The sequence below is a fragment of the Streptomyces sp. NPDC002004 genome (assembly GCF_053593975.1).
Genome location: NZ_JBSFDP010000019.1, coordinates 1 through 41,220 on the forward strand (window position 1 = coordinate 1; position 41,220 = coordinate 41,220).

Annotated in this window: 32 protein-coding genes and 1 pseudogene; 18 read left to right on the forward strand and 15 right to left on the reverse strand. The window is 71.9% G+C overall.

The window, feature by feature from the left end; genetic code table 11:
- The first annotated feature begins 169 nt into the window (after positions 1 to 169).
- Complete coding sequence (locus ACWCP6_RS24470; protein ID WP_450934667.1) at positions 170 to 1,318, forward strand: winged helix DNA-binding domain-containing protein; 1,149 nt, start codon at positions 170 to 172, stop codon at positions 1,316 to 1,318.
- A 210-nt stretch (positions 1,319 to 1,528) separates the two neighbouring features.
- Here ACWCP6_RS24470 and ACWCP6_RS24475 read toward each other — a convergent pair whose 3' ends face one another.
- The gene (locus ACWCP6_RS24475) at positions 1,529 to 2,470 is read right to left on the reverse strand and encodes a TIGR01777 family oxidoreductase (protein ID WP_450934668.1); all 942 of its coding nucleotides are present in this window, start codon (positions 2,468 to 2,470) and stop codon (positions 1,529 to 1,531) included.
- A 178-nt stretch (positions 2,471 to 2,648) separates the two neighbouring features.
- Between ACWCP6_RS24475 and ACWCP6_RS24480 the strand changes: the two genes are divergently transcribed.
- A complete protein-coding gene (locus ACWCP6_RS24480; RefSeq protein ID WP_450934669.1) occupies positions 2,649 to 3,149 on the forward strand; it encodes a hypothetical protein in 501 nt (166 codons plus the stop codon).
- A gap of 268 nt (positions 3,150 to 3,417) precedes the next feature.
- Here ACWCP6_RS24480 and ACWCP6_RS24485 read toward each other — a convergent pair whose 3' ends face one another.
- Positions 3,418 to 4,992 carry a hypothetical protein gene (locus ACWCP6_RS24485; RefSeq protein ID WP_450934670.1) on the reverse strand — a complete coding sequence of 525 codons (1,575 nt, stop codon included), beginning with the start codon at positions 4,990 to 4,992 and terminating at the stop codon, positions 3,418 to 3,420.
- A 223-nt stretch (positions 4,993 to 5,215) separates the two neighbouring features.
- Here ACWCP6_RS24485 and ACWCP6_RS24490 point away from each other — a divergent pair, with 223 nt between their 5' ends.
- From ACWCP6_RS24490 to ACWCP6_RS24510, 5 genes are all read left to right on the forward strand, one after another.
- Entirely contained in the window at positions 5,216 to 8,641 is a 3,426-nt protein-coding gene (locus ACWCP6_RS24490) for a hypothetical protein (RefSeq protein WP_450934671.1), read from the forward strand.
- Positions 8,638 to 10,266, forward strand: coding sequence for a hypothetical protein (locus tag ACWCP6_RS24495; RefSeq protein WP_450934672.1), 1,629 nt, complete (start codon positions 8,638 to 8,640; stop codon positions 10,264 to 10,266). Before ACWCP6_RS24490 ends, ACWCP6_RS24495 begins: the two co-directional genes overlap by 4 nt.
- Before the next feature lie 131 nt (positions 10,267 to 10,397).
- On the forward strand, positions 10,398 to 11,444 hold the full coding sequence (locus tag ACWCP6_RS24500) for a hypothetical protein (protein ID WP_450934673.1): 1,047 nt from the start codon (positions 10,398 to 10,400) through the stop codon (positions 11,442 to 11,444).
- Positions 11,441 to 12,805 carry a hypothetical protein gene (locus tag ACWCP6_RS24505; RefSeq protein WP_450934674.1) on the forward strand — a complete coding sequence of 455 codons (1,365 nt, stop codon included), beginning with the start codon at positions 11,441 to 11,443 and terminating at the stop codon, positions 12,803 to 12,805. Before ACWCP6_RS24500 ends, ACWCP6_RS24505 begins: the two co-directional genes overlap by 4 nt.
- 9 nt (positions 12,806 to 12,814) lie before the next feature.
- A complete protein-coding gene (locus tag ACWCP6_RS24510; protein ID WP_450934675.1) occupies positions 12,815 to 13,408 on the forward strand; it encodes an SLATT domain-containing protein in 594 nt (197 codons plus the stop codon).
- Between the two features lie 178 nt (positions 13,409 to 13,586).
- Here ACWCP6_RS24510 and ACWCP6_RS24515 read toward each other — a convergent pair whose 3' ends face one another.
- The 10 genes from ACWCP6_RS24515 to ACWCP6_RS24560 form a co-directional block, all read right to left on the reverse strand.
- A complete protein-coding gene (locus ACWCP6_RS24515; RefSeq protein WP_450934676.1) occupies positions 13,587 to 14,225 on the reverse strand; it encodes an HAD family hydrolase in 639 nt (212 codons plus the stop codon).
- 257 nt (positions 14,226 to 14,482) lie between these two features.
- The gene (locus tag ACWCP6_RS24520) at positions 14,483 to 15,169 is read right to left on the reverse strand and encodes a trimeric intracellular cation channel family protein (protein ID WP_450934677.1); all 687 of its coding nucleotides are present in this window, start codon (positions 15,167 to 15,169) and stop codon (positions 14,483 to 14,485) included.
- Between the two features lie 324 nt (positions 15,170 to 15,493).
- Entirely contained in the window at positions 15,494 to 16,147 is a 654-nt protein-coding gene (locus ACWCP6_RS24525) for a TetR/AcrR family transcriptional regulator (RefSeq protein WP_450934678.1), read from the reverse strand.
- A gap of 6 nt (positions 16,148 to 16,153) precedes the next feature.
- Positions 16,154 to 17,056 carry a 3-hydroxybutyryl-CoA dehydrogenase gene (locus tag ACWCP6_RS24530; RefSeq protein WP_450934679.1) on the reverse strand — a complete coding sequence of 301 codons (903 nt, stop codon included), beginning with the start codon at positions 17,054 to 17,056 and terminating at the stop codon, positions 16,154 to 16,156.
- 146 nt (positions 17,057 to 17,202) lie between these two features.
- Positions 17,203 to 18,378, reverse strand: a complete 1,176-nt coding sequence (locus ACWCP6_RS24535; protein WP_450934680.1) for an acyl-CoA dehydrogenase family protein — start codon at positions 18,376 to 18,378, stop codon at positions 17,203 to 17,205.
- Positions 18,379 to 18,457: 79 nt separating this feature from the next.
- The gene (locus ACWCP6_RS24540; RefSeq protein WP_450934681.1) at positions 18,458 to 19,630 is read right to left on the reverse strand and encodes an acyl-CoA dehydrogenase family protein; all 1,173 of its coding nucleotides are present in this window, start codon (positions 19,628 to 19,630) and stop codon (positions 18,458 to 18,460) included.
- A gap of 41 nt (positions 19,631 to 19,671) precedes the next feature.
- Positions 19,672 to 21,735 carry an acetate--CoA ligase family protein gene (locus ACWCP6_RS24545; RefSeq protein WP_450934682.1) on the reverse strand — a complete coding sequence of 688 codons (2,064 nt, stop codon included), beginning with the start codon at positions 21,733 to 21,735 and terminating at the stop codon, positions 19,672 to 19,674.
- Complete coding sequence (locus tag ACWCP6_RS24550; protein ID WP_450934683.1) at positions 21,735 to 21,926, reverse strand: ferredoxin; 192 nt, start codon at positions 21,924 to 21,926, stop codon at positions 21,735 to 21,737. Before ACWCP6_RS24550 ends, ACWCP6_RS24545 begins: the two co-directional genes overlap by 1 nt.
- A gap of 148 nt (positions 21,927 to 22,074) precedes the next feature.
- A complete protein-coding gene (locus ACWCP6_RS24555) occupies positions 22,075 to 23,307 on the reverse strand; it encodes an NADH-ubiquinone oxidoreductase-F iron-sulfur binding region domain-containing protein (protein ID WP_450934684.1) in 1,233 nt (410 codons plus the stop codon).
- Positions 23,304 to 23,708: a hypothetical protein gene (locus ACWCP6_RS24560; protein ID WP_450934685.1), complete on the reverse strand. Its 405-nt coding sequence runs from the start codon at positions 23,706 to 23,708 to the stop codon at positions 23,304 to 23,306. Before ACWCP6_RS24560 ends, ACWCP6_RS24555 begins: the two co-directional genes overlap by 4 nt.
- Before the next feature lie 442 nt (positions 23,709 to 24,150).
- On the opposite strand from ACWCP6_RS24560, the gene ACWCP6_RS24565 reads away from it, so the two are divergent.
- The 9 genes from ACWCP6_RS24565 to ACWCP6_RS24605 all read left to right on the forward strand — a co-directional run bounded on the left by ACWCP6_RS24565 (position 24,151) and on the right by ACWCP6_RS24605 (position 34,268).
- Complete coding sequence (locus tag ACWCP6_RS24565; RefSeq protein ID WP_450934686.1) at positions 24,151 to 25,326, forward strand: aromatic ring-hydroxylating oxygenase subunit alpha; 1,176 nt, start codon at positions 24,151 to 24,153, stop codon at positions 25,324 to 25,326.
- 185 nt (positions 25,327 to 25,511) lie between these two features.
- Entirely contained in the window at positions 25,512 to 26,645 is a 1,134-nt protein-coding gene (locus tag ACWCP6_RS24570; protein WP_450934687.1) for a polyamine ABC transporter substrate-binding protein, read from the forward strand.
- A gap of 1 nt (position 26,646) precedes the next feature.
- The gene (locus ACWCP6_RS24575; RefSeq protein WP_450934688.1) at positions 26,647 to 27,549 is read left to right on the forward strand and encodes an ABC transporter permease; all 903 of its coding nucleotides are present in this window, start codon (positions 26,647 to 26,649) and stop codon (positions 27,547 to 27,549) included.
- Complete coding sequence (locus ACWCP6_RS24580) at positions 27,546 to 28,430, forward strand: ABC transporter permease (protein WP_450934689.1); 885 nt, start codon at positions 27,546 to 27,548, stop codon at positions 28,428 to 28,430. The genes ACWCP6_RS24575 and ACWCP6_RS24580 overlap by 4 nt, the downstream gene beginning before the upstream one ends.
- Positions 28,431 to 28,434: 4 nt before the next feature.
- Positions 28,435 to 29,502, forward strand: coding sequence for an ABC transporter ATP-binding protein (locus ACWCP6_RS24585; RefSeq protein WP_450934690.1), 1,068 nt, complete (start codon positions 28,435 to 28,437; stop codon positions 29,500 to 29,502).
- A gap of 46 nt (positions 29,503 to 29,548) precedes the next feature.
- Positions 29,549 to 30,862, forward strand: coding sequence for a flavin monoamine oxidase family protein (locus ACWCP6_RS24590; RefSeq protein ID WP_450934691.1), 1,314 nt, complete (start codon positions 29,549 to 29,551; stop codon positions 30,860 to 30,862).
- Positions 30,855 to 32,288: an aminobutyraldehyde dehydrogenase gene (locus tag ACWCP6_RS24595; protein WP_450934692.1), complete on the forward strand. Its 1,434-nt coding sequence runs from the start codon at positions 30,855 to 30,857 to the stop codon at positions 32,286 to 32,288. The genes ACWCP6_RS24590 and ACWCP6_RS24595 overlap by 8 nt, the downstream gene beginning before the upstream one ends.
- A gap of 463 nt (positions 32,289 to 32,751) precedes the next feature.
- The gene (locus ACWCP6_RS24600; protein ID WP_450934693.1) at positions 32,752 to 33,192 is read left to right on the forward strand and encodes a hypothetical protein; all 441 of its coding nucleotides are present in this window, start codon (positions 32,752 to 32,754) and stop codon (positions 33,190 to 33,192) included.
- Positions 33,193 to 33,224: 32 nt separating this feature from the next.
- Positions 33,225 to 34,268 (forward strand): hypothetical protein, encoded by a 1,044-nt coding sequence (locus ACWCP6_RS24605; RefSeq protein ID WP_450934694.1) that lies wholly within the window; start codon positions 33,225 to 33,227, stop codon positions 34,266 to 34,268.
- Positions 34,269 to 34,378: 110 nt separating this feature from the next.
- Here the strand turns inward: ACWCP6_RS24605 and ACWCP6_RS24610 are convergent, their stop codons facing one another.
- Together ACWCP6_RS24610 and ACWCP6_RS24615 are read right to left on the reverse strand one after the other, a co-directional pair.
- Complete coding sequence (locus ACWCP6_RS24610) at positions 34,379 to 35,563, reverse strand: GDSL-type esterase/lipase family protein (RefSeq protein ID WP_450934695.1); 1,185 nt, start codon at positions 35,561 to 35,563, stop codon at positions 34,379 to 34,381.
- A gap of 180 nt (positions 35,564 to 35,743) precedes the next feature.
- Positions 35,744 to 36,304: a GNAT family N-acetyltransferase gene (locus ACWCP6_RS24615; RefSeq protein ID WP_450934781.1), complete on the reverse strand. Its 561-nt coding sequence runs from the start codon at positions 36,302 to 36,304 to the stop codon at positions 35,744 to 35,746.
- Between the two features lie 174 nt (positions 36,305 to 36,478).
- On the opposite strand from ACWCP6_RS24615, the gene ACWCP6_RS24620 reads away from it, so the two are divergent.
- Together ACWCP6_RS24620 and ACWCP6_RS24625 are read left to right on the forward strand one after the other, a co-directional pair.
- Positions 36,479 to 38,650 (forward strand): hypothetical protein, encoded by a 2,172-nt coding sequence (locus ACWCP6_RS24620; RefSeq protein WP_450934696.1) that lies wholly within the window; start codon positions 36,479 to 36,481, stop codon positions 38,648 to 38,650.
- 460 nt (positions 38,651 to 39,110) lie between these two features.
- Positions 39,111 to 39,652 (forward strand): annotated as a pseudogene (locus tag ACWCP6_RS24625) (site-specific integrase); the annotation flags it as partial.
- Positions 39,653 to 39,655: 3 nt separating this feature from the next.
- Here ACWCP6_RS24625 and ACWCP6_RS24630 read toward each other — a convergent pair.
- Positions 39,656 to 40,789, reverse strand: coding sequence for a methyltransferase (locus tag ACWCP6_RS24630; protein WP_450934697.1), 1,134 nt, complete (start codon positions 40,787 to 40,789; stop codon positions 39,656 to 39,658).
- Positions 40,790 to 41,220: the final 431 nt, after the last annotated feature.

Consider the following 41,220-nt stretch of genomic DNA (forward strand, 5'->3'; position numbering starts at 1 on the left):
CAACGTCAACTCCGCCTACTGACCCACGGGCACACCCACCGCACGCACAAGGACCGGTACCGACAGCAACAACGCTGCCGGCACCGGTCCTTCGGTTTCGCTCCAGGTGGCAGTGCGGTGGTCGCCCACGCTGGCGGTCCGCGGTCGGCGCGCGGCAGAATCCTCGGTCGTGGAGATCACTGCGCGGGAACTCAACCGGGCCACGCTCAGCCGGCAGATGCTGCTGCGGCGGGAGTCGCTGGGCGTCGCCGACGCGGTGCGCCGGGTGGTGGCACTCCAGGCGCAACAGGCGGCGTCGCCGTATCTCGCGCTGTGGAACCGGCTCACCGGCTTCGAACCGGCAGAACTGGACGCCGCCTTCACCGGCGGCGATGTCGTCAAGGCGACCCTGATGCGGATCACGCTGCACGCGGTGCACGCCGACGACCACCAGGTGTTCCGCGAGGCGATGCAGCCCACGCTGTACGCCTCCAGGCTCGGACACCGCTTCGCCGCGGCGGGGCTCACCCCTCAGGACGCCGGCGCGCTGGTTCCGCAGCTGCTGGAGTTCGCCGACCGGCCACGCACCGCTGCCGAGATGGAGGGATGGCTCGAGCAGCGGGTCGGCCCCGGGAAGAAGGCCGGGGCGTGGTGGGGCCTGCGGTCGTATGCGCCGCTGGTGCACGCGCCGGTCGGCGAACCGTGGTCCTTCGGCACCCGGCCGTCGTATGTCGCGGCGGGAACGGGACCCGTGCCCACGGGGAAGGAGGCGGAACCAGGGGCGCTGCAGGCTCTCGTGCTGCGTTATCTGCGAGGGTTCGGGCCCGCGTCGGTGGCGGACGTGGCGCAGTTCGCCATGGTGCAACGGGCCCCCGTCCGCGAGGCGTTGCGTGCGCTCGACGGTGCCGTCCAGCGACTCCGGGGGCCCGACGGCACGACACTCTTCGACGTCCCCGGCGCCGCGCGCCCTCCCGAGGACACTCCGGCTCCCCCGCGGCTGATGGCGATGTGGGACAGCGTCCTGCTTGCCCATGCGGACCGCGGCCGGCTGATCCCTGCGGCGTACCGTCCCCTGGTGACCCGCAACAACGGCGACGTGCTGCCGACCTTGCTGGTCGACGGCTACGTGGCCGGCGTGTGGCGCCCGGCGGTCGGCGGCATCGAGGCGACGGCCTTCCACGACCTGTCGCCCGAGGCGTGGGACGGCCTCGCCGCCGAGGCCCGCTCCCTGACCGCGCTGCTCGCGGACCGCGAACCGCAGGTCTACGGCCGGTACGGCCACTGGTGGGCCAAGCTCCCCGAAGCCCGGACAAGGATTCTCCCGGGCCCGGAGCTCTGAGGGCGTACCGTCACTCGCCTGTCGCCCACGCGGTGGGCGGAGGGGAGTTCGGCGGCAGGCCCCGGAGCCGTTCGCCGGTTCGCCCCCGTGGCCCGGACGACGGCCGCTGCGCGCCCCTCCGACGTCGCGCGGCGGATCCCGTCCGCCGAACCGCCGTCGAGACCGGCGGCGGCACGAGGTCCCCGGGTCGACGGGGCACTCGGTGAGCCCTCAGCGGTTGCGGACCCGCCGTACGAGGTCGTCGGCGGCCTCCGGCCAGTGGGGGTGGTCGAATACGAAGCCCGCTTCGAGCAGTCGGCCGGGCACGACACGACGGCTCTTCAGCAGGAGTTCGGTGTCCGAGCGCAGCGCGAAGGCGCCGAGCTCGGCCATCCACTTGGTTGCGGGCAGACCCACCGGGATCCCCCACGCGGCGCGCAGCGCGCGCATGAGCGAGCGCTGCGGGAGGGGAGCGGGGGCGGCGAGGTTCACCGGTCCGGTGAGGTCGCCGCGGTCGACCAGGAACTCGACCGCACGGACGAAGTCGCGGTCGTGGATCCAGGACACGTACTGTGCGCCGCCCGCGACCGGCCCGCCGAGGCCGAGGCGCGCGAGCCGCAGCAGGACGTCGAGGACACCGCCCCGGTCGGGGCTCATGACCATGGCGCTGCGCAGCGCCACCTTGCGGGTGTGCAGGGTGTCTGCGAGCTCCTGCTCCCGCTCCCAGGCCTTGGCGATCTCGACGCTGTAGGCCCAGTAGTCAGGGACGCCGGGTTCGGATCCGCCGATCCGGCCGGTCGACTCGTCATTGGGTGCGTCGAAGCGGTGAGCGTAGAGGGTGGCCGTGCTCATCTGCAACCAGACGCGGGGCGGTACGGCGGCAGCGGCGATCGCCTTGCCCACGACCCGGGCGGAGTTCACACGCGAGTCCATCATGGCCTGCAGATGGGCGGCCGTGTACCGGCAGCTGACGCTCCGACCGGCCAGGTTGACCACGACGTCGCTGCCCTCGATCGCCTCCGCCCAGGGCCCCAGGGTCTCCCCGTCCCAGAGCACTTCACCCCGGCGCGCCGGCCGTCTCGTCAGCACCACGACCTCATGCCCCGCGCCGCTCAGCGCACGGTTCAGGATCGTACCCACCTGCCCGGTACCCCCGGGTATCACGATTTTCATGGGGTTTCCCCTCTGTGTGGGGACGACCCTAGCCGATGAATTGAACGCGTTCAAAACTGCTCGGGCAGTCGCAGCACGGCCGGCGAAGCGGAGGCAGAAGCACTGGATTGCGCCACGGGTGGCGTGTTGGGCGGACCCACCGCCGGGGGCGTCAGGTGGTGCTGGCACACTGCCCGGTATGAGTCTGCTGACGCCCGCCCGCGCCCTCACTCTGGTCACCAGTGGTCTGACCTGTCTGACGACCGCGGCGGGCGGGCTGGCCGGGGCGCTCCTCGGAAGCTGGGACGGGGCCCTCGTCGGGGCCGCCTGCACCGGCATGGTGAGTGCGGCCGCTGCCGTCCTCGTACGCAGGCGCGCCCTGGTCAAGTTCGCCCTGGCGCAGGAGGCGGCGCGGAAGCGGGGCTACGCCGAAGCCATCGCGCAGGGTGTGCTCATCCAGGTGGTCACCTACCAGGCCGCGGTCTTCCCCCACTCCGGTCCCGGGGCGGTCACGGACGAGGAGCGGGCGGCGCGGCGCATGATCGCCTACCGTATGGCGGCGCTGGACGACGTACCGCGTGCCGTGCGGGAAGCGGCGGCCACCGCGCTGGCCATGATCGACGAGGTGGACCGCAGGCGCACCGAGGACGCCGTGACGGAGCTCGCCGTGGCCGTGCACGACCACACGCTGGAGCGCTGAGTCGCATCCCGACGCCTGCCCCGGCCAGGGCAGGCGCACAGCAGGAACAGCATGGTGCCGATGCCGCGCGGCCGAACTCCGCGGCGGCCGGCGAGCTTTCGGGGCTTGCACCCACGGGCCCGGATGGTGCGGGTGTCGGTCGGCGACGCCCGCGCCGGGACCCGGGGGTGGGCGGCCGCCCTCTGAGGAACGGCGGTTCACACCATCGGGCCGCCCGTACCACGGGCCTGACGGTCCGACAGGAACCGCCCGCACCGGTGGACCGGCGTCACTCGCCGGCGTCGACACACCGCACGTCACTGGACGGCGTCCGGCAGAGGATGCCCTGACTCGTACCGCCCAGGGTGAGGCTGATCGCGCTGTAGGGCTCCCTGGTCATCGTGACCCGGGCGCCGGCCCTGAGCTTCCGGTCGGGGGCGTTCGAGGTGACGATCTCACCGTGGAGTGCACCCTTGGACGCCTCCCGCACCTTTCCGGTGATGTGCCCGCCCCACGTGGTGCCGCTGTCGCACGGGGGAGCGCTGTCCGAGCAGTCCCGCATGAGCCGGTACTGGTAGGTGAAGCGGCCGTCGGAGGACACCTTCAACGTCGAGCGGGCCCAGCTCCAGGAGCCCTGGAAGGCGCGCAGGCCACCGGGCGGGACGGCCACCGGGTGCCCGTCGGGGTGCCCCACCCACAGGTGGGTGCGGGCACTTTGCGTGTCGCCCGCGGAGGGTTCGACCCCGACCACCACGAAGGTGCCCTCGTGCTCGGTGGCGGCGCTCAGACCGACGGCCGGGGTGAACCCGTGCGTGGCCCCCTTGAGCCGCGTCCACCGGACCCCGTCGGAGGAACTCCAGGCGGCGGCCTCGCTACGCACCGGGCTCTGCAGGGAACCGACCGCCAGGTAGCCGCCGTTCACGGTGTCCACCCGGGCGACGTCCGGGACGCCCTCCCGGCCTGCGGTCAGGGTGGGTCCCTGCTTCCAGCCCGTGGCGCCACGGTGCCAGATGCGCGGCGACCCGCCCTTCGCGCCCGTCGCGGAGCCCTGTCCGGTGGCGGAGGTGACCAGGACGGGCTGGGCGTCCGCCGATGCGGCGCCGGTGACGGGTTGTTCCCGACGGGGAGCCCCCTCACTGCGCCAGTGGGTGCCGTCGGTCGACGTGAGCAGCAGCGTGGGACCGGCGCCCAGGGCGTCGGCGCAGGTGGCCCAGACCGTGAATCCCCGGTCGTCGGCGAAGGCTCCGGCCACAGGCGGCCGGTCGGTCCACTGGGGGCATGCCACCCGTTGCGGGTTTCCGAAGGCCCCGTCGCGCGGCGACGTCCAGATGCGCAGACTGCGTCCCCGGTGTCTGTCGGCGGACCCGTCGAAGGGGCCACCGTCGTGACCGACCACGACCGAGCCCTTCGGTCCGTCGGCGGCCGCCAGCACCACGTCCGAGGCGACCCCGCCCTTCAGCGCCTCGAAACGGCTCCAGCTCCGCCCGCCCCGGTACCGCAGCACCACGGGTGAGGTCTCGCTGTAGTCCTGCCGCGTACCCGCCGCCAGCACGGAGCCGTCGTACGCGGACAGCGTCTGGACGGAGACCCGCCCGTCGTGCGGAGTGGCGGGCTTCCACACGGCCCCGTCGCCGGACCGGAGAACGTGGCCGTCCGCGCCCAGCAGGAGGAATCCGTCCGCGGCGGCGACCACGGTGCGCGGCTGGAATCGATAGAAGTCCGCCGCCAGGTCTGTGACGGGTATGTGCTGCCACTGCACGCGCGCCGGATCGGCTGCGGGCCGGTCGCCGCCGCCCTGACAGGCCGGCACCAGGGCCGCCAGGGCCAGGAGGACCAGAAATCGTGAAGCGAGGCGGGATGGCATGAGGTCGCGGTCCTTCCTTGCCGTCGTACCTGGCCGCCCGGCGGCCGCATCTCCGCCAGGGGCCACGCAAGGATGCCAGAGCCGCAGACCGAAGAGGGACGGAATGCGCTGTTCCGCACCTACTGGGATCCCGCAGGCGAATTCGGCCGTTCTTCCGCCTTCATCCGGCCGAACCTGTCACCATGGGCCACCCGTCCCGCACCGAGCGCTCTGGAACGCCGCCGTGGCCGAAGACCCCCTTGCGTCGATACGCACCTTGCTGACCGACTTACCGGATCAACTCGACGACGACCTGCTGGCCCGGCTCGACGGGCACGAGCAACCCGTGTGGGCCCTGCTCAAGGAACTGGTGGCAACCGATGACGAGTCGGCTCTGCGCCGCCTGCTGAACGACCGGACTCCGCTGCACGAACTCCTGGAGGAGCGGGCCCACTACACGCAGCTGACCGAACCCGCGGAACCGCCCTACCACCCGGACGAACCCTCGGTGGTCCACGCCCTGCGCTCCTGTGCCGCCCTGGGGCTGGCGCTGGTCGGCGACGCCGAATCGGCGGCCGAACGGCTGCGGGAGGGCATGTCCTGGCTGCCGCGCAGCCGTTCCGCCACATCCACGACGGCCGCCGACAGCTGGTCGCCGCCCGACACACGGCACGGGGAGCGCCTGCGGACCCTGCTGGCCCCGCATCTCACCGATCCCGTCGGGGGCTTCCTGGCCGCAGTGCTGCCGGCCCTCGACGGTGCCCCCGTGCCCACCGGCAGCAGCCCCCGGATGACCGTGCTCGTGGACACGGGGGCGTACGGCATGCGGCTGACCCTCGAGCTCACCCTGGTCTCCGACGGGCCCTCCTGCCTGGTGCCGAACCCCCATCTGATGATGGGGTTCCTGGGGGACGACCGTTTCCAGCGGGCACTCCAGGCGGCGTGGCAGGGGCGCCCTTCAGCCCTGAACGGCACGGTGATGTGGTCGCTCTGCAACGCCGACGGACCGGTGAGCCAGGTCTTCGACGGCTCGCTGAGCGCCGCGTTCGCCGTGCTGCTGACCGAGCTCGACCGGACACGAAGCGGACTGCGCAGGTTCGTTCGGGTACGCCGGATCAACCCCGACACCGCCGTCGTGGGCCGGGTGTCGGAGGAGAGTCCGGGATCGGTACTGTCCGTGGCCGGCTACGACAGCAAGTTGCCCGAGGCGCTTGCGGACAGCCGGGTCATCGTGCCGCGGGCCGACGAGGACGAGGCACGGAGGGTCTTCGGGGAGAACCCGGATGCGCCCGAGATCGTGGCGGTGGAAACCGTCCAGCAGGCGGCCCGCCAGGCACGACGCACCGACGGCAGGGTGGTCGTCCGTATGGTGGGGTCACTTCTCGTGCTCAGCCTGCTGGTGCTCGGCGGGCTGTGGGGAGCCGCCGTGTTCGACGGGGAGGCGCAGCAGCGCAAGGCGGTGGCCGCCGACCTGGCGGCGCAGGCCAACACCCTCAAGTCGACCGACCCCCGCGCGGCCGGGCTGATCGCCCTCGCGGGGTACGAGATCGACCCGGAGAACAAGCGTGCCGTCGAGGCGATGCGCGAGGTGCTGGAGACCAACCGCAACACGGTCCGCAGCTGGGTGGCGGGCCGGACGCTCGTGGACGCCCTGGCCGTCGACAAGAGCGGCCGACGCGCCTACACCTCGGGCGACGACGAGATGACGACCGTCTGGGACATCCGTACCGGGCGTCGGCTCGCCCGGATGAAGGGTCTGGCGGCACAGCTCGTGCGGGAGGACACCACCGGAATCCTGGCCGCTCACGACGGTCGTGACATCACGCTCTACGACGCGACCGGTGATGTTCCCGAACGACTGGCCCGCATGCCTGCTCCAGGGTGCGTGGGGCGGTACAGCGAGATCGTCTCCATGGGCTTCACCGACAAGGGGTCCACACTCACCGCCCTGTGGGACGACGGGGGCATCGAATCGGTGGACACGGTCAGCCACACGGTGACCGCCTGTCTTCAGGTGCGGAACCTCACCCGCTCCGACCAACTGCCCTCGGGCACCCGGGGGCGACTCGTGATCGGCGCGTCCGTCGTACCCGACGCCGTCGCCCCGACCGCGGACGGGAAGCCCGGCCACGACGAGGCGGTGCTGCTCCTCAGCAACAACGTGGTGCTCGCCGTGGACCTGCGCAAGGACGCGGCCCGGACGATCGTCAAGGACGGGGACGTCCCCGGCGACGTCTCGGCGGTGGCGGCCTCCGGGGACCACCTGCTCCTGGCGACCGGCAACGGGGTGGCCCTCTGGGACCGCAGCACCCGCGCGATCGTCGCCAATCCGCTCGGCGGGATCGCGATGAAGCCGACGTCGATGACCCTCTACAGCGGGCAGGCACTCCTCACGGGCACGGACGGCACCGCCCTGGTGCCGCTCTCCGGAGACAGCTCCGCCATCGGCGGCGGCACACCCCGGCCCCTCTCCCGCCCCGTCGGCGCCCCCGCGCTGGCGGCCGTGCGCGCCGGTGACGGCAACGTCGTCACGGTGGGCAACGACGCCCGGGTGACCGTACTGTCCGACACCCCCGTGCAGTTGGCCCTGCCTCCCGCCAAGCCCTCCACCGGCGCGTACTTCGGGCGTGGACACACCCTGCTGCTCAGCGACTTCTTCAACGACACCTCGTACGGCACCTACACCATCCGCGTGGACCGACCGCCGAGGACCGGCCGGGCATCGGGGTCGGACTACCCGGTCGTCCGCAACTTCGAGGCCTCCGCCGCGTACCTCGGCGACCTGTCGATGTCCGACGCATTCGTCGCGGCCGCCGGCCAGGTGGGCGGCCGCGGCACCGCACGGGTGTGGAAGCGGGACGGCACGTTCGTCGAGGACCTGCAACTGCCGGGCCAGGACGACCCCGCCCAGGAGGGGACCAAGCGCCTCATCACCCGGGTCGCCTTCACGGACAGCGGTCCCGGTCTCCTGGTGGCACGGCACATCTCGGGCCGGGTGGGGATCTGGTCCACCCGGGACTGGGATCTGCGGGGCACCGTGAAACTGCGCCCCGGAACCGCAGCCATGGCCCTGCACGGACGGCGCGGTGTCTTCGTCGAGGGCGACGGCAGAAGCGCCCGGCTCGTCCAGGTCGACCTCGACACCCGCAAGGTGCTGCGCCGCGTACCCGCACCGTCCGTCTACCGGTTGTCCTACTCGTCCGACGGCTCGAAGCTGGCCGCACTCGCCTGGGGCAACAAGGTGCAGCTGCTGAACGGGTCGGACCTGACTCCCGTGCGGCCGGCGCTCCAGCTGCCGAAGGGAGACATCGCGGGCGACATGGCCCTCTCCCCCGACGGCGGGCGGGTGGCGATGGCCCTGAAGGACCAGGTGCTCGTCTACACCCTCGACACCGGGCTGCCGGCCGCGCCCCCGCTGAACGACGTCGGCGGCAACCGGATCGCCGACCTGTCCTGGTCGCACGACGGCGCCTATCTCGCGGGCGCCACCCTGATGCCGGTGCGCGATCTGAAACGCCCCGGCCCCGTGGACATCTGGAAGATGAAGGACGCGCCATGGCAGCAGCAGATGTGCAAGTGGGCGGGCGGCGGCCTGACGCGCGCCGAGTGGAAGCAGTACGTGGACCCCTCCGAGAGTTACGTCGACATCTGCCGACAGGACGCACCGTGACCGGCCGCGCCGCTCGCGTCCGGGCTGCCCTCACCGTGCTGACGGCGCTCGCCCTGCTCCTCACCGCATGCAGCACGTCCCACGACGGCAAGGACGGCGCAGGTTCCGCGGGAGGGAAGGCGGACCGGCACGCCCCGGTGCTGGCGTTCGTCCGCCCGCGCCAAGGTGCGGTGATGCTCGCGGACGCACACGGCCGTACCTGGCAGGGAGCACGGCCGGGCGCTCCGGTCGGCGAGCTGCGCTGGTCCCCGGACGGATCCGTGCTCGCCTGGCTCGACGCGGACACCTCGTCGGCCGAGGGCCGGCGACTGCACCTCCTCGGTATCCGGTCCGGTCGTGAACGGAGGATGCCCTGCCCCTGCCAGGGGCTCGGATTCCTCGGCGACGACGTGGCGACCCTGTCGGCCGGCGGGGAAGCACTGCTGCTCTTCCCGCCCACGGGCGCCCCCAAGCGTGTCGCGCTGAGCAGGCATCTCGCGGACTACTCGAAGGTCGCCGCCGGCGGACCGGACCGCGTGGCCGTGATGGCACCCCTTCCGGAGACCGTGGCGGGCCGCGGCCAGAACGAGCTGCTCACCGTCGGGCGCGACGGAACCGTTCGCCACGCGCTGCCGGACCACCCGCCGGTCTCCTTCATCTCGGGCCTCGAAAGCCCCTCGCAGGACGGCCTGGTATGGACTTCGATCGACACGGGCGGGGCCTGCTGGAACCTCAGTGACGTGCACTTCTTCGGCTACCGCGACGCGGCGCATCGCGTCACGCGCCGTCCGCACGACGCCGTGTTCGCCCGGACCCTGCTCGCCCCCAGCTACTCGGTCTCCCAGCCCGCGTGGGCAGGGAAGGGGATCACCCTGACCTTCGGCCCTGCCATCGGCTGCCACGTCGCCTTCCCGGCCCGGTACGTCTCGTACTACCTGGAGAACGGCACATGGCGGTACCTGGGGTCCGGCATGCTCGCCGTCGGCTTCGGCGCCGACGGCAGGGCCGCCCGGCTGACGGTGGCGGGCCTGCCCAGGTCGTACAACGGGGACGGCCCCGCGCCGGACCTCGTGGGCGACCTCCGGTACACCGACGCCTCCGGTACCGAGAAGACCATCGCCCGTCAGGTGTCCGCCTTCGCCTTCACCCCGCGGGAGAGCGGCGCCGCGCCTCCTCCCAAGGCAGCTGCCCCGCCCCGGCCGCCCACGGTGGCGCAGGTGGACGACCGGGGTGGCTCCCTTCCCGAACCGGTGCGCGCGCTGGCCGAACGCATCCGGAAGGCCGCGGCGGCCGGCGACACGGCGACGCTGCGCTCGCTCTGCGCTCCCTGCGACGACGCGTGGCACTCCAGGATCACCACCGCCGACGGGCGCAGGGACCTCGCCCGGCTGATGCTCAGTCACCCGGCCCGTGCCGACGACGGCTTCGTCTTCCCGGGACTCGCCGTGCACCAGTGCAACGACGCACCGGCGCAGGACACCTCGTGCACCGCGGACCAGATCCAGGACGTCGCGCTGGCGCACATCCCCTCCGACGTCGACCTGGACCATCAGGGATCGCTGTACAAGACGGACCGGGGCAAGTCCGTCCAGCTGCGGGTACGCCCCGGCGGGACGGCCCGATGGGTCGGGGGGTACGACCAGTGACCGATGTCCTGCCGCACGGAAAGCCGGCGTCGTGCACCTGCGGGCACCCCTGTGAGGACCCGGCCGACGGACCCGCTGGGCCCGCTGCCGCACCGCCTGTCGAGGAGCGTCGCACCCCCGACGGACCGGTCATGGCCGGTGACCACGTGCAGGGAGAGCGTGTGCTGGGATTCGCCTTCGTCCCGCCGGAGCGGACCGCATCCGCCGCCGACGACCGACTGCTGGTCGAGGGCGACGACGACGCCCACCGTCCCCCGGACCGGACCGTGCCCACTGCACCCGACCGCGCCCCCCTGGACGAACGGCTGCCGCATCAGCGGCTCCCGGAGGGCACGGTGCTGCCGGCAGCCCGTGTCCGCCGCTGTCTGCCCACCGCCATGGCCGGGTTGCTGGCGGACCGTGACGCGCGGTGGTCCGGCGCCTTCGACCTGGTGCACGACAGTGTGCGCGGGGCGGGGCACGAACTGTGGATCAGCGGAGGAGCCACCCGCGAACTCGTCTCCGGCCGGGGACCCGAAGCCGTCCGCGACCTGGACCTGGCCGGTACGGCGCCTGCGGGCCGCTTCACCGAACTGGCCCGGCAGGGGCTGAGCAGGGACGGCCGCACCTACGAGTGCCCCGTCACGGTCAGTCCCGACAGCCTCGTCTGCACCGTGGAGGCCCCGGACAGGTCGTCTCCGGACCTGATGGAGTACCGCGGGCTCGGCGTCGGCGGCTTCGGTTTCCCGGCCACCGGCAGCGACATCGTCGCGGACGGCCTGCAACGGGACTTCACCGTCAACAGCCTCCTCTACGATCCCCGACGTCACCTGGTGATCGACTCCACCGGTCACGGGCTGGACCACGTGCGGCGGAAGAAGCTCAGGCTGATGGCGGTCGAGACGCCGCAGGCCCCCCTGGTGCACGCGGCGCTCGTGCTGCGCGCGCTCAAGTTCCTGCTGCGCTGGCTGCCCGAGGACCGTGTCGACCGCGCCGGGCTGGACGACTGGACGGACCGGCTTCCCGCGGACCTCGCGGACCGGGTCGGCGCGCAGGGTGATGAGGCCTGGACCGAGGTGAGCGGACTGCATGCCGAATGCGTGGCGGATGTGCCCGCCGACCGCCAGCTGGACGCCGTACGGCTTCTGGGTCCGGCGGCCGAGGGGTTGCTGCGGGCACTCCTGGAGGAGCGGGGATGACGGAACCGTATGTGTCCCCGCACCGGCCGATCGCCCGCTGGGTCGCCCGGGTCACCGACCCACCGGACGGTGCCGACGTGTCCGGCGGGCAGGTCGTCACGGGTCTCGTCAACGACGGCGCCGAGCGCTCCGACGCCCGTGCCCTGCGGGTGTTCACGGAAGGCGGCTGGCTCCGGCTGAGTGTCCCCGCGGCCCGGCCCGGTGCGCGGGCCACCCCGGTACTGGCGCTGCACCACCCCACGCGGGACAGGACCTACGTGGAACTCGACGACTACGGCAACCCCATCGCGGCCGACCAGCGGGGAGCCGCGCTGGTCTCGATGTTCGAGGAGCAGTGGCACACGCCCCCAGGCCGGGACGACGTCATGACGGCGCTCGGCGCGCAGAGCCTGGAGCTGCGCCACTTCCTGCTGCACCGGCTGAACGCCGAGACGGACCCGCCCCCGGCGCTGTTCCACGTCCTGCCCTGGCACGACTACGACGCCGTCGTGCACGCGCTCCTGACCGGTCTCGACGGCACCGGGGGCACCCCGTCGCCGCCGGAGCTGCGGCACTGGTTCACCCCTGCGGGTATCGGGCTGGCCGGACCGCTGTGCGTACTGGAGAGCGGTCTGCGGCACGGCCGCGACCCGTCCGTACTGGCCGGTGAGGCCAGGTCGCTGCTCACAGCGCTCCTGACGGCCGATCACCGGAGGATTCCCTCCGCCACCGCAGGGCTGCTGGCGGATCTCGTCGAACGCCTCGCCCTGCGCAACCGGTTGCTGCTGCACAGCGCCCGCGTGATCGCAGCCCGGTTCCGCAGCGGTGTGACCGCCACCCGGCAGGTGTCCTTCTCCGTCCGTCTGCACTCGCGGCTTCCCATGCTGGGCAGTGAGGCGGGTCGCACGCGGACACACAAGGAGACCTACGAGGACGACCGTTTCTCGACCCGGATCTGGATGTCGGCGGCCGGGCAGCTGAGGGTCACCGTCCGGGTGCCGGACCTGCCGGCGGCGGAGGCGGGCGCCTGGGCGGACCCGGACGGCCCCCTGGCGATGCCCGTCCTCCTCCAACCGGAGCGGCGCACGGGCCGGCGCTACTGGGTACCGCTGAAGGCCCGGGGCGGCGCACTGGAAGGTGTGCTCGACGTGCGCTTTCCGCAGGGGCGGTTCCGCGTCGACGCCGACGGGCCGCCGCTGCCGGTCACCGCTCTCGACTCCGTGCCGCCCCGGCAGCTGCTCACCTCGCTGCGTGCCTGCACGCTTCCCGCGCTGCTGCTGTGGCGGGAGGGGGCCGCGGCCCTGCCCGCCGCTCACGCGGTGCGTGTGGCCCTGGAGTTGCTGGAGCAGGAACGCTCCCCGGCGACGCGGGACGACGGGTAGGGTCCGGTCGTGGTGGACCGGCAGCCGACCCGTGGACCCGATCGGCACGACGCGATCGCCGACGAATTCTGGCGTCTGGAAGAGAGCGCGATGTACAGCGCCCAGACGCAGTTCGAGGAGGCCAAGCACTGGCGCGGCGTCAATCTGCTGCTCGGCGTGCCGACCAGCCTCCTCGCGGCCGTCGCGGGCACGACGGCTCTCGTCGAATCGACCGGCCGGGTCACCGCGGGCATCCTCGCGTTGATATCCGCCGGGCTGGGTGCCGTGCTCACCACCGTGAACGCGCCCCAGCGCATGACGCAGGCCCTCGGCTGCGCCAACGCCTATCTGGAGGTGCAGACGGCCGCCCGGCAGGCCCGGACGGTGGACCTGGCCGGGTGGACCCTGGACGAGGCCCGGGCGAGGCTCACCGAGCTCACCGCCCGCCGTGACGAACAGAACCGCACCGCCGATCCCCCCAGCCGCCGGGCCTACCGCCGCGCCCAGGCCAATATCGCCCGGGGCAGTCAGACCTACTCCGCCGACCGGCGATCCGCACCGTCGCCCCCGGCCGGGCCGAGTGGTGGCGGTCCCGTACGGCGCGAGCCGACGACAGATGGCTGACGGCAGAGGGCTGGCGAAGCCGGGCTGACGGCGGACGGAGCTCCCGGGGGCGCATGGCGAGCGGCTTCCGGCAGGGGTGAGACCTGCAGAGCTACACGGCGTTGCGTCCATGTGGTGCCGGGCGCGACCCCGGTGACCGCAGGGTGTCCCTGCCGCTGCGGAAGGCGCCGGGCACGGCTCACCCGGGTGTGGCCGGCCCCGGTGTCGGCCGCGCAGGGGCCAGATGGCTCATGATGCGTGCGACGGTGCGCGGGGTGTCCTCGAACAAATGGCCCTGCATTCCGGCCTCTTGAGCCGCCCGTACATTGACCAGGACGTCGTCGACGAAGAGACAGTCCCGCGGGCTCACCTCCATCCTGGCGCACACGGCGTCGAAGGCACGCCGATCAGGCTTTCCCACGCCGATCTCGTGCGAGTAGACGATGTGTTCCACCAGCTCGTCGAAGCGGTACAGCGCCGTCTCCCGCTCCCGGGCCCCGACGAAGCTGTTGCTGAGGATGCCCAGCCTGCACTTCCCCCGCAGACTCCGCACATGTGCGATGAGCTCCTCGTTCGGCGTGCCCAGGTACTGCGTCCACAGGTCGGACATGAAGGCGTCGGCCTCGGCGGCGTCGAGACCCAGCCGGGCCGCGACCTGCTCGTGCACCTCGCGCTCACCGATGGTCCCGACGCTCCCGGCCCGCCACACGTCGCGCATGCGCTCGTCGACGGTGCCCGGCGCCAACTGGAGGCGCTCCTCCCAGTGTTGCTCCCATCCCGTACCGGGAGTCATCTCCAGCACGCCACCGATGTCGAGAATGACGCAGGGTGCGTACATCCGTGTTCCCCCTTCTCCCTCACGGCCGCCCACGGCGCGCGGACACGCTTCAGTGCGGTGCGGTGCGATGCCGTGCAGTGCCGTGTTCCGTGCACCCACTGTCGGCCGCCTCCCGGGGCGAGGACGAGAGTTCTCCGGACTTGTGACAGTCCTGTCGACGGCACGGTCGCGGGACACCCCGAGATCCTGCCCGGCCGACAGGGACAAGGTGCGATGGCCGAGCGGCTCGCGCGAGGGTGACCGCTCCCCCGCGGAACTCACTCGGCGGCCTCCCGCTGCTTCGGGCGGGGCGCGGGGATCTGCTTACTCTTCCAGGCCAGCGGGCCGCGCCATCCGTACCGCAGTGCGAGCAGCCGCAGCCCGAACGTGGCCAGCATGGCGGCGCCGCTGCTGATCGGGCCCAGCTGGCCGAAGTGCAGGAGAGTCGCCACCGTGCCCGCGCCGAGCACGGACGGCAGGGCGTACATCTCGCGGTCGCGCCGCAGCAGTGACGGGATCTCCATGGCCAGCAGGTCCCGGAGGACGCCGCCGCCCACGGCGGTCGCGACGCCGATGGCCGCGGCGTGGAAGGGTTCGATCCCCCACACCGCGGCCTTCACCGTGCCCGACACGCTGAACAGGCCGAGTCCCGCCGCGTCGACGGCCTGGACCGCCCCGCCGATCCGGTTGAACGCGGGATGCAGGAAGAACACCAGGCCGCCGGCGATGAGCGGGGTGACGAAGTAGCCCGTGCTCGTGAGGGCGGCCGGTGGCACGTCGCCGATGACGAGATCCCGGAAGATGCCGCCGCCGAGCGCGGTGATCTCGGCGAGCGCCATGATGCCGAAGACGTCGAACCGCATGCGAACGGCCACGAGGGCGCCGGTGACGGCGAAGATGAAGATGCCCGAGAGGTCCGCCACCGTGTGCACCGAGTGATCGAAGATCTCGTATTCGTGCGACATTCCGAATGTCTTCCTGGCGGGGAGGTGCGGCGGCTCCGCCATTGCGGCGATCCTCGGACACGCCGCCGCGCCCTGCCCCGCCCCGGGTCCGCCACCTCGGTGCAGGACTCGTCTCCGCGGCCCGGGACACGGAGCGGCGGCGTTGCTCGGGCCCGATGAGGTTCCCCCGGCGCGAAGGCCCCGGGCGGACAGGGGGTGGCTGCGCAGCGCAGGCGCCGCTGGTGCCGGCGCCGCATGCCACCGCCGCCTCTGCCGGGTGGCGGAAGGTACGGCACCCCGATGCGGCACCCCGCCGCGTCCCGCCGGTGGGCGGCCGTCGGCCGCTCAGGCCTCCGGAATCGTCCTGGACACACCCAGCGCCTCGGCGATCGGGCGCCAGACGGCCGCCAGGGCGCGGTCCATGGAGACGGTGGGATCGCCCAGCATCAGACGGATGCCGTAGCCGTCACTGAGGGCGAGCACCTGAGTGCTGAGCTCGTCGACCTCGGTCGGTTCGAATTCACCGGAGGCGATTCCCCTGTTGATCACTCCCGCGACCCACTCGTGGAGCTGGGCGTACAGGTCGACCGCGAAGCCCCGCGTGGTCTCGTCGCGCAGCGACCGCACCCACAGCTCCTGCCACAGCCGCCAGTCCTGGTGGAGTTCCGGGTCCGTGGGGAGCAGGTTGCGCACGATGCGGGCGAGCACGACGGCGGCGGGCACGCTCTCCGCGTCGCGGTCCAGGTCGACCGCGGAGTTGGCGAAGGAATGGGTCATCGCCTCGGTGAAGAGCTTCTCGCGGGTGTCGAAGTGGTAGTGCAGCAGCGCCGTGGACACCCCGGCACGCTCGGCGACCATGCGCATCCGGATCTTCTCGAAGCCGATCTCGGCGATGACCTCGCACGCGGCGGACAGGATGCGCTCACGGGTCTCCACCGTGCGCCCCTTGGTCTCCACGCTGTGACCCCCCACGTTCGTCTGCCGGTGTGTCGTGACCATCTTCTCTCACCGCCGTGCGGCCCGCGGGGCCGCCTCGCCCGGTGTGCTTTTCACATACGTGTGGAAGCCCCGTCCCGACTTCCGGCCGAGCAGTCCGGCCTCGACCATCCGTGCCAGCAGGGGCGGCGGCGAGTAGAGCGGCTCCTTGAATTCGGCGTACAGGGACTCGGCGATGGCACGTGTGGTGTCCAGGCCGATCAGATCGGTCAGGGCGAGCGGTCCGAGCGGGTGGGCGCAGCCCAGGACCATGCCGCGGTCGATGTCCTCCGCCGAGGCCACACCGGCTTCGACCATGCGCACGGCGGCGAGGAGATACGGGACGAGCAGTGCGTTGACGACAAAGCCGGCCCGGTCCGGGGCTCGGACCACTTCCTTGCCGAGTGTGCCGGCGGTGAAGGCCTCGGCCCGGTCGAGGGTGTCGGCCGATGTGAGCAGCGACGGTACGAGCTCCACCAGCTGCAGCACCGGGACCGGGTTGAAGAAGTGCACCCCCACGACCCGGTCGGGCCGCAAGGTGGCGGCCGCGATACGGATGACGGGGATCGAAGAGGTGTTGGTGGCCAGGATGGTGTCGTCGCCGGTGAGCACGGAGTCGAGCCGGGCGAAGACGTCGAGCTTGACGCGTTCCTCCTCGGCGACGGCTTCGACGACCAGGTCCCGGTCGTGCAGTGCGGCGAGGTCGTCGACGACGGTGATCAGGGCCAGGGCGTCGTCACGCCCGTCGGGGGTGAGCCGGCCGCGTGCGGTGGCGCGGTCCAGGGACCGGGCGATCCGGTCCCGTCCCGCGCGTGCCGCGTTCGCGTCGCGCTCCGCGACGGTCACCGGGAGTCCGGCACGTGCGCAGACCTCGGCGATGCCCGCGCCCATGAGGCCGCAGCCCACGACTCCGACGCGTTCGATGTCGCCCATCGGTTCTCCTTCCTGCCGTTGACCGTGCGGTGTCGCACCGCTCGCGGTGCGGTGCTCCGGGAAGGTCCAGCCTGCACGGTGCTCCCGGGGACCGAGGGTGTGCCTGCCCCCGGGAGCGGGTGGTGCCCGGAGCGGGCCTTTCCGGGTCAGTGCGCTGTGGGCAGTTCGAGGACTCCGGTACCGCGCTTGATCAGTTCGTTGGCGATGATCAGCCGCTGGATCTCGGAGGTGCCCTCCCAGATGCGGTCCACCCGCAGCTCCCGGTAGAGCCGTTCCACGGCGTACGAGCGGTCGTAGCCGCGCCCGCCGAAGATCTGCAGGCACCGGTCGATCACCCGGCCCGAAGCCTCGCTCGCGGCGAGCTTGGCGATGGACGCCTTGGCGTGCAGGGTCTTGCGGTTGTCGGGTGCCGCCTGGTCGACCTCCCACGCCACCTGGTGGGTGTAGGCGCGGTTGACCGCGATGTCGACGGCGCAGTCGGCGAGCATGCCCTGGATCAGCTGGTAGCTGGCGATGGGGGCGCCGAACTGCTCGCGTTCCACGGCCCAGTCCCGGGCGAGCTCCAGGGCCCGCTCGGCCGCGCCGATGGTACGCGCGGCGATCATCAGGCGTTCCTCGGTGAACCACGAGCGCGTGATGTCGTAGCCTTCGCCGATCCCGCCGAGTACGGCGTCCTCGCCCACCTCGACGTCGGTGAAGGTGAACTCGGGGTGCTCGTAGACGAAGGTGTGCATGAAGCGGGGCACCCGTGTCATCTCGATGCCGGGGGTGTCCTTGTCGACGAGGAACAGCGTCGGGGCGCGCTCCGGCCCCGCCGCGGCGAGGACGATCATGAAGTCGGCGTGGTCGCCGACGGTCACGAACCACTTCTCACCGTTGAGCACCCAGCCGTCGCCGTTCCTCGTGGCCGTGGTGGCCAGGTTCTGCGGGTCGGACCCGGCACCTGGTTCGGTGACGGCGTAGCAGTCGCGGCGCTGCCCGTTGATCACGGGGACGAGGTAGCGCTCGCGCTGCTCCGGTGTGCAGAAGCGCAGCGCGTTGGCGGGCCGCCACACCATGTCCCACAGGGCGCCGGTGAGACGTCCCAGCTCCTCCTGCACGGTGGCCTGCTCGGCGATGGTGAGGCCGGCGCCGCCCCACTCGGCGGGCATGTTGACGGCCTGGAGCCCGGAGTCGAGGACCGCGTCGCGGATCTTGGCGTGCGCGCTCTCGGGCAGGCCGTTGTTCTCCTCGCATTCGAGTTCGTAGCGCGTGATGAATTCGGTGAGCTCGCGAGCGTCGGCCTTGAGCTGTGCCTGGCGTGCGGTCAGACGGAAGTCCATGGAGTTCCTCACTGCTGGGTGGGGCGGGTGGCGGCCCGGGAGGGGAGTCGGCCCCGGGCCGGGGACGGGGGTGCGCCGTTCAGTGGGTGGGCAGGGCCAGGGCCCGGGTGCCGCGCTTGATGAGCTCGTTGGCGATGATCAGCCGCTGGATCTCGGAGGTGCCCTCCCAGATGCGGTCCACCCGCAGCTCCCGGTACATGCGCTCGACGGGGTAGGAGCGGTCGTAGCCGCGGCCGCCATGGATCTGCAGGCACCGGTCGATGACCCGCCCGGCCGCTTCGCTGGCGGCGAGCTTGGCTGTGGACGCCTTGGCGTGCAGGGTCTTGCGGTCGGTGCCCGGCTGGTCGGCCTCCCAGGCGACCTGGTGGGTGTACGCGCGGTTGACCGCGATGTCGACGGCGCAGTCGGCGAGCATGCCCTGGATCAGCTGGTATCCGGCGATGGGGGCACCGAACTGCTCCCGGCCGATGGCCCAGTCCCGGGCGAGCTCCAGGGCCCGCTCGGCCGCGCCGACGGTGCGGGCCGCGATCATGAGCCGTTCGTCGGTGAACCACTCCTTGGTCAGCTCGTAGCCCTGTCCGACGCCGCCGAGCACGTCCTCGTCCGCGACGAAGACGTCGGTGAACGTGAACTCGGGGTGCCCGTTGACGGCGGAGTGCATGAAGTGCGGCACCCGGGTCATCTCCACACCGGGGGCGGCCTTGTCCACGAAGAACAGCGTGGGCAGCCGGTCGGGGCCCGCGTCCGCCTGGACCAGCAGGAAGTCGGCGATGTCGCCGCAGGTGACGAACCACTTCTCGCCGTTGAGCAGCCAGCCGCCGTCGGTACGGGTGGCGGTGGAGGTGCCGGAGGACGGGTCGGACCCGGCGCCCGGCTCGGTCACGGCGAACGCGTCGAACTTCTCGCCCCGGAGCACCGGCAGCAGGTACTTCTCGCGCTGTCGCCCGTCCCCGTAGGCCAGGACGTTGGCGGGCCGCCAGGGTATGTCCCACAGACAGTTGGTGACCTTGCCGAACTCCTCCTCGACGATGACCTGGTCGAGGAGGCTCAGCCCGGCGCCGCCCCACTCGGCGGGCATGTTGATGGCGTAGACACCGGCGTCCATCGCGGCGCGGGTCAGTTCGGACACGGTCTGCCGCGGGAGGGGGCCGCCGGCCTGCTCGGACTCGTCCTCGTAGCGCATGAGGAGCCGGGCGTACGCGGCCGCGCGCCGCTTCAGGTCGGCCTGTTCGGGGGTGTAGCGCATGTCCATGGAGACCTCTTCGGTACGGGTTCGGGCTGCGGGTGCGGTGGTCAGGCGAGGACGGCGCGGGAGTCCAGCGCAAGGACTCCGGCGGGCCGGACGAGGAGCGGGTTGACCTCCAGTTCTGCTATCTCGGGGTGGGCGGCGGCGAAGGCGGTGATGCGTTCGACGGCCTCGGCGGCCGCGGTGACGTCCACGGCCGGGCGGCCCCGGACCCCGTCGAGCAGCGGGGCGGTGCGCAGCCCGCGCAGCAGCCGGAGCGCGTGGTCGGCGGGTACGGGGGCCAGGGCGAAGGCGACGTCCCGCAGGGCCTCGGCGAGGATGCCACCGAGTCCGACCATGGCCACGGGTCCGAAGCGCGGGTCCCGGTTGACGCCGACGATCAGCTCGATGCCGTCGGAGAGGTCGGCCATGGCTTCCACGGAGTAGGAGGGCGCGCCGAGTCTGCTGTGCATCTCGCGGTGGGCGGCGAGCAGTTCGTCGGGTCCGGCGAGGCCCAGGGCCACTCCCCCGGCGTCCGACTTGTGCAGCAGGTGCAGGGCCTTGAGCACATAGGGGCCGGTGATCTCGGCGGCGGCGGCCCGCAGTTCGTCCTCGTCGTGGATCTCGCGCGCGGCCGGGAAGGGGATGCCGACGGCCTCCAGTGCCCTGCGGGTCCGGAGATAGCCGGTACGCGTCATGGGCACGGCGGCCCGCGGGAGCGGCGCGACGCCGGCCGGCAGCCGGTCGGGGCCGGCTCCGGCGAGGGCGGCGAGTGCTCGGGCGGCGTCCTCCGTCGCCCCGAAGACGGGGATGCCGGCCGCGGTGAGGGTGCGGCAGCTGGGCGAGTCCGGGTACATCGACTGGAGGACCAGCGGTTTGGCCCCCGCCCGGTGCAGGGCGACGATGGCGTGGGCCGCCTCCTGCTCACCGCGGGCCAGGGTCGCGCCGCCCCCGCCGAGGCCGCCCTGCGCGGCCGCGTAGCCACCGAAGTAGCCGGTCATCAGGACGGCGTCGGTCTCCTCGGCCTCCAGCAGCGCGGCGACGGTCCCTGCGTACGAGGCGGGGTCCTGTTCGCCCATGCCGGCCAGGTCGACGGGGTTGCCGAGGGCGGACTGCTCCCAGAGCACGTCCCGCAGCCGGTCGCGGGTGTCCGGGGCGAGTTCGGGCACCTCCAGACCCGCGGACTCGACGGCGTCGGCGGCGATGACGCCGTGGCCGCCGCCGTCGGTGAGCACCGCGACCCTGCGGCCGGCGGCGCGGCGTTCCTGGGCCAGGGCGGCGAGGACGACGGTGAGTTCGCGTGTGGTGGCGACGAGTTCGACTCCGGCGTCCCGGCAGGCCGCGCTGACGACGTCGGCGGAGGTGGTGAGGGCTCCGGTGTGCGACTGGGCGCTGCGTGCCGATGCGTCGCCGCGTCCGGCGGTCAGCAGCACCACCGGCTTTCCCGCGACGGCGGCGGCTTCGGCGAAGGCGCGGCCGTCGCCGAAGTCCTCGGCGTAGACGGCGATGGCGCTGGTGCCTTCGTGGCGGGCGCAGTCGGCGAGGAGGTCGACGAGGGTGACGTCGGCCTGGTTGCCGAGCGAGACGAACCGGGAGAAGCCGAGGCGGTGCGGTCCGAAGCGGAGCTGGAGCTCGAGGGCGAGGTTGCCGCTCTGGCTGAGCAGCGCGATCCCGCCGGGGGTGAAGGTGTCGGAGGCGAGGAAGAGGTCGGTGGTGTTGTCGGCGATGCCCAGGCAGTTGGGGCCGACCATCACGGCGCCTGCGGAGCGGACGCGTTCGGCGACGGCGCGCTGGCGTTCGCGTCCCGTGGCGCCGGTCTCGGCGAAGCCGGCCGTGATGGCGACGATCGCGCGGGCCCCGCACTCCAGTGCCTCGTCGACGGCGGCCTCGAACCCGGCGGCGGGCACGGAGACGACGGCGAGGTCGACGGGTTCGCCGATCGCGCGGAGGCTGGTGGCGGCCGTGCGGCCCAGGACGGTGCCCCCGCGCCGGTTGACGAGGTGGACGGGGCGTCGGTGGTCCGCCCGTACGGCCTGGGCGGCGATGGCGTGGCCGTACTTGGCGGGGTCGTCGCTCGCTCCGACGACTGCCACGGACACCGGGTCGAAGAGCGCAGTCAGGTCACGTCCCATCACTTCACCAGCCGCAGCGCCGAGTTGGGGCAGGCGGCGACGGCCTCGGCGGCTGCCTGCTCCGAGCCCTCGGGCACGGTGGTCTCGATCGGATGGGCGTAGCCCCATTCGTCGATGTCGATGAGTTCGGGGGCGGGTTCCTGGCACAGCCCGTAGCCCTGGCAGCGGGTGGAGTCCAGCAGCAGTTTCATGGCGGGGGTCCTTTCGGGGAGCGGGCGGTGACGGCCGGCCGGAGGGGGACGGCGACGGTGGGGCGGCTTCCGTCGCAGGTGGTGCGGAGTCGGCGACCCCGGAGGCGTGGGGCGGGGCGGGGACCGGGGGTCGCGTGGCGGTGCGGGGTCAGGGGACGGCGACCGTGAGGCGGCCACCGTCGTGGGGCGGTGCGGCCACGCAGGCGGGGCAGGCGGTGCCCCGGTGGTCGCGGACCCGGTCCGGGAAGTGTGTGAGGAGGGTGGAAACGATGCGTGCCGCGGCGTCGAGGAGGCCGCAGGCGCCCCGGCCGGGCAGCTGGGCCGACCAGCGCAGCAGTTTGGCGCTGTCCTCGTCGTCGGAGTCGCCTCGGGCCACCGCGCCGAGGGTCACGGCCAGCGCGCGGGTGCCGGAGACGCAGACGCCGCACTGGCGGGCGCTCTGCGCCGCGAGGTATCCGGTCGCGTCGGCGGCGATGGCGACCGGGCAGTCGTCGGGGTGCAGGAAGTGCAGGGCACCGCAGCCCAACGCTCCTCCGGCGGCCACGAGTTCGTCGTGGTCGAGCCGCAGGTCGGTCCAGCCGTCGCCGTGGAGTCCGCCGAACATGCCGCCGAGGAGAACCGCCGGTGCCCTGCCGTGGCCGCGGAGATCGGCGAGGGTCTTGAGGTGGGTGCCCGCGGGGGCTTCGACGAGGACCGGGTCGCTTCCGGGGCCGGCGACGGTGACGAGGTGGGTGCCGGCCACGGTGGCGGCGGCGTCGGGGTGCGAGGCGATCAGGGCGATGCGGCCCAGCGTCTCCACATTGGCGACGAGGGTGGGTGCGCCGCCGACGCCGCGCTCGAAGGGGCGTGGGGGTTTGGCGGTGGGCAGCGCGGGACCGCCGTCGATACGCCGCACCACGGCGCTCTCCTCCCCGGCCACGTAGGTGTGCTCGGTGCGCACGACCTCGACGGGGACCTCGGGGGGCCGCTCGGTGAGGGCTCGGCGTACGGCCTGCTCGGCGGCCGGGTCGGCGAGGTAGACGTAGCCACGGTGGGCGCCGGTGAGCGCCGCCGCGAGCCGCAGGCCGTCCAGGACGAGGTGCGGCCGGTGGCGCAGCAGCCAGCGGTCCTTGACGGAGCCGGGTTCGCCCTCCTCGCCGTTGGCGACGACCACTTTCTCTCCGCGGGCGTCCCGCACGGTGCGGAGCTTGACCGCGGCGGGGAATCCGGCGCCGCCACGGCCGCGCAGTACGGCGGTGGCGATTGCGTCGAGCAGCCGGCCGGGAGAGGCGGGGGCGTATCCGCCGGCCGCCCGGTAGCGGGCGAGGTCCTCCCCGCCGGGCGGCTGCGGGACGAGGACGGGGGGCTGTCCCTGACGGGTCAGGGAGAGGATGCCGGTCATGCGGCGGCTCCCTTGTCGGTGCGGGTCCGGAGCCGGAGCACCGCTTGTTCCAGTGCCTGTCGCTGTGGGGCGGCGCGCTCGTATCCGGCCCCGGGCAGGCCGATGAGCATCCGGTGGTGGTCGAGGACGACCTCGCCCGCCACCAGCGCCGCCCGTGGGTCGGCGGAGGCGGTTCCTTCGGCGGTGCCGACGACCAGGGCGGTGACTTCACGGAGGTAGCCGAGCCAGCTGCGCTGGGTGCCGCGCAGGATCAGGCCTTCGACCCTGCGTCGTTCCGCCGTGGTCAGCGCCGCCAGGGAGTGGCCGTCCGTGCGGGGGCGCAAGGCGGCCACCGCGGCGGGCAGCTCACGTTCGGGCTCGGGGGTGAGGCCGAGCCAGACGAGGCTTCGACGACCGCTCATGCGTGCCTCCGGGTGGGCGGGGACATCCGTCCCCCTGGGTCCGGGGGCGGGGTGTGGCGCGGTGAAAGGGGAAGCGGGGGCGGGGCGGCGGATGCTCCGGCGGCCGGCGCGGCGCGGGCGGAGTTCCGCGGGGCGCGGACCGGTCTCGCTGCGGTCCGCGCGGACCTGTGAGGACGGGGCCGGCTCCGGGTGGGGCTCCGGCCTGCTCGTGGCAGGCGCCCGGACGGGCCACGTCAGTGCTGGCGAGCCTGTACCGGCCCGCCAGCGGTAGACTAACTAACTAATTAGTCAGCTCACAAGCCTTGACAGTGCCCTGGGGTCACCCCACTCTGACTAACCAATTAGTCAGCAAGGTTCACGGCACGGCCGGAATCACAGCCGACCGCCGATCCTGCGCAGCCTCACCACCCATCGCCGCCCCCGCGGCGTGGAGGAGGATCCGATGCAGCCCCCGATCACCCCGGCACCCGCCGCCTCCCCGGCGCCGCCGGGCAACGCCCCGGACCATCCCGGGGAAGCACTCCCCGCGCGCTACTACACCGACCCGGCCATCGCGGCAGCCGAGACGGACCATCTCTTCGCCCGCTCCTGGCAGCTGGTCTGCCACGAATCCGATCTGCCCGGCCCCGGCGCCCGCCTGGCCGCCACCGTGGCGGGACGGAGCGTACTGGTCGTACGCACCACCGACGGCGGGCTCGCCGCCCACCTCAATGTCTGCCGTCACCGCGGCACCCGCCTCGTCACCGCGCCCGAGCCGTCGGGGAAGGCGATCCGCTGTCCGTACCACGGCTGGACCTACAAGCTCGACGGAACGCTGGTCGGCGCCCCCGAGGCCCGCCAGATCCCCTGCCTGGACAAGCCCCGCCTCGGGCTGCACCCGGCCAAGGCCGAGTCGTTCCTCGGGTTCGTCTTCGTCAACCTCGATCCCGACGCCGTCCCGCTCGCCGAGAGCTGTTCCGGTCTGGCGAAGGCCGTCGGCCACTACGCCGGTGCCGATCTCGAGCCCGTGGGCAAGCACCGCATCCACGACATGGACGGCGCCGAGCAGCAGAACGCCAACTGGAAGGTGATCGTCGACAACTACCTCGAGGGTTACCACGTCCCCGTGGCCCACCCCGCACTGATGCGGCTGCTCGACTACCAGGCGTACACGGTCGACATCCAGGAGTCGTACGCGCTCTTCGAGTCCCCCCTGCGCGACAAACCGTCCTCGAACTGGACCGAACGCCTCTACCAGCGGTTGGCCACCCCCATGCCGGGCCTGACCGAGGCCGACCGGCGGGTGTGGCGTTACGCGGTGATCTACCCGAACACGCTCATCGACTTCTACCCTGACCACGTGCTCGCGTGGACCGCTCTCCCCACCGCCCAGGACCGGGCGGCGATCCCCGGCGCCTTCTACACGCGGCACGGCGAGAGCGCACGCACCCGGCTGGCCCGTCGGCTGAACATCCACATCGGATGGGTCACCAACGACGAGGACGCCGAGCTGGTGGAGCGGGTCCAGGCGGGACTGTCGACACCGGGCTACGAGCCGGGCCCGCTGTCGCGCCGCGAGACCGCCGTCGGCTGGTTCGCCCGCCGGGTCAGGGCCGACCTCGAAGGGAGCGGTGCATGATCCACCGCTCGCCGGCAGCCGCACCGGCCCCGCACACCGCATCCGTCCCGACGACCTTATGTCCCCTCCGCTGAGACACCAGCTGTCTTGCCGAGACCGGATCACTACGGAGACAGGGCCTCCGTGAGCCGTGCCCCCCGGTCCCCGCCCTGAAGCTGTGCCATCCTCGACGGAGAGGACGCTCCGTGTCCCCCGAGGTACCACCACCCTCCCGGCGCACCCTGCTGCGCGCAGGCGCCTTCGGCCTGCTGGGCGCAGCAGGCGCCTCGCTCAGCGGCTGCGGGTTCATGCCCGCCAAGATCCCGGACGACCGGGACCTCGCCCCGGTCCGCGCACGCATCGACGGCGATCTCGTCTACTTCAACTGGGCCGACTTCGTCGACCCCTCGGTCTTCAAGGGCTTCGAGAAGGAGTACGGCGTCAACGTCATCCAGTCGAACTTCGACTCGATGGAAGGCATGGTCGCCAAGCTCAACGCCGGCAATCGCTACGACATCATCTTCCCCACCGCCAAATGGGCCCAGCGCCTGGCCCGGGGCGGCCGGCTCCGCCGCATCGACCACTCCCAACTCGCCAACGGCCATGCGGTCTTCGGAAAGCACTCCTACTTCTCCGACCCCTGGTACGACCCCGGCTCCGCGCACACCGTCCCCTTCACCGCGTACAAGACCGGCATCGGCTGGCGCCGCGACAGGATCGGCGATCTGACCGGGTCCTGGAAGGACCTGTGGAGCGACAAGGCCAGAGGCAAGGTGTTCCTGCTCGACGACCGCGACGAGGTACTGGGCATGGGCGCCCTCGAACTCGGCCTGGACGTCAACACCGGCGACACCGACGGCCTGGACCGCATCTCCTCCTCGCTGGCCACCCTCCGCCCCCGGCTGCGCGGCTTCTCCAGCGACAGCTACAACAACCTGCTCAACGGCAACGCGGTGATGACCCAGGCCTGGAGCGGCGACATGGCCGCCATGCTCAACCAGGCCAAGGACCCGTCCGTCTTCGGCTTCCAGGCCCCCAAAGAGGGCACACCGATCAACTCCGACTGCTACGCCATCCCGTGGAACGCCCGCCACCCCGGCACCGCGCTGCTCTTCATCGACTACATGCTCCGCCCGGAGAACGTGAAGAAGAACATCGAGTACATCGGCTATCCGATGCCCGTGGCCGGCTCCGAGGACGTCTATCGGGCCCTCGTCAAACCCTTCCCGGAGTGCATCGTGACCGACGACGACCTCAAGGCGGACCTGTTCTTCCGCAACGGCACCCGCGCCCAGGAAGACGCCCGTGACACCGCCTGGACCCATGTGAAGGCGGGCTGACATGACCGTGCTTCCCCTCTCCCGCGCCCGTCGTCGGCGCCGGGGCCCCGGCTCCGACGGAACCCGCATGTGGACCTGGTTCATGGTCCCGGGAACCCTGTGGATGACGGGCTTCCTGATCGCCTCCCTGGTCCTGGTCGCCGTGCTGACCGTCGGCACCACCGACAGCCTCGGCAACCCCCGCTTCGGATTCGACCTCAGCAGCATCCGGGCCCTCACCGACCCCGCCTACTCCGAAGTCCTCCTGCGCTCCCTCGGCTACGCCGTGCTGACCTGCGTGATCTGCCTGGTGATCGCCTACCCCGTCGCGTACACCATCGCCCTGCACGGCGGACGCTTCAAGAACGCGATGATCGCGGCGATCGTGGTGCCGTTCTTCGCCAACTACCTGGTGCGGATGTACGGCTGGTCGGTGGTGCTCTCCGACGACGGACCCCTGCTCAAGGCCCTGCGCGGTGTCGGTCTCGCCGACTCCGGCACGAAGATCCTCAACACCGGAGTGGGCGTGGTGGCCGGCCTCGTCTACGGATTCGTGGTCTTCATGGTCATCCCGCTGTACGCAGCCCTGGAACGGCTCGACGTCTCGCTGATCGAGGCCGGACGGGACCTGTACGGCGGGCCCCTGCGGACCTTCTTCTTCGTCACCCTGCCGGCCACCCGCCAGGGCGCGGCCGCGGGACTGGTCCTGGTCTTCCTGCCCGCCATGGGCGACTTCGTCAGCGCACAGCTCATGGGCGGCCCGGACCAGATCATGATCGGCAACCTCATCCAGGACAAGTTCTTCCAGGGCCAGAACTGGCCGCTGGGATCGGCGCTCACGATGATGCTGATGCTCGTGCTGCTGATCGGCATGCTCGGCTATCTGCGGCGCACCCGCAAGGACGAAGCGGAGGCCCGCCGATGACCCTCCTGCGTACGCCCACCGGCACGTCCCCCGAGCAGACGGTGCGGCCACGAACCCGGCGGGGCCGCGGACGCGCCGACCGCAGACCGCGCATCGCCCTCGCCGTCACGGTGCTGTTCTTCGCCCTGCTGTACCTGCCCATCGCCGTGGTGGTGCTGTTCTCCTTCAACACCAAGAAGTCCCTGACCGTCTTCGGCGGGTTCGGACTGCGCTGGTACCGGACCTTCTTCCACGACGACGTCCTGATCTCGTCGCTGGGCACCAGCCTGCGGATCTCGCTGGTCGCGATGGCGGGTTCGGTGGTGCTCGGGGCGGCCCTGGCCCTCGGGCTGGTGCGCTGCCGGACCCGGCTGGGCTCACTGGCGGGCCTGATCATGCTGGTTCCGCTGATCACCCCGGAGATCGTCACCGGAGTGGCGTCCATGCTGCTGTTCAAGGGCCTGGGCGTGACGCTGTCGACCGGCACCGTGATGATCTCGGAGATCACCTTCTCCATCTCGTACGTCACGGTGATCCTGCGCTCCCGCGTCGCCGCCCTCAACCCCGAGGTGGAGGAGGCCGCGATGGACCTCGGCGCCACCCGCTGGCAGGCGGTGCGGCTGGTGACGCTGCCGGCCCTGCTGCCCACGGTGCTCGCCTGCGCCGTGCTGATCTTCGCGCTCGTCTTCGACGACTTCGTCCTCGCCTACTTCACCACCGGCGTCGATCCCCAGCCGCTGTCGGTGCGCATCTACTCCGCGATCCGCTTCGGGGTGCAGCCCACCATCAACGCCGTGGGCACGCTGATGCTCGCCGGGTCCATCGGCCTCATCGCCCTCGCCCTGTTCATTCCGCGCCTGTTCGGCCGCCGCGGTGGCCTCGACATCCTTTCAGGGAAGTGACTCCATGGACGCGACTCCCGCCGTCCGGCTCGACGGCGTCTCCAAGCAGTTCGCGGACTCCTACGCCGTCCGCGACGTGCACCTCGACATCGAAGCCGGCCAGTTCTTCTCCCTGCTCGGCCCCTCGGGCTGCGGCAAGACCACCTCACTGAGGATGATCGGCGGATTCACCGACCCGACCGAGGGTGCGGTGCTGCTCGCCGGCGAGGACGTGACGGCACTGCCGCCCAACAAGCGCAACGTCAACACCGTCTTCCAGAGCTACGCGCTGTTCGACCACCTCAGCATCGCCGACAACGTCGCCTTCGGGCTGAAGCGCAAGGGCGTGGACAAGTCGGAGATCCGCCGCCGGGTCGGCGAGATGCTGGACCTGGTGCAGCTCGGCGGCCTGGCCCGGCGCAGACCCCGCACCCTGTCCGGCGGTCAGCGCCAGCGTGTGGCACTCGCCCGGGCCCTGGTCAACCGCCCGGCGGTGCTGCTCCTCGACGAACCGCTGGCGGCCCTCGACCTGAAGCTGCGCCGCCAGATGCAGGTGGAGCTCAAGCAGATCCAGCGCGAGGTCGGCATCACCTTCGTCTTCGTCACCCACGACCAGGACGAGGCGCTGACCATGTCCGACCGGGTGGCCGTGATGAACGAGGGCCGTGTCGAGCAGTGCGGCACCCCCGAGGACGTGTACGAACACCCCACGAGCCGCTTCGTCGCCTCTTTCATGGGCACCTCCAACCTGATGGCGGGCACGTACCGGGACGGCGAGGTCGTCCTCGACCAGGGCCCCTCCCTCCCGGTCGGCCGCCGGGACGTCGGCGACGGCAGCACCGTCAGCGTGTCCGTCCGCCCGGAGAAGATCTGGCTCTCCGACTTCGAGCCGGGCATGTCGGTGCTGCGGGGCGTCATCCGCGAGACCGTCTATTCCGGGCCGACCACCACCTATCTGATCGAACTCGCCCCGGGGGTCACCCTGTCGGTGCTGGAGCAGAACACCGCGCGGGCCCGCATGGAGGACCGCTGGGACGGCGGCGAAACGGTGGAGTTCGGATGGCGCCCCGAACACTGTCTCGTCCTCGCCTGACCGCCCGCCCCGCGCCCCGGGCGCACCGAACGAAGGAACCGACGAGATGCACCACGACGTGATCGTGCTGGGCGCCGGTCTTGCCGGGCTCGCTGCCGCCCGCGACCTGGCGGCCGGCGGCGCCGACGTACTGGTCCTGGAGGCCAGGGACCGGGTCGGCGGCCGGGTCGAGCAGACCCGGCTGCCGGACGGCCGCACCGTCCAGCTGGGCGGCGAAGTGGTGGGCCGCGCCCACACCGCGTACCTGGCGCTCGCCGAGGAACTGGGCCTGGCGCTGGTCCCCAGCTACGTCGCCGAGCCCGGCAAGATCACCCGGGTCACCCCGGAGGGCCGTTCGGCCGGTGATCCGCCGCACTGGTTCGCCTCCGGCGACATGGCCGAACACGAGCGGCTCACCGCCGAGTTCGTGTCCATGGCCGCGAGCGTCGATCCCGACGATCCGTGGTCCCATCCGGAGGCCGCCGTCCTGGACCGGCTCTCGGTCGGCGACTGGCTGCGCGCCCGGCACGCCTCCCCCTCCGTCGTACGGCTGTGGGAGATCGGCCAACTCGCCCTGGCCGACGGCTCCTACGAACGCACCTCGCTCCTCGCGGCACTGCGCAAGAGCGCCGCGGTCCCGAGCACCGGCCACTACGACTACGAGGACTGGGAGGGGCTCCGGCTGGCCGACGGATCCGCGACGCTCGCCGAGGTCATGGGCCGCGAACTCGGCGGACGGATCCGCCTGGGCTCACCCGTGGCCGCCCTGGACATACGCCCCGGTCGCTGCACGGTCCGCCTGGTAACCGGGGAGAGCGTCACCGCGGCGGCCGTGGTCAGCGCACTCCCCGTGGGGCCGCTGCGCTCGGTCGCGGTCAGCGGCGTCAGCGACACGCGGCTCGCCTCGTTGCACCGTCAGCGCCACGCGGTGGCCGCCAAGTTCGTCGCCGTGTACGAGGAACCGTTCTGGCGCGACACCGGCCTCAGCGGCCTGTCCGAATGCGAGGGGGTGCTCGGCTCCACCTGGCCCCAGGGCCATGCCGTCCTGTCGGCGCTCGTTCCCCCCGAGCGCTACGGCGTCCTGCTGGGCACACCTGCCCATCTGCGCACCCCTGAACTGCTCGCCGAGATCGCCGACATGTACGGCGAGGGTGCGCACCGCCCGCTCGCCTGCCACCTGCGGCTGTGGGGCACCGACCCGTGGACCCAGGGGTACGTCACCCAGTGGCCGCCGGGCGAGGTCATGGCCGTCGGCCCGCTGCACGGCACCCACGAGCCACCGTTCTACGTGTGCGGCTCCGACCAGTGGGTCGCGGGTTACATGGAAGGCGCCGTCCGCACCGGCCGCGCCGCTGCCCGGGAGGCGCTGCGCCGTGGCTGATTCCGCACACCTCACCAGCGTTCTCAACCACATCGGCGGAGCCGATCTGTCCGCCGCGTCGGAGGCCGCGATGCGGCTGGTGAACCCGGCCACCGGGCGGATCGACGGAGTGGCCCCGCTGTCCGGGGCCGCCGATGTCGACGCGGCCTGCCGGGCGGCCCGGGACGCCTTCGAGGACTGGTCCGTCACCACCCCGCAGCAACGGCAGACCGCACTGCTGCGGATCGCCGACGCCATGGAGCGCGAGGCCGACGCACTGGTGGCCGCGGAGGTCGGCGACACCGGCAAGCCGTACGCCCTGTTCCGGTCGGACGAACTCCCGGCGATCGTCGACACCTTGCGGTACTACGCGGGCGCCACCCGCAACATGCCGGGATCGGTGGCCGCCGAGTACACACCGGGCCGGACCTCCGTGCTGCGCCGCGACCCCGTGGGAGTGTGCGCCCAGATCACCCCGTGGAACTACCCGCTCATGATGGCGGTGTGGAAGATCGCCCCGGCGCTCGCCGCGGGCAACACCGTCGTCCTCAAGCCGTCCGACACCACCCCGTCGTCGGCCGCACTGCTGGCCCGGATCGCGGCGGAGTACCTGCCCCCCGGTGTGCTGAACGTGGTGTGCGGCGACCGCGACACGGGCCGCGCCCTGGTCGCCCACCCGGACGTCCGGCTGGTCGCCGTCACGGGCAGCGTCCGGGCCGGACAGGAGATCGCCGCCGCCGCGGCGGCCGACCTCAAGCGGCTCCACCTGGAACTGGGCGGCAACGCACCGGTCCTGGTGCACGAGGACGCCGATCTCGACGACGCGGTCGCGCAGTTGTCGTCACTGGCCTTCTACAACGCCGGCCAGGACTGCACGGCCGCCACCAGGATCCTGGTGCACGAACGGGTCCACGACACGTTCCTGGAGGCCTTCGCCCTCCAGGCCTCCCGGCAGCGCACGGGCGACCCCGACGCCGGGGACATCGACTTCGGCCCGCTCAACAGCTCGGCCCAACTCCTCTCGGTGCGCCGCATGGTGGACGGGCTCCCGCCTCACGCCCACGTCGTCGCGGGAGGGTCGGCCCTGGACCGTCCCGGCTTCTTCCACGAGGCCACGGTTGTCGCGGGGGTCCGCCAGGACGACGAGATCGTGCAGGGCGAGGTCTTCGGGCCGGTGGTGACGGTGCAGTCCTTCGCGGACGAGGCGGATGCCATCCGCAGGGCCAACGGGGTTCCCCAGGGGCTCGCCGCCAGTGTGTGGACCCGCGACCACGACCGGGCCATGCGCGCCGGGCGCGCCCTGCGCACGGGGATCGTCTGGGTGAACACCCACGGCACCACGGTCTCGGAGATGCCACACGGCGGCGTCCGGCACTCCGGGTACGGCAGCGACCTGTCGATGGACGGGCTGCTCGACTACACGCAGGCCAAGCACGTCATGCTGTGACGGCTGTTCCCCCGCAGGCCGGGGGAACAGCCACGTCATCGAGACGTCTCCGACGGGCCCGGTGCTCCGCGCCTCGCCGCGCGCCGCGCAGGGACCTGCCCTGCGATGCTCCAAGTCCTCGCCCACGCTCACGAGATGAACCATCGGGCCGCTGCGGACGGACCTTCGCACAGACGTATCCACGATCGCGGGCACGCCCGCAACCCGTCCTATGACCTGCCTGCACATCCGGATGCAAGCCCCGCACCTTGATCCAATCGGGCTAGCTGCGCTCGTGTCTCATCAATGATCAACTCCGGTCGACGGCCGAGACCCCACTATGCGAGTGGCACTTTGCGAGACGCCGAGTCGTCTCCCTTCCGAGAGGATCAAGAGAATGCGTCGTGGCATTCCCCTGGTTGTGTTGCTGGCAAGTGTGGCGGTCCTGACCGGCCCGCCACCGGCATCGGCCGAGGACACCCCCGTGACTCTGGAGATCACCGGCGGTGGCCTCGGCATCACGGTCCCGACGGGACCGGTCGACCTCGGCTCCACCGCCGCCAGCTCCGGCGCGCAGACGGTCAGCAGCGCGCTGGGCAACGTCACCGTGACCGACGGCCGAGGCGGCACTGCCAACTGGACGGTCACCGCGAACGGCACGGACTTCGTCGGCCCCGGCTCCAGCACGATCTCCGTCTCGGCGGCGGGCTCCAGCAGCTACACGGCTCCCCCGGCGAGCGTCACCGGCAACGCCGTCGTCACCGCACACAACCTGGCCCCGCTGTACCCGCCGGGACCCGTGCAGACCGCGGCCAACGTCTCCGGCATCAACTCGGCCACCTGGAACCCCACGATCACCGTCAACATCCCCGCCAACACGCTGGCGGGCCAGTACACCTCGACCATCACCCACTCCGTGTCGTGACGTCCGCGACACCCTGCTGAGGCTCCATATCCGTGCACAAATACATTCCGGCAGGGGCGCTGACCCTCATGGCGCTCGCCGGGGCCATCACCACCCCTCCGTCCGCGGCCCACGCAACCCCCCGGGCCGCGGCGGAGGCGCGGACCGCGAACGACCGCGGCGGCTTCACCGTGCGGCTCGTCGACGTCCCCGCGGCGCTCGTCGACGACACCCGCGCGCGCCAGTACATCATCGACAACCTCCTACCGGGCACCACCATCCACCGCCGTGTGGAGGTGGCGAACACCTCCGACGAATCGGCGCGGGTCTCCCTGTATCCGGGCGCCGCCGACATCAAGAAGGGCGCCTTCGTCGGGGAGTACGGAAAGCACGGCAACGAACTCACCTCCTGGACCTCGCTGAGCAAGGGCCGGATCGAGGTGCCGCCCCACTCCAAGGTCCGCACATCGGTGACGATCAAGGTGCCCGAGGACGCGGCCCCCGGCGAGCGGTACGGCGTCGTATGGGCACAGATGTCGGGCGGGCGCGGTCCCGGGGTCACGCTGGTCAACCGGGCGGGCATCCGGCTGTATCTGTCCGTGGGCGGCCACAATCCACCCGCCACCGACTTCAGGGTCGACACGATGACCGCCGAACGCGACGCGGCCGGCCGAGCCGTCGTCAGGGCCCAGGTCCACAACACCGGCGGCCGGGCCCTGGACCTGAGCGGAAGTCTCGATCTGTCGAAGGCGACGGGCGCGATCGACGCCGGCCCCTATGCGGTCAAGCTCGGCACCACTCTCGCGCCGGGGCAGTCCGAGCCCGTGACGGTCATGGTGACCGACCAGGTAGCGGACGGTCCCTGGGACGCCACCCTCCACCTCAGGAGCGGACTGCACGAGGAGAGCGCCCACGCCCTCATCACCTTCCCGCACGGCAGCGGTGCCGCGCAGCCGGTCCGGGCGCAGACGGACGGGGGCGGCGGCACGAACATGGCCATCTTCGGAGGGCTGGCGGGGCTGCTCCTGGGCGCGCTCCTCCCGGCGACCTTCGTCCTGCGACGGCGTAGGAGAACGGGACGAGGCGACACCACCTGACGCGGACGACGCGCACCACCCGGCCGGGACGACGGGGCCGCTGTACGGCCCCCGAAGCCGAAGGCCTCGCCGTGGGCCTCGGCACGGCCCCCTGCCCCGCCGAACCCGGCTCAGGCGCCGCGGTCCGTCAAAGGGCCGCCGGCGCCGAAGGCCAGCCGGGCGAAGCGTTCGCCGATGCGGCGGTGGGTGGCGGCGTCCGGGTGGAGCCGGTCGGGCAGCGGCAGGTCGGCGGAGTCGGCCTCTCCGTAGAGGTCACGGCCGTCGAGGTAGTGCAGTGCGGGATCCTCGGCGGCTCGCTGCTCCACGATCCGGGCCAGCTCGTCGCGGATGACGCCCAGGGTCAGTTTGCCGCTCGCCCGCTCGGCCGGATCGCCGGCGGCCAGGAACCGCAGACGGCCGGTGCCGAGGGCGGTGAGGTCCGGGACGCTGGGCCCGGGAGTGTCCTCGTGGAGGGGGCAGAGAATCGGCGAGACGACCAGCAGCGGTGTGGTGGGGTGGCCGTCGCGGACGGTGTCCAGGAAACCGTGGACGGCGGGGGCGAAGGCGCGCAGGCGCATCAGGTCGGTGTTGACCAGATTGATGCCGATCTTCAGGCTGATCAGGTCGGCGGGGGTGTCCCGCATGGCGCGCGCCGTGAACGGGTCGAGCAGCGCACTGCCGCCCAGCCCGAGGTTGATCAGCTCCACGCCGCCGAGGGAGGCGGCGAGAGCGGGCCAGGTGGTGGTGGGGCTCGCGGCGTCGGAGCCGTGGCTGATCGAACTGCCGTGGTGCAGCCACACCTTGCGGCCCCGGTCCGGTGCGGGCTCGACGGGGGCATCGGTGCGCAGGGCGACGACTTCGGTGGTCTCGTTGTGCGGCAGCCAGATCTCGACGTCCTTGACACCGTCGGACAGGCCGGTGAAACGGAGGGTGCCGCTCGGACCGGACCGGTGCTCGGCGGTCCCGGTGGTCATGTCGATGGTCAGGGTGTTGCCGCCGGACACACTTCCCTGGTCGACCAGCCGGCCATCGACGACCAGGTCGTACACACCGTCCGGGCGGGGCGGGGCACCCACGTAGACCCGCTTGGTGGGCAGCGCGTCCAGTTCGATGGCGGTGGCCCGGGTGCGGAAGACCAGCCGTACTCCGGAGGGCTGGGCCTCCGCCATGGCGAGTTGCGCGTCGGCGCACTGTGCGCGGGCCCGGGCGGGCAGCCGGTGGGGCAGCACACCGTGCGCGGTGCGCTCCAGCTCGAGGGCACCGCGGAGGATGTCCGCGGAGAGGGGTGTGGTGATCCAGTGGTGCTCGGTGCGCATGGTCTCAGCCTGTCGATCGGGAGTCCGTGACGGTCCGAAGGCGCCGGTGGGCCGGGACGCGGCCGGGGCGCGCACATCCGGAAGCGGTCAGGACTCGGCCTTGAACTTCTTCATGGTCGGAGGAGCTTCGAGGCGCAGGGCGACCCGGGAGACCCCTCGGTCCGCCGATCGGCGATGCCGTCACGAGGACTGCCGGGCCGCCCGCCACTCCGGGGCGAGCACCGACCAGATCTCCTCGTCATGCCGTTTCCCCCGGTACGGACAGCTCTCCCGCAGTACGCCGTCCTTCGTCATCCCCAGCCGCCGGGCCACGGCGATGCTGGCCTCGTTCTCCGCCGATACCCACCACTCCACACGGTGGATGCCCCGCTCGTCCACGGCCCAGTCGACGATCGCACGGACGGCCCGGGTCACCAGCCCCCTGCCCACCGCCGACGGCTCCAGCCAACAGCCCGCCTCGGCGACGCCCTGCCCGACGTCCAGCCTCCGGAAGAGGACCGCGCCGACCAGCCGGCCGTCCAGCCAAATGCCGTGGAGCCGCCCGGAGTCGGCCGCTGCCCGGTCCGCGTACGCCTGGAGGAACGCCCGGCTCGACTCCAGGTCCGTCACCACGTCGGGCAGGCCGTTGTACTGCCCGATGAACTCCCGGCCACGGTCCACATGGGCGAGGAACTCCTCGGCCCGCCACGGTTCCAGTGGACGCAGCTCGGCGCCGTCGTCTCCCAGGGGGATCGCGTACATCATCACCTTTCACGGTCGGCAGCCGACGCTGCGGCACCATGGATGATGCCACGGGCGGTGCGTCGGGCGCCCGAGCCGCCATGGGCACACCGGCCCGTGGTGCACCGTCCTGCAGCGCCGAGGTGGGGCGGAACTCGGATGCGCCGGTCACGGGGGCTCTGGGATCATGCCGCCATGGGCAACAGTCTCGAACCGCTGGTCGTCCGGCACACCCACCGCCTCCCCTCCCCCACCGGGCCCGTCGGCGAAGGCGACGTCGCTGCACGGCAGTTCGACGCCGCGCTGATGTCCGTGGGCTTCAAACTCTCGGCGGACCTGCTGGAGCGGCTGTCGGGGCTCTCCGGGAGCACGGTCGCCGACATCGCCGTGCGCACCCTGCACACCGTCCGCGCCATGGTGGGCGACCACGTCCGGCACAACGTCTACTTCATCGACTTCCCCGCCCATGTGCCCGACACGTTCGACTTCTGGATGCAGTGCGTGCGCGAGGCTCTCGCGGACGACACCACCCGCGACCGCACCATCGCTCAGCTCGACAGCGGTGTGCTGAACCTGCTCACCCTCCCGTCCTACGGCAACTACCGGCACACCTACACCGAGATGCTCGCCGCACACGACGAGCTCATCGCCGCGGCGGGCGACCGTATGACCGTCCTGCACCTCGGCGACGACCTGGACGACGAGATCACCGCCCTGTACCTGGCACTGGCAGGGGCTTCCACACCGCTGGGCGAGGACGACCTGCGGGATCTGAGGACCCTCGCAGGGCACTGCGTGTCGGGGCCCCGGCCGGAGGCCATACCGATGCGCGAGAACCGCGCCGTCGTCAACCACGCCCGGCTCCAGGCCGGCGGTGACCTGTTGCTGGACACCGTCACCGATGTGCTCCGCCTCGCCTGTTCGCTGTCCGGCGGCGATGTGACCCTTCAGGAGCCCACACGCTTCACCGCGCTGTCCCGCCCGGTCCGCCGCGCCCTGCTCGCGGGCCTCGACGCCGTCGTCGCCGCGGCCCCCGGCAAACTCGCGGACGTCAACGCGCACCGCGAGGCCTGGAAGCGACTCGGCGAACGCCTCCATCCGCACGAGTACCCGCGCCTGCCGCACGCCGCGGAGGTGTTCGCCGTCGCCCGCGGCGAGAAGAAGGCCCGGTCCTTCGACAGCCGCGTCGAGGAGCTGCTCGGCATGAGCGATGTCCCCGCGGCGGCGCGGCTCCTGACGTCCGCGCCCGGCAAGCTGTTCCGCTCGCTCGACCGCCTGCTGCGCGACGCCCTCACGCAGGACGAGCGCGACACCGTAGTGGCCGCCGCCGAACAGGTCGCCCCCCAGGTGTCAGGACGAGTGCTTCTGTCGGTCCGTGAACACCTCCACAACCGCCCCCAGGACACGGGGGAACGCCGTGTCTTCGTCAACCGCCTCGGCCGTGCCTGGGTCGCGTCCGACGACCGGCCGCCCGTGCTGCCGCCGGAGCGCAAACGCCTCATCGCCGCCGTGGACGCCGAGATCCTCCGCCGCCTGCCGGCGCCGGGCCATCTGCTGGTCGACCCCGACGTCCTCGATGTCGCGCTTCCGCTCAGCGGCAAGGCGACCGCGTCCGGCCTGGGCGTTCTGCCCCGCGGTTCCGTGTCCCCCGTCGACGGCGAACTGCTGCGCTTCTTCGTGTACTGGAAGGAGACCGGCCGCACGACCGACTTCGACCTGTCGGCGCTGATGCTCGACGCCGACTACTCCACCGTCTCCTGGCTGTCGTACACCGCACTCACCGACATCGGCGGTGAGCACTCCGGCGACATCACCGAAGCGCCCGAAGGGGCTTCGGAGTTCATCAACCTGCGGCTCGGCGCCGTCCGCGGCACCTACATCGTGCCCCAGGTGAACGTCTTCTCCGGGGAGGGCTTCGAGGAGGTCGAGGAGTCGTTCTTCGGTTTCATGCTGCGCGAGGCCGAACAGCAGGGCCGGCCCTTCGAGCCGCGCACCGTGCGGCTGAAGTCCGAACTGCGCGGCCCCGGCAGGGTGGCGCTTCCGCTGGCGTTCCTGCGTGGCGACGACGGACGCTGGCGGGCCAAGTGGCTGCACCTGTACCTCAAGGGTCACCCGTCGGCCAACCAGGTCGAGGGCAATCGGGTGTCGGTCGCGACGCTGCTGCGCGGCATCGTCGAGCGCGACCACCTCACGGTCCGGTATCTCACCGGGCTGATGGCCGGCAGCGCCACGAAGTCGGAGCTGTGGGACGGTGTGACGGTCCCGGACGGTCCCGTCACCTTCATCGGCCTGGAACGCCCCGAGGGCCTGCACCCCGGCTCCCGGGTCCTCACCCCCGGGAATCTGCGTGACCTGATCCCCGCCTGACTGCTACGGTTGACCGCGGCGAGGCCATGAAGGGGCTTCCTTCTCATACTCCTTGAACTAGTCCCTTCGCTTTCCTCGCCCTCGACTTCGCCTCACCGCCGGCCCACGTCATGGGCCACACCCCCATCCGACGAGCTGGGGGTCGCACACTCGGAGCTCAGGCGACCGCGCCATGGGAATGTCCAGTTTCTGGTTCGTGGGTGCACTCCCCGATGCGCAGATCGCGGAACTCGCGCCGCTGGCGGTGCCGGCCATCGCGGCCGCTGCGGCCGAGCCGTCGGCCGTAGCGGCGTGGTCCCGGTGGGAACGGGAGGCGGCGGCCGCATCAATGTCAGATCGTGCGCCAAGCCCGCGTCGGCCCTGATGAGCGGCTGACGGGGTCGCCGGATTCTGAAGTTGTTCCGCAGATAACGCCCTGTTATCTGCGGCAAGGTTGATCACGACCTGCGGCAAGGACTTCTGCGCGCGGGCGGAGGAGATCCTCGGCGTCAACATCGAGGACCTGGACCTCACCGGCCGCCGCTGCCCGGTCAAGGCCAAGGGCGCCCGCCCACGTACCCGCTGCCGCGGCCAGGTTCGTGAGGACTTCGCGTTGGAGCCCGTGTACTGGTACGCCGGCACCGCCCGCCTTCTGCCCTGGTTGCTCAAGGGCCGTACGCGGGGACCGGTGTTCGTCACCCACCGCCGCCCGGGTCCGGGCAAGATCGTCAGCCCGCGCGACGTGTGCCCGGACACCGGGTTCGCCCGGCTGTCGTACGGGCAGGCCCGGGCCCTGCTGGACGAGCACACCGCCGTCGGCGACACGCCCGGCACCGGGTGGGACCTGCACGAGTGGCGGCATTCGAGCCTGACCCACCTCGGCGAGGCCGGGGCGAGCCTGCTCATGCTGATGGCGAAGTCTCGGCACAGAAGCCGGAGAACGTGCGGAAGTACTTCCACCCCTCCCCGGAGGCGATCGCCGAGGTCACCAGCCTGCTCGCCCCCGGCGACAGCCGACGCTGATCGTCAAATGCTGGTGAGACGCCACAGCGAAGTGACCTCCGCGGCGCGGGCGGCGTGGAGGGGATCAGCGGTGTCCCTCGCTCGTGGATGCCGCGGCCGAGTGTCGGTCCTGTCCACCACAAGCAGGCCCGCTGCCTTGATGTCGGCCAGAAGTTCGCTGCGCGTCCTGAGTCCGAGGCGCTCGGCCAAGTCCGACAGGACGAGCCATCCTTCACCTCCCGGTTCGAGATGCGCGGTGAGTCCGTCCAGGAAGTTGCGGAGCATGCTGCTGCCCGGGTCGTAGACGCCTTGCTCTACGGCGGAGGTGGGCCGGGCTGGAATCCAGGGTGGGTTGCAGACGATGAGGTCCGCGCGCCCTTCGGGAAACAGGCCGGGGCCCACGATGTCGATGCGCCCGGTGAAGTGCAGCCGGCTGACGTTCTCGCGTGCGCAGGCCAGGGCGCGCGGGCTGATGTCGGTGGCCACAACGTGGTCGATTCCCCGGCGGGCCAGGACAGCGGCGAGTACTCCCGTCCCCGTCCCGACGTCGAATGCGGTACGGCGACCCGTGGGATGGGCCGCCGGTGCGGGGAGCGGTGCATGTGCAACGAGGTCGACGTATTCGCCCCTGACCGGGGAGAACACGCCGTAGTGCGGGTGAATGCGAGCGCCGAGGGCCGGTACCTCCACGCCCTTCGCGCGCCACTGATGCGCTCCGATCACGCCCAGTAGTTCTGTGAGCGAGACAGCCATCGGCTCGGACGGCGGACCGTACGCCTCGGTGCACGCCCGGCGCACATCGGGGGCCCTGCGCAGGTTCAGGCAGTAGTCGCCTTCCAGCAGAACGAGGAGCCTGCCGAGCACGCGGGCACGGTGGCCGCGGGCCCTGCGGTGCAGGTGGAAGGACTCTGCTGGGCTGCCGCCCTGCCGGGAAGATTTCCGGTCGATGCGGCGGCCCATCGCTTGCAGTAGTTGACGTGCGTTGTGGAAGTCGCCCCGCCACAGCAAGGCGGTTCCCTCGCAGGCCAGACGGTAAGCAGCGTCGGCTTTCATACGGTCGTCCGCGCCGATGGCCCGGCTGGGAGGCGGTGTCGCGCTCTCGGAATGCCAGTGGGCGGAACGGGGGGTGTTCGTCTCGGTCCAGTGGATCGTGGACACCACGTACTCCTCGTGATCGAACGTGCAGGGGCACGAAGAGCACTTCGACGAGGAGCAGGGCAAACGGCCCGTGCTGCAGCACGGGCACGTGTCTCAAGGCAGGTAGGGCTACCGCACCCGCGTCGAAGCGCGAGAGGAGGAGTCGCCGAGAACCATGCCGAGCGTCACGACCAGCCCTTTCAGAGAGATGAGTTAAGAGGCTCGCACAGTCCCCTCTCCGCAGGCAAACCAGCCCATTGGGCTGGGCGGGGAGAGCTGTCCCCGCCCAACGCGGCTCATCACTCGTCGGTGGCGTCCTTGTCGCGCAGCGGGCGCAGCCCGCCGGGCAGGTCGGGCAGCTCGGACAGCTCGGACAGCTCGGACAGCTCGGACAGCTCGGACAGCTCGGACAGCTCGGACAGCTCGGACAGCTCGGACAGCTCGGACAGCTC

Excerpts from the sequence above, each read along its gene's own strand:
- ACWCP6_RS24475 (WP_450934668.1), bottom strand. The coding sequence starts at position 2,470 with ATGAAAATCGTGATACCCGGGGGTACCGGGCAGGTGGGTACGATCCTG.
- ACWCP6_RS24480 (WP_450934669.1), top strand. The coding sequence starts at position 2,649 with ATGAGTCTGCTGACGCCCGCCCGCGCCCTCACTCTGGTCACCAGTGGT.
- ACWCP6_RS24485 (WP_450934670.1), bottom strand. The coding sequence starts at position 4,992 with ATGCCATCCCGCCTCGCTTCACGATTTCTGGTCCTCCTGGCCCTGGCG.
- ACWCP6_RS24500 (WP_450934673.1), top strand. The coding sequence starts at position 10,398 with ATGGCCGGTGACCACGTGCAGGGAGAGCGTGTGCTGGGATTCGCCTTC.
- ACWCP6_RS24505 (WP_450934674.1), top strand. The coding sequence starts at position 11,441 with ATGACGGAACCGTATGTGTCCCCGCACCGGCCGATCGCCCGCTGGGTC.
- ACWCP6_RS24515 (WP_450934676.1), bottom strand. The coding sequence starts at position 14,225 with ATGTACGCACCCTGCGTCATTCTCGACATCGGTGGCGTGCTGGAGATG.
- ACWCP6_RS24520 (WP_450934677.1), bottom strand. The coding sequence starts at position 15,169 with ATGTCGCACGAATACGAGATCTTCGATCACTCGGTGCACACGGTGGCG.
- ACWCP6_RS24525 (WP_450934678.1), bottom strand. The coding sequence starts at position 16,147 with ATGGTCACGACACACCGGCAGACGAACGTGGGGGGTCACAGCGTGGAG.
- ACWCP6_RS24530 (WP_450934679.1), bottom strand. The coding sequence starts at position 17,056 with ATGGGCGACATCGAACGCGTCGGAGTCGTGGGCTGCGGCCTCATGGGC.
- ACWCP6_RS24535 (WP_450934680.1), bottom strand. The coding sequence starts at position 18,378 with ATGGACTTCCGTCTGACCGCACGCCAGGCACAGCTCAAGGCCGACGCT.
- ACWCP6_RS24540 (WP_450934681.1), bottom strand. The coding sequence starts at position 19,630 with ATGGACATGCGCTACACCCCCGAACAGGCCGACCTGAAGCGGCGCGCG.
- ACWCP6_RS24545 (WP_450934682.1), bottom strand. The coding sequence starts at position 21,735 with ATGGGACGTGACCTGACTGCGCTCTTCGACCCGGTGTCCGTGGCAGTC.
- ACWCP6_RS24550 (WP_450934683.1), bottom strand. The coding sequence starts at position 21,926 with ATGAAACTGCTGCTGGACTCCACCCGCTGCCAGGGCTACGGGCTGTGC.
- ACWCP6_RS24555 (WP_450934684.1), bottom strand. The coding sequence starts at position 23,307 with ATGACCGGCATCCTCTCCCTGACCCGTCAGGGACAGCCCCCCGTCCTC.
- ACWCP6_RS24560 (WP_450934685.1), bottom strand. The coding sequence starts at position 23,708 with ATGAGCGGTCGTCGAAGCCTCGTCTGGCTCGGCCTCACCCCCGAGCCC.
- ACWCP6_RS24565 (WP_450934686.1), top strand. The coding sequence starts at position 24,151 with ATGCAGCCCCCGATCACCCCGGCACCCGCCGCCTCCCCGGCGCCGCCG.
- ACWCP6_RS24575 (WP_450934688.1), top strand. The coding sequence starts at position 26,647 with ATGACCGTGCTTCCCCTCTCCCGCGCCCGTCGTCGGCGCCGGGGCCCC.
- ACWCP6_RS24580 (WP_450934689.1), top strand. The coding sequence starts at position 27,546 with ATGACCCTCCTGCGTACGCCCACCGGCACGTCCCCCGAGCAGACGGTG.
- ACWCP6_RS24585 (WP_450934690.1), top strand. The coding sequence starts at position 28,435 with ATGGACGCGACTCCCGCCGTCCGGCTCGACGGCGTCTCCAAGCAGTTC.
- ACWCP6_RS24590 (WP_450934691.1), top strand. The coding sequence starts at position 29,549 with ATGCACCACGACGTGATCGTGCTGGGCGCCGGTCTTGCCGGGCTCGCT.
- ACWCP6_RS24610 (WP_450934695.1), bottom strand. The coding sequence starts at position 35,563 with ATGCGCACCGAGCACCACTGGATCACCACACCCCTCTCCGCGGACATC.
- ACWCP6_RS24615 (WP_450934781.1), bottom strand. The coding sequence starts at position 36,304 with ATGTACGCGATCCCCCTGGGAGACGACGGCGCCGAGCTGCGTCCACTG.
- ACWCP6_RS24620 (WP_450934696.1), top strand. The coding sequence starts at position 36,479 with ATGGGCAACAGTCTCGAACCGCTGGTCGTCCGGCACACCCACCGCCTC.